Genomic DNA, 57,671 nt, shown 5'->3' on the forward strand with positions numbered 1-57,671 from the left:
GCGCAGATGGTGAAGCTACCGATAAGAAGGGAAAGAGCGTTCCCGAGAGTGGTGAAAGAGAGGCCCTGGAAATACCCAAAACCTCAGAAGAAAACAGCCAGTCAGTTGCTTAACTGACTGGCATTACCCCTTTCGGGGCCGTTTTTCGTTTTAGCCGATCAAAAATCGTAACCCACGGTGGCGATAACGGAACGCTCAGCGCCCCAGTAGCAATAACCGGTGCCATAGCAGCCAGCAACGTAATCACGGCCGGTCAGGTTAGTTGCGTTAACCTGTACGAATGCGCCTTTCAGCGCTGGCGTCCACGCGCCCATATCGGCACGAACCATGGCATCAAGCAGCGTGGCGGAAGGTACGCGCAGCGTATTTTCGTTATCCGCCCACTGTTTACCGATGTAGCGCACGCCTGCGCCCATGCTGATGCCAAAGTCCGCTTTGAACATCCCCCACACGCTTGCCATTTGATCCGGCGTTACGTATGGCGTGTTGCCATCGTTTCCGTCAATCGCGTCTTTAAAGCGCACTTTGTTCCAGGTATAGCCCGCGATTGTCGAGAAGCGATCGTTCCACTGCGAACGTGCTTCGAGTTCAACGCCCTGAGAATGTACTTTACCTGCCGGTTCGAAGTAGCTGCCCTGCACGTTACGGTTGCCCACATCTTTCTGAGTCAAATCATAAAGTGCGACGCTATACATATCGGCGCTGCCAATCGGCTGGTATTTCACCCCCGCTTCATACTGTTCGGCGGTCGTTGGTTTCAGCAGTTTGCCATCCGCTCCCGACAGCACCTGCGGCGTAATCGCCTGGCTGTAGCTGACGTATGGCGAGACACCGTTCTGGAACGCATACAATAAGGATGCGCGGCCGCTGAAGTGGTCGTCAGTACGGTTATCGGTCACGTCGCTTTCGACGGCTGGCGCAACAAGATGGCTTTTGGTGACGATATGGTCGTAACGACCCGACAGCGTCATATGCCACTGATTCCATTTCATATCATCCTGCAGATAGACGCCGCTTTGCTCGTACTGGCGCTTGCCGGATTTTGTCAGCAGACCCTGATTGATGGTGGAATAGGTTGGGTCACGGGGATCGTAGTACCAGAAACCGCCCGGGCCGCCAGATTGCCCCGTCCACGGATTAAGGTTGGTCGTATAAGCAGAATCGTCGGACAGGGTGTTAGTGTACTTATGGAATTCACCGCCCAGCACGACCTTGTGTTCCAGCTCGCCGGTTGCGAAATCCGCTTCCAGTTGGTTATCAATTGCCCAGGCGTCAAGTGACGACGTTTCGCCGCTGTAATAGCGCAGCAGTTCATTGTGCGCCGCGTCGGCCCAGCCAATCTGGTAAGCCTGTTTCAGGTCAACGTTCGAGTGGGTGTAGCTCGCATTGGAGCGGAACGCCCACACATCGTTGAAACTGTGCGCAAATTCGTAGCTGTAAATCTGCTGGTGGCGTTTGAACTCGTCGTTACCCGGCTCGACGTCAGAAAAACCGGTGCTGAGCTTACGACCGGTGCTGGAATAAATGCTGCCATCGCCCGGTACGGAGCCGTGGAAACCGCCGGAGGGATCTTTTTCCAGATACGCGCGCAGCAGCAGGGATGTGTTTTCATCAGGCTGCCAGAGGACGGAGGGGGAAATTGCGTAGCGTTCTTCACGGGTGTGTTCGTACTGAGTATCGGTATTTTTGGTCATACCGGTAAGGCGCCAGGCCCATTCGTCGTTTATCGCATTGGTGTAATCGAACGCGGTGCCGTTGGTATTGTTATTGCCGTACTGGGCGCGGACATGGCCTTCTTCGACAAACTGAGGACGCTTGGACGTTTCCATCACCAGACCGCCGGGAATGGTTTGCCCGTAAAGCGCTGAAGACGGCCCTTTGATGACGTCGATACGCTCCAGGAACCACGGATCGATCTGCACCACGTTATAGCTGCCGCTGTCACTCATCAGGCGTAGCCCGTCAAGGAAGGTGTTGTTTACATCGCCGCCGTGAAAACCGCGCAGGGCAACGGTGTCATAACGGGTTGCGCCTCCGGCAAAGCCGGTGAAAGCGCCCGGCGTGTAATTCAGCGCGCTGTTTACGGTCATCGCGCCCTGATCTTCAATTTGCTGGCGTGTTACGACGGAAACGGATTGAGCGGTAGTAATAAGAGGCTCATCGGTTTTAGTGGCGCCACGGCTGATTGGCGCCGTGTAACCCTGAGTTTGACTGGTGGAAGTTTCCGGTGGTTTGGCTGTGACGACAACCGTGTCTTCCGCTATAACGTATGCCGGAGCGGCAAGTGCAAGCGCGCAGAGTAAAGCGGAACGCTTTACGGTGAATGCCAGTTTCATCTTATTATTTCCCGTGAAGGTATAGTTGTAATCACAAACGGACGCTGTCGGCCATCAGGCCCTTAAAGCATCTGAGGGTGCCACTGTATTTTGAATGCGAATTATTATCGTTATTGTTGGCGGTTTCAAGTGCGGATTCTGGCAGGAAAGGCAGTGAACAGGGCGGGTAAGCCCAGGGCTACCCGCCAGGAGAAATGTTGCGGATGGCGCTGATGCGCAACCCGCCGTGGGCGATTATTGAACAGCAGAAGGTTGCGGCGTTTCCTGAGCTTTATCGGGCGTTGTGGATGTAGCCGGTCCAGGCGTTGCCGAAGGGAGTTTATCCGGCGTTGAATCGCAAGGTTTCTCGCTGCCGCAGAGCATATCGAGCATTTTTAGCGTCACGCCGTTGGTCCAGCCGAAGCCATCCTGCAGCGGATATTCGCCGCCTCCGCCGCCTGTACCCGTGCTCGACACATCATATTTTTCCACCAGTTTTTTCTCGCGGTTATAGGTGTGCTGAACGTTGGTCAGGAAGCGCCAGGTGACCTCCATTGCCAGGTCTTTATGTCCATAATTCTGCAAACCTTCGGTAGCGACCCATTGCAGTGGGGCCCAGCCGTTTGGCGCATCCCACTGCTGGCCCGTTTTCACATTGGTGGTCGCCAGCCCGCCGGCTTTAAGCAATTGCGTGCGGGTGACCGTGGCCATTTTATCCGCGCGATCTTTTGATGCCGCATGCACATAAAGCGGGAACAATGCCGCTGCGGTTAGCTGGCTTCGCACGGCGTTACGTTTCAAATCGTAATCCGCATACCAGCCCTCTTTGGCATTCCACATGTTCGCTTCAATGGCTTTCTGGCGCGCCTCTGCAAGCTGCTGGTATTCCTTAGCCGCCGCGTCGTCTTTTACCACGCTGCTGGCTCGCGCCAGCGTTTTCTCTAGCTGATACATCAGCGCGTTCAAATCTACCGGCGCGATTGAGGTGGTGCGAATAGAGCCTAACTGGTTAGGATCGTCCATCCAGCGCGAACTAAAATCCCAGCCCGATGCGGCACCGGCGCGTAAATCACGATAAATCTCCGTAGCCGGGCGATTCGGGTTATTTTTCGCCGTGGTCACGTCGTCAAGCCAGGATTCGGTACGCGGCGTATCGCGATCGTCCCAGTAACGGTTGAGAACCGAACCGTCTTTAAGCTTCACCACGCGCTTATTTGCCTGGCCTTGCGACAGGCTATCGCTGCCTTCCATCCAGTAAGCGTACTCTTTTTTTAGCTGCGGCAAATACTTACTGTAGACCTCATCGCCGTTATGGCTGGCGAGCAGTTCGACCATAAAGGAGAAAAACGGCGGCTGTGAGCGGCTCAAATAATAGCTGCGGTTGCCGTTGGGGATATGGCCCCAGGTGTCAATTTCACTGGCGAAGTTATCGGTCATGTCCTGCACTTTGTCCCAGTGTCCGCTCTCAGCAAGTCCCATCATGGTGAAATAGCTGTCCCAGTAATAAACTTCGCGGAAACGGCCGCCGGGCACGACATAGGGTTTTGGCAGCGGCAGCAGAGAATCCCATTTGCCCGCGCTATCGGTCGTGCGTGTCAGCACGGGCCATAAACCATCAATATGTTCACGCAGCGTTTGCCCTTCAGGCGGAACGTATTTTTCGCCCTCTTTCGGCAACACAAAATTCACCTGGACGAAATGCTTCAGGTCAAAGCTGGACTGGCTGCGCTGCATCCGGTAATCCGCCAGAATCATCAGCGGGTCGCTTTTCGGGACCGCATCGGCAAATGTTTTCTGGTCGGGGAAAAGCTTCGCGGTTTGCACATCGGTGAACAACGGGCCGAGTAGCGCGTCCGGCGGCTGCGGCTGGGTACGGATTTGCGGGTTGTCGTCTGCGGTGGCGGGAAGAGTGAAAGTAACGAAGGCGCAGCCCAGCGCCATCTGAATAGCAAGCAGCAGCGTTCGTGGACGGCGCAAAACAGGATTTATCATCTATTGTTCTCCTTTACAGGATCGCAGCCAAAGTTTACTGCGATCAACCATATGAAAACCTTAGACGAATTTGAACCAGCCTGTGTGCAGGATGTAGCAAAATTGGCGAAAGCAGATAAATTACCGTCGCCACTTCAGGTTTATTGTTGCGGATTTAAAAGCCAGGTGCCGGGTTTATCAACGGCGACCGTTACGCTGCGCGACTGGCTTTGATTACGCAGCGTAATTTCATATTTTCCCGCAGGGAGTTGCAGAATGCCGTAGCCGTTGGTGGTGGGGACATTTTTTTGCGGTTTGCCGTTCACTTCCATTTCTTCGCCGTCGTTAATATGAATATAAACGCGGGCAATCAGGCCATTTGCCGCAGCGGCGGCAGGTGCTGGCGCTGCGTCGGCTTTACTCTTCGCAGCCGTAGTTTCGCCTGCCGCGATGTGTTCATCAGCAGGCGTTTGCGGCGCCCGGCCAAAGATGAGCGCGCCAACAATAATGCCCGCCACAACGCCCGCTGCAATCTGCAACGGGGATTTGTAGCGTTTCCAGAAGGGCAGTGCGCCTGCGTCAGCTTCTTCTTCCTCTACCGCCACCAGCATTGTACCGGGCTTTTTGGCGCCTGATAATTCGCCGATATCGCCCAACGGGATCTCTGCCAGAGCGGCAAATTCTGCGATAGATTGCGGACGGTCTTCGGGCTTGAGCGCCAGCGCACGGTCAACCGCCAGCAGCAAACTTTGCGAATAACCATTTGGCTGCGTTTGGGCAAGAGGAACGCAGGTATCCTGAATGCTACGAGCCACGCTTGCCTGCGGACTGGTGCCGGTGATTAGCGTATAGAGCACGGCGCCTAACGCATAAATATCTGTCCACGGACCAAGCTGGTTTTCCAGGTCTTCCGTGTACTGTTCGAGCGGGGCGAAGCCCGGATGCAGCAGCGTTTTGCTTTCATCGCTTATGCCGTTGACGCCCCGGCGCGAGGCGGCAAAGTTAAGCAGTAACGGAATGCCGTTGTCCTGAATCTGAACGCTTTTTAGCGACAGGTCGCGATGAATATAATCGCCCTCATGAAGTGCTGCGAGCGCGCTGCACAACATGGGCAGCATGCGCCGTATCCAGGCTTCATCAATGATATCCGGCTGCTGCTGATGCAGTTCCGCAAGCGTAATGCCGCTATAAAACAGCGTGGCGGTATAGGCGGTTTCGTTCAGCGTCCAGAAGCGTAAAACCTGCAACAAATTCGGATGGTTGAAATGGGCAAGCTGGCGCGCTTCCTGAATAAAACTGTTCAGGCCTGCATTAAACGCGGTGCTATCCTGCTTGCTGCGCAGAACCAAGCGCATATTATCGCTGCGGACCGTCAGCGCCCGCGGCATAAACTCACGGATGGCAATCGGGCGTTCAAGCTGATGATCCCAGGCGCGGTAGATAATACCGGCGTTGGTCGAATCAATGACTTCCTGAATTTCAAACTCGTCGAAACGATAACCCGGCGGCAGAGCGTCGGGGATCCTCGGGGTGTAATCGTTATCTGTCATGATTGCTTTCTCTGCTCGAAAATTGACGAATATTCAGGGTTATTTCTGGGCACGCCAGGCGCCGACTGCCGGATCGCGCAATTGCGGATGCAGGGAATCAATCAATAACAGCGTTATGGTAGTGTCGGGCTCAAGCCAGCCGGCCCAGACATTGCGCACCTCGTTAAGACGGTCCTGCAAGCGGGATTCATCAAGCGCCATTTCCCTTGGAACTTCAACGGCAATCGTGCCGCTGGCCTGCCAGCCGTTCAGCTCAGGTTTATAAGGCAGAATCATCCAGCTTTGTGGGGCATGTTCCGTGCTGACCACCATACGTTCATTATTCAGGCCGGTAATAAGCAGGCTGTCCGCATTGGCTTTGCTGTTTAATCCGCTGACCGGGAAACCGTGTACGAAGGTCATTTCAAGGCGTTTTTCGCCGTTTTTGCCGCTCTGGACGATTTCGCTGCGCCCGTTGAGCCAGCCGCCTTTTTCACATTTGCCATCAGGGATAAAGAGGGCGGAAGTGTTTGCGTCCCCCTGCCAGAAAGTGCGCAGATGGCATCCATCCTGAAGGGTGAATTCCTGCCACGGCGTGCGATCAGCCGGCGGCGACATCTCTTCGGCGCGTTCAGCCGAGTTTGCTACGCCCGCAACGACAGGCGCGATGGTCACCGCCCAGTCGTTGTTTTTCGACGAGGTACCGTAGGCCAGCGTATCGCCCTGGCTGTCTTCCATCCGCCAGCTAACGCTTTCGATTTTTTCGCACTGATTTTCCAGCAGGGTGCCAAGACGCGGCATAAAGGTATTCAGTAAGGCGGGATTTTTATCACCGTTGGCGACAATACGCAGCGCAAGTGCTGTATCGCACCAGCTCTGCGGGGAGTTGTTTTTGATGTTATCTATCCAGACATCCAGCTTCTGCGAAGGGGATTGTACAATACGATAGTTCCCTGCCAACACGGTTGTAGATGCCAGTAGCAGTGCCACACCAGAGAGCCAGAGTTTCATAAAATTCCTTGAAAGCCAAAGTGAATAATGATGAGCGGGGCGCCGCATCAATCAGAGGTTGTTGCCGGAAACGCCCCTATATTCTCATGGTAACTGATTGTTTTAAATATTTTCTTTTGTCTGAACCCTAACGGGTTAATCGATTATCCACGTGCCGCTATTGGCGTTCTGACAGGCTTTGCTGTCGTTATCGACGGCAACGCAGGTGGAAGCGGCTTTCTTCGCGGCACGGCGCGGACGAGGCCTGTCTTTCTTCAGCGTCTGGGCGTAAAGCTCGCTTTTAACCACGGCGCGCATCGGCACATAACCCAGCATTTCCTGTTGGTCCTGCTCGGCAATCGCAAGCCAGGAATGCTCTACCTGACCAAGTACCGTATAGGTCTGGCCATTTTCTAGCTGGCTTATGACCTTACCGCCGAAATCCGGTTTGCTCATAATGGAGCCGGGATAGAGCGCCCGATAGCTGGCGTTGATCGGCGTGAATTCGCTCGGCGCGGCTACCGCGTAACGGTGGGTGAGCGTCACACCGTTAATTTCGCTGGTGACCAGGGTATCGTCCGTCATTTTCGGGGGTGGTGCTTTACATCCAACTACGCTTGTGACCACAAGTAGGGCTAACAAATTTCGCAATTTCATCGTGACTTTCCCTGAAAAAATGGTTTAAACCCGACTGCCGTGGAGCGCCAGTGCCGCAGAGGAAAAAATAGTCCATGGAGTGGGAAACGCCCATGTCCATTTTACCTTTTGAGCAGGAAACGTCCTGGTCCGGAATAGCAAAATGATTCGCATGGGGTAAGCATAGTAGCCGTGATTTTACATAGCCTGAATAACAATTCAATGGCGAGTTAAGCCGCAGGCACCATTAAACGAAGCGGCCATAAAAGAAGAAGGGGGGCAGCCGCCGCAGCTTTCAGGTTATGCACAAGCACCAGCGTGCTGGAAAAAAAGAAATTAACAAACAGATTAATCTTAACCTGCTGAATTAAAGTTAGAAATCTCGCCTGCGGGCGCAGCAGGCTCGTTGCGTCGGGAAAGAAAGGGAGCTGACAGGATTTACCTGAGGTTAATCTTAAATCAAATTTAATCCCACACGGGCCGGATTTCATTGTTGCCGGCGTTAACGAAGCGCTATTTTATTGGCCTGTTTATATCCGCTCCGATAATAAATTTTTGAATAAACGTCCTGTATGAGAATAAAGTTCGTAAGCCGCGCAGATAAAATACCCCGTTTTAAAATCGGCTTATCGCTATTAAATAACATGCATTCAATATACGTGATTTCGTAATTTTAACCGTTCCCTGCTGGAAAGCCTGAAGGAGCAACGGCTTGCCAATACACCGCCTTGCATGTGTAGAATTAACGACTGCAAAATCCATGTTTAGCGGAATAAAAATCTTATTTGCATATAACTTGCTGATATTTAATCAAAAATATAAACGCTTTCTGACGAAATAAATTATTGAGTAGCGGGCTAAAAAAACCTATATTGGCCGCGTTTTTCGCAGGCCCTTACTTTTCTTTTAATTATTCAACTGCGGTGCGACTCATGACCCCAGTTGTAGGAGTGATATGATGACGGATAAAGTCCGTATTGATACTTTAGGTGCAAATTCATTACAGGGAAACAACGAAACTTATTTAGCCAGACAGGCTGAATTTGAATCGAATGTCAGGAGCTACCCACGCAAACTGCCACTGGCTATCGCAAAAGCCGAAGGCGTTTGGATAACAGACGTTGAGAATAATCAGTATCTTGACTGCCTGGCGGGAGCCGGAACCCTGGCTCTTGGGCATAATCATCCTGACATGCTGAAAAGCATCCAAAATGTCATTACCAGCGGCTTGCCGTTACATACACTGGATCTGACAACGCCGTTGAAAGATCGCTTCTCCGAATATCTTCTCTCTTTATTACCCGGTCAGGGTAAAGAGTATTGCCTGCAGTTTACCGGTCCATCCGGTGCTGATGCGGTTGAAGCCGCGTTAAAGCTTGCTAAAAAATACACGGGTCGTTCAGGCGTTATCAGCTTCTCTGGCGGCTATCACGGCATGACCCACGGCGCGCTGTCGGTTACCGGCAACTTATCGCCGAAAGAAGCGGTCGACGGCATGATGCCGGAAGTGCAGTTTATGCCTTATCCGCATCTGTACCGCTGCCCGCTGGGCATTGGCGGCGAGGCAGGCGTCAAGGCGCTGACTTATTACTTCGAAAACCTGATTAACGACGTTGAAAGCGGCGTGCGCAAACCTGCGGCCGTCATCCTTGAAGCGGTTCAGGGTGAAGGCGGCGTAAACCCGGCTCCTGCCGAGTGGCTGCAGCGCATTCGTAAAGTTACCCAGGAACACGGCATTCTGCTGATCGTCGATGAGGTTCAGGCAGGCTTCGCGCGTACCGGTAAATTCTTCGCCTTCGAACACGCGGGCATTGAGCCGGACATCATCGTGATGTCAAAAGCCGTTGGCGGCGGTTTACCGCTGGCCGTGTTGGGCATCAAAAAGCAGTTCGACGCCTGGGAACCTGGCCACCATACCGGCACCTTCCGTGGTAACCAGCTTGCGATGGCGACCGGTCTTACGACGCTGCAGCATCTGAAAGAAAACAATATTGCGGACAAAGTGGCCGCGCAGGGTGAATGGCTGAAAGGCAAGCTGGCCGAGCTGCAAAAACGTTATCCGGTTATCGGTCACGTTCGCGGTCTGGGCTTAATGATCGGCATTGAAATCGTCAAGCCAAATGAAGCGCAGGATAGTATGGGCTGCTACCCGGCGGATGCCGAGCTGTCCGCTCTGCTGCAGAAAAAATGCTTCCAGGCCGGGCTGATTCTGGAGCGCGGCGGCCGTAACGGCTGCGTGCTACGTCTGCTGCCTTCGTTGCTCATCACCAACGATGAGTTAAATATTTTCCTGGATAAATTTGAACAGGCCCTGTTAGCGGCTGGCATCAAACCTGTCTGAATGGAGCGAATTATCGCAATGTCCGAGTTAAACCCGATTCTGGCGGCCTCAGCGCAAAGCACCGAGGCATACCAGCAGGCGATTGCACAAAGCAGCCAGGCCGTGGTGCAGTGGTTACAGCAACCTGAAATGTATCAGGGGAAAACCGTTGCCGAACTGCGTGAACGCATCAAGCTTGATTTTAATCCGCAGGGCCTGGGCAACCAGGCGGCAATTGAACGCGCGATTGAATACTTCTTAAAGGACAGCCTGTCGGTGCATCACCCGCAGTGCGTCGCGCATCTGCATTGCCCGAGCCTGGTGATAAGCCAGGCCGCGGAAGTGCTGATTAACGCCACCAACCAGAGCATGGACTCCTGGGATCAAAGCCCGTCTGCGACCATTATCGAGATGAAGCTTATCGAATGGCTGCGCGCTCAGGTGGGTTATCAGCCGGGTGACGCGGGCGTGTTCACCAGCGGTGGCACCCAGAGTAACCTGATGGGGCTTATGCTGGCGCGTGACGCTTTCTTTGCCCGTCAGGGACACTCTATCCAGCAGGATGGCCTGACAGGTAACCTGAAGAAGATTAAAGTCTTATGTTCTGAAAATGCCCATTTCTCGGTGCAGAAGAACATGGCTTTGCTTGGCCTGGGTTATCAGTCCGTTACGCTTGTGAAAACCGATCGGTTTGCGCGTATGGATCTGAACGATTTAACCGAAAAACTGGCGCAGGCCCAGGCCAATGGCGAGCAGATCCTTGCGATTGTGGCAACAGCGGGCACGACAGACGCTGGCGCAATTGACCCTCTGCGTGCGATTGCGACGCTTGCGGCCGAACACGATATCTGGGTGCACGTTGATGCGGCGTGGGGCGGGGCGTTACTGCTTTCTGAGAAGTACCGCGACTACCTGGATGGCTTTGAACTGGTGGATTCCATTACCCTGGACTTCCATAAGCAATTCTTCCAGACCATCAGTTGCGGCGCGTTCCTGCTAAAAGAAGCCCGTCATTATGAGCTGATGCGCTATCAGGCGGCTTACCTGAACTCAGAGTTCGACGAAGCTCAGGGCGTGCCGAATCTGGTGTCTAAATCTCTGCAAACCACCCGCCGCTTTGATGCGTTAAAACTGTGGATGGGCCTGGAAGCGTTAGGTCAGAAGCAATATGCCGCGATTATCGATAGCGGTGTAAGCCTGGCCCAGGAAGTAGCGCATTACATCATGGAGCAAAGCGCTCTGGAACTGGTGATGCAGCCGCAACTGGCAAGCGTTCTGTTCCGCTATCGTCCTGTTGAATGGACGGCTGCGGGCAATGACGAAATCGCGTTGTTAAACCAAAAAATTGGCGATGCCTTGCTGGAATCCGGGCGTGCAAACGTCGGGGTGACCGAGTTTGATGGCGTAACCTGTCTGAAGTTGACGTTGCTAAACCCAACGGTCAGCCTGGAAGACATTAAGGTCCTGCTGGCGCTGGTGGATAAAACAGCGCAGCAATTGCTGAGTGCGTAACTCGTCTTAATCTGGCCTCAGAAAATGAAAAGCCGGTAACATTTTGTGTTATCGGCTTTTTTATTGCCCCTGCCAAAATATCTCACCCAGCTTACCGGCGAACAATTCGCCAGGCTAATACGGGCCTTTCCCATGCGCCAGCGCATCGGCGTAAAAATAAAAGCACCCATTTCAAAGCGTTGCCATTGCTCAAAAAAAATACTGGATATTTAAACAGGTCTTTGTATACTATTTCTTCGAAAGGTTATTCGTTAATAGTACTGGTTAGGGGGAAATATGGTGATTCCATTGGAAAGTTTAAGTTCGCACGATCGGTCTCCCATAATGAGCAGTCGTGAAATCGCCAGCTTGACGGGCATCGCTCATAAAGAAGTGAAGCGTATGGTCAAAAGCCTGGAAACGGCGCAGCGCCTGTCGCAGTCGGTCACAACTAACCAGTATGAGCAAGAAGGTGAGATGCGGCAGGAATTTTTGCTAAATAAGCGAGACTCACTGCTGACCGTTGCGAGCGTATCGCCGGGCTTTACGGTAGAAGTGCTGGATCGCTGGCAGGAACGTGAAAAGAGCATCGGCCTGCCAGACTTTACTAATCCAGCGGTTGCGGCGCATGCGTGGGCCGAGCAGTATGAAAAACGCCAGCGGGCAGAGGAGCAGCTTGCTCTTATTGCCCCGAAGGCAGAATTTTTTGACTGGTACGTTAAGGTCAATGACTCGCTTGGTTTTCGCCAGCTTTGTAAAATGCTGAAGGTGAAAGAGCCGGAGTTCCGACAGTTTTTGCTGGAGCGCAACATCATGACCCGCGCAAGCGGCGTTCTGATGCCTGCACAATCTTATATTCAGGCAGGCTATTTTACCGTTCATAGCGGTACCGGCGAGAACAAGCGTACCTGGGCTCAGGCGCGCTTTACCGCACGCGGCGTCAAGTGGATCGCTGACCTTTGGGTAAAACACCTCTCCACGCAGCCGGTGGATGTACGGCCTCCCGAACGTGGTGAGAATGTCGCCGCAGGCCGTAGCTGGTTTTAGTCTCAGAGCTAACGCCTCAAACAAAAACGGCTTTCCGCAGGGAAGGCCGTTTTTTATAAGGTTTATTTGTCTTTCTGAATCAACAGGCGATCTTATAAACCAACAACAGCTATTTTTGAGCAAACCCTATAGGGAGAATTTCTACTGCTGAATCTCCAGGAGTGTACTAAGTTCAGTGCTGTTGCTATGACGTGGAGAGCGAATGAAACCATTATCTCTTTTAATCTTAACAAGCCTGGCGTTGACGGGCTGCGGCGCGAATAATACCCCTCCGAAAACGCCAGTTCCTGGTGAAAAAACTTCTGCCCAAATGCGCACCCTTGAAACCGGCGCGCAGATTATCCAGTCCCGTCCGCCTGTTGATGCAATAAGCGCGTATCTTGACGGTTTCCATTTTTATAACGGCGATAAAAATGGCCAGATGGAAGCCCATCACTACGTAACGGTGCTCAATGACGAAGTCATGCAGGCAGTGATTTACGACAGCAATACAAAAGATGCCCGGCTGATGGGCGTCGAATACATTATTAGCGAACGTCTGTTTAACACGCTGCCGCCGGAGGAAAAAAAACTTTGGCACAGCCATCGGTATGAAGTGAAGTCCGGCAGTCTGGCCGCGCCTGGCTTGCCTGCTGCGGCCGACAAAGCGTTGATGAGCAAGATTGTTAATACTTATGGAAAAACCTGGCATATCTGGCATACCGATCGCGATAAGACTCTGCCGCTTGGCATTCCGGCGCTGATGATGGGCTTTACCGGGGAAGGGCAGCTTGACCCGGCCCTACTGGCGGACAGAGATCGTCGGCTTGATGTGAATACGTCGGCCATCAAAGGTGAGCGTGAGGATTTGGTGGCGCATCCTGTTGCCGAAGGGGCCGATGCATGGCAGCGCGGCGAGGTTATCCAACTCAGACGGGTGCACGGCTCTGGTGAGCATGCTCAAGGAGAAACCGCTCATTTCGGAACATCGGAGCAAACCAGAAAAGCAAATTAATGCATTCCGGGGAAAAGCATGAAAGTTATCTCCTCAACTGCGCTTGCATGTGTCCGCCGGGCGTTGCGCGCTATCGTGGTGTCAGTAAAGTTGGACTCGTACATCTGGTCTGTCATGGGTGGAAGCTGGCTTCGGACGGGACGATATATGCCTGCCAGGCCGCTTAATTGGCACCTGATATGGACATGTTTCCTTACGTATTCCTGCCGCTGACGGCCACCAGGCAGGGGGCTGTCGCCCACAGTCCATTCGATCGCTGACTATACTTTTTCCTCTCTGAGTTAATCCGGCTGTCATAGCGGGCATGAACAGCCCGCTATGCGGCCCTTGTGTATCACTGAGGAGACAGTATGAAAGCTCTCGTCTGGCACGCTATCGGCGATATCCGTCTTGATGAGGTCGCCGAGCCGCAGATTGAACAACCCACCGATGCGGTTATTCGCCTTACCGCCTCGGCGATTTGCGGCACCGATCTTCATTTTATTCGCGGCACCTTCAGCGACATGAAGGAGGGCACTATTCTCGGCCATGAAGGCGTCGGCATTATCGAGCAACTGGGCGATCGGGTGCGGAATTTCGATATCGGCGATCGAGTGGTGGTCTGCTCCACGCTCTCCTGCGGCTACTGTCCACCCTGCCGCAGCGGCAATACCGCCCAGTGCGATAATGCCAACCCGAACGGCCCGCAGGCCGGTACCTGCTTTTTTGGCGGCCCGCAAGCTACCGGCCCGATCGATGGGTTACAGGCGGAAAAAGCGCGTATCCCCTTTGCCGCTAATACGCTGGTGAAGGTGCCGGAGGGCGTCAGCGATGAACAGGCGATTCTAATCAGCGATATTTTCCCCACCGGCTGGTTCGGCGCGGAAATGGCGGGAATCAAACGCGGAGAGACCGTGGCGGTGTTTGGTTGCGGTCCGGTCGGCCAGTTTGCTATCGCCAGCGCGCTGTTAATGGGGGCCGGGCGGGTAATCGCTATCGATCCGCAGGAAGATCGGCTGGCGATGGCGCGTCGACAGGGCGCTTTCACCGTCAATTTTGAGAAAGAAGATCCGCTGGAGGCCATCAAAACATTTACCGGCGGCATGGGTGTCGATATCGCCATCGACGCCGTGGGAGTTGATAGCCAGCACGCCCATCATGGCCCGGCGGCGAAACAGGCCGAACAGAAAAAGGAGCAATATCGCAAGGAAGTACAACAGGTGGCGCCGGAAAATTCTGAGCATCAGCATGTGCGCAATGGAAACTGGGTCCCGGGCGACGCCCCGACTCAGGCGCTGGAATGGGCGATTCAGGCGCTGAAAAAAGCGGGTACGCTGAGCATTATCGGCGTTTACCCTCCCGCCGCGCAGACTTTCCCTATCGGTATGGCGATGAATAAAAACCTGACCATGAAGATGGGCAATTGCAACCACCACGCCATTATCCCGCATCTGCTGGAACTGGTGCGCATGGGCGCAATCGATCCGACTCAGGTACTGACCCAGGTAGAGCCGTTATCCGATGTAGTCTCCGCCTATGAAAGCTTTGATAAGCGCAAGCCTGGCTGGATCAAGACTGAGCTGCTGCCGTCGCAATAATAAAGCGCCATTCGGGGCTGGAGGCTTATCGCGCCCGTCCTTAAACTCTGGCTTTACAACCTTTCCCGCCCGTTAATCATGAGGTGAACGGGCGTTTTATTTCCTTATTTTTGGCCTGACGATCGGGATTCCAGCTTGTTATGCCTGACCATGGTTGACGTCACGATTTTTTCCCGGGCAATATCTCATTCACAATCTGACTTGCGGTGTCGACGAAAATTTTCCCGGCGGAGCGATCTCCTTTAGCCATTGAAGCCATAAAGGCTTTCGCCTGTTTCAGGGTGATATGCGGCGGCAGCGGCGCAACCTCTGGATCGGTTTTTACTTCCAGCACCACCGGACGGTCGGCCGTTAACGCTTCTTGCCAGGCGCTCTGCAACTGCTGCGGATCGTCAACGGAAATGCCTTTTAGTCCCAGCGACTGCGCGAACCGGGCATAGCCGACATCGGGGATTTCCTGGGTCGTCTCGAAACGCGGATTGCCCTCCATCACCCGCTGCTCCCAGGTGACCTGATTAAGATCCTGATTGTTGAATACACAAACAATCAAACGCGGGTCGCTCCAGCCCTGCCAGTATTTCTGAATGGTGATAAGCTCCGCCATATTGTTCATCTGCATCGCTCCGTCTCCCACCAGCGCCACCACCACTTTTTGCGGGTAGGCGAATTTGGCGGCGATGGCGTAAGGCACCGCCGCGCCCATGCAGGCAAGGCCGCCGGACAGTGAGGCGCGTTGTCCCTGCTTTACCTTATAATCCCGGGCGAACCAGTTGGCGCAGGAGCCGGAATCGGAGGTGACGATTGCGTCATCCGGCAGCAGCGGCGACATTTCCCACACCACACGCTGAGGATTGACCGGTTTGGCCTCGGCCATCGCTCGCTCCTCCAGCGTCTGCCACCACTCTTTGACGCCCAGGGCGATCTCTTCCTGCCAGCTACGATCGGTTTTATGGTCTAACAGCGGCAGCAGGGCGCGCAGGGTTTCCGCCGCGTCGCCATGCAGGTTGACTTCAACCGGGTAGCGCAGCCCAAGCATCGCCGGATCGATATCCACCTGCACGGCACGGGCCTGTCCCTCTTTCGGCAGGAATTCTGTCCAGGGAAAACCAGTGCCGATCATCAACAGGGTGTCGCAATTCATCATCATGTCATAAGACGGCTTTGTGCCCAGCAAACCAATCGAGCCGGTAACAAAAGGCGCATCGTCCGGCAGCACATCCTTGCCCAGCAGCGCTTTTGCCACGCCAGCGCCGAGAACGTTGGCCAGTTGCACAACCTCCAGCGCCGCGCTGCGCGCTCCGGCCCCCACCAGAATCGCCACTTTCTTTCCGGCGTTAAGGACATCCGCCGCCCGTTGAAGATCCGCTTTATAAGGCACTATTTGCGGCCGTTGATATCCCGTTCCCGAATGGGTAAAGCCATGAGTATGCGGCGGCGCCTGCCAGGGTTCGTCCTGGATGTCCTTCGGCAATACCAGTACCGTCACGCCGTTCTGCGCCACTGCGATACGCACGCCGCGATCCACCAGATGCCGTAACTGGCTGGGCGAGCCTACCTCCTGCACAAAGTTCGCCACATCAGCGAAAACGCGATCGAGGTTTAATTCCTGCTGATAACTCGCACCGCGCGCGGTCACTTCCGCCTGACCGGCGATCGCCAGTACCGGCGAGTGGTCAAGCTTAGCGTCATACAGCCCGGTCAGCAGATGGGTGGCACCGGGGCCACCGGTAGAGAGACACACCCCCAGTTCGCCGGTGAACTTGGCATGACCCGCCGCCATAAAAGCCGCCATCTCTTCATGACGCACCTGAATAAACTCAATGCCTTCGCCCGCTTTGTTAGCGCGTTGTAAGGCGCCGAGTACGCCATTGATGCCATCGCCAGGATAACCATAGATCCGGGTGACGCCCCAGGCTTTCAGGCGCTCAATGAAAAAGTCGCTGGTCATTTTCGTCATCATTTTCCCCTAACCGAAAAAAGTAAACCGTCGTTAAGGATAGTTCGCAATTAACAGGCTATGTGGAGAAAGCCGCGGCGCGGTCTTCAGGAAAGGGAATAAGCGAGGCGCTTATACAGCCAATGGCGCTCATTTCAGGTGATGCTTATCTGAAACCGCGAGAGAGGTTATAAAAAGAAAAATCCACGCAATTGCGTGGATTTTATTAGATTTCCGATCTTCATGAGATACGTTGCGAACTCATGAGACAACAGTAACGATTAAACGTTGAACAGGAAGTTCATCACATCGCCATCTTTCACGATGTAGTCTTTGCCTTCCGCACGCATTTTGCCCGCTTCTTTCGCGCCTTGTTCACCTTTGTAGGTAATGAAGTCTTCATAAGCGATGGTTTGCGCGCGGATGAAGCCTTTCTCGAAATCGGTGTGGATTTTACCGGCTGCCTGCGGAGCGGTTGCGCCAACCGGAATGGTCCATGCACGAACTTCTTTCACGCCAGCGGTGAAATAGGTTTGCAGGTTCAGCAGTTCATAACCGGCGCGAATAACGCGGTTAAGGCCCGGCTCTTCCAGACCCAGCTCCGCCATGAATTCGTCACGATCTGCATCGTCCAGCTCAGCGATATCAGATTCAACGGCTGCGCAAACGGCAACAACCACAGAACCTTCGCCGGCGGCGATTTCACGCACTTTGTCCAGGTAAGGGTTATTCTCGAAACCGTCTTCATTAACGTTCGCGATGTACATGGTTGGTTTGAGCGTCAGGAAGCTCAGGTACCTGATAGCGGCCTTGTCTTCATCTGTCAGGGATTTCAGCGCGCGCAGCATGCCCGCGTTTTCAAGATGCGGCAGGCATTTTTCCAGCGCGGCCAGTTCAGCTTTTGCGTCTTTATCGCCGCCTTTGGCTTTCTTCTGCACGCGATGAATGGCGCGTTCGCAGGTATCCAGATCGGATAACGCAAGCTCGGTATTGATAACGTCGATATCATCCGCCGGATCGACTTTGTTGTTCACGTGGATGATGTTGTCGTTCTCAAAGCAACGCACTACGTGGCCGATAGCTTCGGTTTCGCGGATGTTGGTCAGGAACTGGTTACCCAGGCCTTCACCTTTGGAAGCGCCTTTTACCAGGCCTGCGATATCCACGAATTCCATGGTGGTAGGCAGAATGCGCTGTGGTTTTACGATTTCGGCAAGCTTATCCAGACGTGGGTCCGGCATTGGCACGACGCCGGTGTTCGGCTCGATGGTGCAAAACGGGAAGTTAGCAGCTTCGATTCCCGCTTTGGTGAGCGCGTTGAACAGAGTGGATTTACCGACGTTCGGCAAGCCGACGATACCGCATTTGAATCCCATGGTTTAAATCACCTTAATTGCTTGATAATCAAAGAGTTGATGTTAACTCAATGAAAAAATGTAGATAACTTTGCCTATTATACACGTAAACCGTTTATAACGGGCGGGAAATAGGCTCAGACGGCCCCCGCAGGGCTTACTGCGCCTTGAAAGCATGCAGACGATTAGTAGCTTTAGTCAGCCCTTCTTTAAGCCAGACTTCTGTGCAGCGCGCCGCTTCGTCTACCGCTTCATCAATCAGTTTTTGTTCGCTAAGCGGCGGTTTGCCAAGGACAAAGCCCACAACTTTGTTTTTATCGCCCGGATGGCCGATACCGACGCGTAAGCGGTGAAAGTTAGGGTTATTGCCCAGCTTGTTGATGATGTCTTTCAGGCCGTTGTGCCCGCCGTGCCCGCCGCCGAGCTTAAACTTTGCCACGCCCGGCGGCAGATCCAGCTCATCATGGGCTACCAGAATTTCATCCGGCGCAATACGGAAGAAGGTCGCCATAGCGCTTACGGCTTTGCCGCTCAGGTTCATAAACGTGGTCGGCACCAGCAGGCGAACATCCTCACCGGCAAGGCTAATGCGCGCGGTATAACCGAAGAATTTCGCTTCTTCTTTCAACGACTGGTTATGGCGTTCGGCCAGTAAATCAACATACCAGGCTCCGGCGTTATGGCGAGTCGCCGCGTATTCCGCACCCGGATTTGCCAGGCCGACAATCAATTTAATACTCACGTTTCATTTCCTGAAAAGCAGACTCAAGCCGCGTAGTTTACTGTGCTGTCAGCTTGATGACAAAGCGCAATGCGTTGGTCGACGAACTATTGAATAGTTCAATAGCTGAATCATTAGAATTTCATGCTATTCAGCAGCTTATTTGTAAGTTTTTGTCATACTTTCATTCGTAATTGTGATCGCTGGCGCACATATTTGCGGGGGGTGTTGTCTATACTTTACACACAAGGAAAGGGGATATTCCCCGCCGACCCAGGAACCATCCGGAGGTGACAGATGAAACGCAAAAACGCTTCGTTACTCGGTAATATTCTCATGGGGTTGGGGCTAGTCGTCATGGTGGGTGGTGTGGGTTATTCCATTTTGAACCAGCTACCTCAATTTGATTTCCCGCAGTATTTTGCTCACGGCGCCATTTTAAGCATTTTTGTCGGCGCAGTGCTTTGGCTTGCCGGCGCGCGAGCAGGCGGACGCGAACAGGTTTGCGACAGGTATTGGTGGGTGCGCCACTATGACAAACGTTGTCGCCGCGATGAACACCACCATCATAGCTAAGTATGCAATAAGCGAAAAAAGCTCCGCATTTGACGGAGCTTTTTTATTTCAGGCAGTACAAAAGCGTTAACGCCGCATTGATTTAAAAATGAACACGCTCGCGTGCTATAAGCCATAGTCCCCAAAAGAATTTGATTGTTCCTTATTTAAACCTGTCAATACATATCATTTGAGATTTATCTTAATTTAAAGTACTGTTGCCTGCCTGTTGCAGAAGTGCATCCAGTTTGCATTAAATCTATTTTTTAATAACGCACAGTAATTATGTTTCTGATGGATGATTTCCCCACGGGAGTTAACCCAGACTGGTACTGACTGTATTTTATTATTGTTAACGATGGGGTTTTGAAATGAATTCGGCTACAAAAAAAATTGCTGCAATTGTCTTTGCTTCTGTGGCTCTTGCCGGTTGTGCAGACAATGCGGATAAATATGCTGCGGATGTTTATCAGGTTGGTCAACTTAATTCTAAGCAGGAAACTAAAACGGTTAATATTATTTCAATCCTGCCGGCCAAAGTTGCGGTGGATAACACCGCCAATAAAAATACCGCTCGTAATATGGGGGCCGTCGTAGGCGCGCTGGCAGGTGCGGTTGTTGGTTTCAATACCGGCTCAAATTCTACGCTTAACGCCGTGGCGGGCGGCGCGGGCGGCGGCGTGGTTGGCTCAATGGCCAGCGCTGGCGTTAAAGATACCGTAATGGTTGATGCAGTTTCTCTGACTTATAAAGAAGATACTAAAGTTTTCACTTCGACACAGGTGGGTAAAGCTTGCCAGTTCTCCACCGGTCTGGCGGTCGTTATCACAACCAAGGCGGACGAAACCCGTATTCAACCCAATACCACTTGCCCGGCGGAAAAATCATAATTGTTGTCAATGGATAAAAGAATGACCATGAAAATAATGATTATTGCTTCTGTTTTGGCCGCTGTTTGCTTCAATGCTTCCGCAAATTCCCTGCAATCGCAAATTGCAAGCGTAGCCCAGGCTGAACAATCCGGAAAAGCAGCCGAACAACGCCAGGCTGATGCATGGCAGGCCGAACAGGATCGCGCTATTCGCGCTGAAGAGAATCGTCGTGCTAATGCGGCGGCCGCGGCACGTAAGCACGCAGCGGCTGTAGAGGCTCGACGAGCCAAAGCCAACGCAGAGGCGCTCGCTGATAAAAAGCGCGACCAGTCTTTTGATGACGAATTGCGTAATCTTGAATTGCAGCGTCAAAAGCTGGCGCTTAAGCGTGAAGAAGCTCGCGTTAATCGTGAGAACGAGTATATCGACCAGGAGCTTCGTGCAAAATCCGCTGAAAGTGAAGTGACCAGGTCTCGGGCTGAAGCCAATCGCAACGTGTCTGAAGGACAGAAAAGCCTGCTTACCAGCGAAGGCGAAGCTCGCATTAAAAAAGAATCCAGTTGGTTTAATTAATCCATTTAATCTCAACAAAATAATCTCGCCGCGTGCGGGATTATTTTGTTGTAAGACAATACCTGTCATGTTTGTTTTTTGACCAGGTTCCCCTCGGGAAATCTGATTATTAACTTTGTCTTTAATATTCCTTATGCGCTGTAAATTTAACTTTGGGCGATTTTATGCGTTATGGATAAATCCAGCCGTAGGTATCTGGAATGCCGTTATCAACATTGACGGAAGACGGCATATAAAAAATTGCGTATGTAAAAGTAAAGCGCAATGTACTGGTTGGGCTTCAAATTTAATTAAAGTGTCAGCACATTGCGTCTTCGCGGAATTTATAAAGTATTCAGCGGAGCTTTTTTCAGGCCTCAAGCGCGGACTGCACATCAGGGAAGAAAGCCAGGCGCCCGGGTATGGGTTTTACGCCTGCGCGGGCAAGCGTTCTTAACGGCTGGAACTCCAGATTTGTGACGCGCAGTTCACAACCTTCCGGCAGTTTTTCCACAAAGCGGCTAAACGCATCAAGCCCACCGGCATCAAGGACCGGAACGGCATCCCATTGCAGAATAATGATGTGGTTTTGTTCTACGCGCAGACTTAAGTCGGTAAACAACCCGTCCGCTGCGGCAAAGAACAGCGGGCCGGTGACGCGTAGCGCCAGCACGCCTTTCGGCGTCGTGATATTCAGCGGCGCAAGCCTTGTCATTCTTGCGATGCGGCGCATAAACAGCAGTGAAGCCAGCACGATCCCGACGCTAATAGCAATGACCATATCGAACAGCACGGTCAGCGACATACAAATCAGCATCACGATGATGTCATCTTTCGGCGCACGCCTGAGCAGGTCGATAACTTTGTGCGCCTCGCTCATGTTCCATGCGACCATCAGCAGCAGGGCGGCCATGGCGGAAAGCGGCAGCCAGGAAAGCAGTGGAGCCAGCACCAGCAGCGCCATAATCACCAGCAGCGAGTGGATAATGGCTGCAACAGGGGAAGTCGCGCCAGCTCGCACGTTCGCAGCCGAGCGGGCTATGGCTGCCGTAGCGGTAATCCCACCAAAGAAAGGCGCGATAATATTGCCCAGCCCCTGGCCGATGAGTTCGCCGTTAGCGTTGTGTTTAGTGCCGGTCATGCCGTCAAGAACTACAGCGCAAAGCAGGGATTCAATCGCGCCAAGCATCGCCATGGAAAACGCGGCGGGCAGAAGGGCGGTGAGAGAATCCCAGCTCAGGGTAAAGTTTGAGTCAGGAATGTTCCACGGCAGCATCAACTGCGGCAGAAGCTGGGGTATACCGTTGCCCTGGGTACCATCTGCCAGAATATAGTGGAAGCGGGAGCCGATGGTGGCGACATCCCCGCCGATTAAATGCACGATGCCCATTACGGCGCAACCCGCCAGTAGCGCAGGTAAATGGCCTGGTAACCGAATGCCCAGACGCGGCCAAAGAACTAACACGACGAGCGTCACAACGCCAATCGCGGCGTCGCCAAAATTCAGGGTCGGCATGGCCATCGCCAGCGCGGCGACTTTATTCAGATAGTGTTCCGGCACGTGCTCAAGCTGCAGGCCAAAGAAATCTTTCACCTGCATGGTGGCGATGGTGATCCCAATCCCTGAAGTAAAACCGAGCGTCACGGACAGCGGAATATATTCGATTAGGCGACCAAAGCGCGCCAGGCCAAACAGGATAAGAAACAATCCGGACATTAGCGTGGCGATAAGCAAACCCGCCAGGCCGAACTGTTGGGCAACCGGGTAAAGAATTACCACAAAAGCGGCGGTTGGGCCGGAAACGCTGTAGCGCGAACCGCCGCTCAGCGCAATGACTATCCCGGCAACCGCCGCGGTGTAGAGTCCATATTGCGGCGCCACGCCGCTGCCGATAGCCAAAGCCATCGCCAGAGGAATAGCGATAATCCCGACGGTAATACCGGCGATTGCATCGCGGCTAAAACGGGCAAAGGTATATTTTTCGCGCCAGCAGGCGTCTATCAGGGCGCGAAAAGGCATAACAGGAGAAGATACGTTTTTCACAATGATTCCATCCGTGAGCGCATCATCTGTCATCAATGGCAGGTGAAGGAGGCCGTGCTGATAAAAGGGTCCGAAAACGAAAAAACCCGCCGCAGCGGGTTTTTTAAGCGAATTCGATTAATGCTCGAACATCGCAGAGATTGATTCTTCATTACTGATACGGCGAATAGCTTCGGCCAGCATCCCGGACAAAGTCAGGGTGCGGACGTTTGGCAACGCTTTGATTTCATCAGACAGCGGGATGGTATCGCAAACGATAACTTCGTCGATAACCGAGTTACGCAGGTTGTGAACCGCGTTACCGGAGAAGATCGGGTGAGTTGCGTAGGCGAATACACGTTTAGCGCCGCGTTCTTTCAGCGCTTCCGCTGCTTTACACAGCGTACCGCCGGTATCGATCATATCGTCAACCAGCACGCAGTCCCGGCCGCTCACATCACCAATGATGTGCATAACCTGAGAAACGTTAGCGCGTGGGCGACGTTTGTCGATAATGGCCATATCGGTGTCGTTCAGCAGCTTGGCGATAGCACGAGCACGCACCACGCCGCCGATGTCCGGGGAAACCACAATGGGGTTTTCCAGACCGATTTGCAGCATATCTTCCAGCAGGATTGGGCTACCGAAGACGTTGTCTACCGGCACATCGAAGAAGCCCTGAATCTGTTCTGCGTGCAGGTCCACGGTGAGAACACGGTCAACCCCAACGCTTGAGAGGAAGTCAGCAACCACTTTCGCGGTGATCGGTACGCGGGCAGAACGCACACGACGATCCTGACGAGCATAGCCAAAGTAAGGGATAACAGCGGTAATACGACCTGCAGAAGCGCGGCGCAGGGCGTCGACCATAACAACGAGTTCCATCAGGTTGTCATTGGTTGGTGCACAGGTGGACTGGATGATGAAAATATCGCCACCGCGTACATTTTCGTTGATTTGTACGCTTACTTCACCGTCGCTAAAACGTCCGACGGCGGCGTCACCAAGAGAGGTGTACAGGCGGTTGGCAATACGTTGTGCTAGTTCCGGGGTGGCGTTACCAGCAAAAAGCTTCATATCAGGCACGAGAAAAACCTCAGGCATGCGTCCAGTGGCGGATGGCTGCTACCGCAACAATGCGGAAGGCGGGTGGGGCAACACCCATCCAGGCGGTGTATAAAGAGCTTGATGCAACGTCTGAAACGAGGTGACGTTGTCACCAATACTCAGCTTGCCCGGATATGGCCTGATGCAGCGGGGAGAGATTAACGCCTCGCGCAACAAACCCATGCAGCCATTCCGGGGCTTGCTCAAGCACCTGGCGGGCTTCGGACTCGGTGTTAAATTCAGCAAACACGCAAGCGCCGGTGCCAGTCAGGCGCGACGGCGCGTATTCTAACAGCCAGGAAAGCAGCTCATCAACCTTACGAAAACGTTTTCTTGCGATAACCTCACAATCATTACTAAATTCACAATCCAGTAACGTCTGAATTGTGCGGACTGGCGTATTTCTTGGCAGCTCAGGATCTTTAAAAATAACCGGCGTCGGAATGCTCACCCCTGGATGTGCAACCAGATACCATTTTTCTTCCGGTTCGGCTGGGGTGAGAATTTCTCCTACGCCCTCGGCAAAAGCTGCATGACCGCGAACAAAAACGGGAACGTCGGCGCCCAGCGTAACGCCCAGGGCTGCAAGTTGATCTTCACTCAGCCTGCTTTGCCAAAGATGATTTAGCGCAACCAGCACGGTAGCCGCGTTCGAAGAGCCGCCGCCAAGCCCTCCGCCCATCGGCAAACGCTTCTCTACGCTTAAGTTCGCGCCTGCGCCCGCAGGCAACGTGCCCAGCCGCTGCGCTTCGTTCATTAATAATCGCGCGGCCCGGACAATCAGATTTTCTTCGTCTGGCACGCCGGCAACGGGCGTCAGAAGCTGAAGTTCGCCGTCCTGGCGAAGTTCGATAGTGAGGGTGTCGCCATAGTCCAGAAACTGAAACAACGTCTGTAGATTATGGTAGCCGTCCGCCCGACGGCCAGTGATGTACAGGAAAAGATTTAGTTTTGCGGGAGACGGCCAGCGGGTAATCATTATTTAACGATCCAGTTATCCATTTTCAGCTTGATACGCTGGTCGCCTTCGCGCAGTTCCATATTAGAAGGCAGAGCAGGCTGCACTTTATCGTTGTAGTCGCTGTACACCACTTTCCAGGTTTTGCCGTTCTCGGTGTAATTCACTTCGCTCAGGCGATACTGGCTGTCGATTTTGTAGTCGGTCGCCTCGCCCGGCAGGCCGAGCATCCACTGACGCAGGCTGTTTAATGGAATCGGCATGCCTGTCAGACGACCGACCATATCTTCTGCGTCCTGCGCTTCATAACGTTTGCCGTTGCGGTCAACCAGTTGCACTTTGCCCGGCTGCGCGTTCAGTTCAAGTTCAGTGCTGCCAAGCGGATTGGTAAGCAATAAACGATATCTGTCCGGCGCGGTTTGTTGCCAGTTAAAACGCGCATATACCTTTTGGCTATCGGAAAGATAAGCAAAAGCGCCACGCGTCTGGTATTGGGTGATTTTTTGTACTTGTTGCTGGTGTTGTAACCACTGCGGCGAGTCCGGACTTTTGCCAGGTCCGGTCGGTTGATTGATAGCACACCCGGCCAGGACCAGGCTTGCGAGTGGCAGAAGGCGCATCAGACGGGCTTTAGGCATGATCATAGCGGCTACAAATCCTTAGAAATCGTTATTGTGGTTAACCGTTTATGCTAGCGGTGCGTTGGCAGGGCGTCTACGGTCAAGTTGTCTTAAATCATAAATTAGGCTGATACTCATCAAGGGGTGGCTCTCTTTTATTGACCGCCCGCATCCTGTATGATGCGCCAAGTCAATTCTTATCAACATCGGTATTACTCAGACCGCTCAATGACCCTGTTAGCACTAGGCATCAACCACAAAACTGCTCCGGTATCGCTGCGAGAACGTGTAACGTTTTCGCCGGACACGCTCGACCAGGCTTTGGGTAGCCTGCTGGAACAGCCGATGGTGCAGGGCGGCGTGGTGCTTTCTACCTGCAACCGCACCGAACTCTATCTGAGCGTTGAAGAGCAGGACAACCTGCATGAACGGCTGGTGCGCTGGCTGTGCGATTACCACAACCTCAACGAAGAGGAAGTGCGGAATAGCCTGTACTGGCATCATGACAACGACGCCGTCAGCCATTTGATGCGTGTCGCAAGCGGTCTGGATTCGCTGGTGCTCGGCGAGCCGCAAATTTTGGGGCAGGTGAAAAAAGCCTTTGCCGACTCCCAAAAAGGCCAGTCGCTTTCCAGCGAACTGGAACGCATGTTCCAGAAGTCTTTCTCTGTCGCCAAACGCGTTCGTACCGAAACAGACATCGGCGCCAGCGCCGTGTCGGTGGCTTTCGCGGCCTGCACGCTGGCTCGTCAGATCTTCGAATCCCTCTCCACAGTGACCGTGCTGCTCGTTGGCGCAGGCGAAACCATTGAGCTTGCTGCCCGTCACTTACGCGAACACAACGTGCAGAAAATGATTATCGCCAACCGTACCCGCGAGCGGGCGCAGGTGCTGGCTGATGAAGTCGGCGCGGAAGTCATTAGCCTGAGCGATATCGATGAGCGACTAAAGGATGCCGATATTATTATCAGCTCCACCGCAAGCCCACTGCCGATAATCGGAAAAGGCATGGTAGAACGCGCCCTGAAAGCGCGTCGTAACCAACCCATGCTGCTGGTGGATATCGCCGTTCCGCGCGATGTCGAGCCGGAAGTGGGTAAACTCGCCAACGCTTACCTTTATAGCGTGGATGACCTGCAGGCCATCATTCAGAACAACCTTGCGCAGCGTAAAGCCGCCGCGGCGGAAGCTGAAACCATCGTGGCGCAGGAATGCAGTGAGTTTATGGCCTGGATGCGCGCCCAAAGCGCAACCGAAACTATCCGCGAATATCGCAGCCAGGCGGAGCTTATTCGCGACGACCTGGCTGGCAAGGCGCTCGCTGCGCTTTCCCAGGGCGCCGACGCCGAAACCGTTCTTCAGGATCTGGCCTGGAAATTAACCAATCGCCTGATCCACGCACCAACCAAATCGCTCACGCAGGCTGCCCGTGACGGGGATGACGAACGCCTGCAGATTCTGCGCAACAGCCTCGGGCTGGATTAGCACAACAACTCTTATTACAAGGTGAACCACCGCCCATGAAGCCTTCTATTGTTGCCAAACTGGAAGCCTTGCAGGAGCGCCATGAAGAAGTTCAGGCCCTGCTTGGCGACGCAGCCACCATCGCCGATCAGGACCGTTTTCGCGCGCTTTCTCGCGAATACGCTCAGCTTAGCGATGTCTCTCGCTGCTTCCTGCAATGGCGCCAGGTTCAGGAAGATATTGAAACCGCACAAAGCATGCTCGACGACCCGGAAATGCGCGAAATGGCGCAGGAAGAGCTGAACCAGGCGAAAAGCGACAGCGAAGAATTAGAACAGCAATTACAGGTTCTGCTGTTGCCTAAGGACCCGGATGACGAACGCAACGCGTTCGTTGAAGTGCGGGCCGGGACCGGCGGCGATGAAGCGGCGCTGTTTGCCGGTGATTTATTCCGCATGTACAGCCGCTATGCGGAATCCCGCCGCTGGAAAGTTGAAATCATGAGCGCCAACGAAGGCGAACATGGCGGCTATAAAGAAGTGATTGCCAAAATTAGCGGCGACGGCGTTTACGGTCGTCTGAAATTCGAGTCCGGCGGACATCGCGTGCAGCGCGTCCCGGCAACGGAATCTCAGGGCCGCATTCACACATCGGCCTGTACCGTAGCGGTGATGCCGGAAATCCCGGAAGCGGAACTGCCGGATATTAATCCCGGCGATTTGCGTATCGATACCTTCCGCTCCTCTGGCGCGGGCGGTCAGCACGTTAACACCACCGACTCGGCTATCCGTATCACCCACTTGCCGACCGGCATTGTGGTGGAGTGCCAGGACGAACGTTCACAGCATAAAAACAAAGCAAAAGCGTTGTCCGTGCTGGGTTCACGTATTCGCGCGGCCGAAATGGCCAAGCGCCAGCAGGAAGAAGCGTCCACCCGTCGTAACCTGTTAGGCAGCGGCGACCGCTCTGACCGTAACCGTACCTACAACTTCCCGCAGGGCCGCGTGACGGATCACCGTATCAATATCACGCTGTATCGTCTGGACGAAGTTATGGAAGGTAAAATAGACGGGCTGATTGAGCCTATCGTGCAGGAATACCAGGCCGACCAGCTAGCGGCGCTGTCCGAGCAGGATTAATGGATTTTCAGCACTGGCTACAGCAGGCGATAGCCCAACTCTTTGAGAGCGAAAGCCCGCGTCGCGATGCGGAAATCCTGCTGGGTTTTGTCACAGGCAAAGCAAGAACTTTTATCCTCGCGTTTGGGGAGACTGAACTTACGGCGCAGCAACTGCGGCAGTTAAACGAACTGCTTACCCGTCGCGTGCGCGGTGAACCGGTCGCTCATCTGGTTGGCGAGCGCGAATTCTGGTCGCTGCCGCTGCGTGTCTCTCCGGTAACGCTTATTCCTCGTCCTGATACCGAATGTCTTGTTGAGCAGGCATTAGCGCGCATGCCTGCCGCGCCTTGCTCCGTGCTTGATTTAGGTACCGGCACGGGCGCAATCGCGCTGGCTATCGCAAGCGAGCGCCCGGAGTGCGAAATTACCGCGCTGGACGTTATCCCTGAAGCCGTAGAGCTTGCTCGCAGTAATGCCGATCGGCTTGGCATTACTAATGTTAAGGTCTTGCAAAGTCACTGGTTTAGTGCGCTCAATACTCAGCGTTTCTCGGTTATCGTCAGTAATCCGCCTTATATTGACCGTGACGATCCGCATCTGGCGCAGGGGGATGTGCGTTTTGAACCTCTGAGCGCGCTGGTTGCGGACAATTTTGGGCTGGCGGATATACACGCGCTGATTGAAACATCGTGGCAGTTTCTCGAACCCGGCGGCTGGCTGCTTCTGGAGCACGGCTGGCAGCAGGCGCAACAGGTGCGGCAGTTGTTTATCGCGGCCGGTTTCGTTGAGGTTCAGACCTGTCAGGATTACGGCGGCAACGATCGCCTGACTTTAGGACGCTATTTCTAACGATAAGGAACGCAACAGTTGGCAACTTACTTTGCATTCAAACATCTGCATATATTGACAGTCATCATTTCCGTGAGCCTGTTTATTTTGCGCTACTGGTGGCAATACCGTGATTCCGCTCTGTCGCACAAACGCTGGGTACGCATCGTCCCGCATGTGAACGACACCCTTTTGCTGGGCAGCGGCATTGCACTGGTGATGATTACGCATTTTTATCCATTCACCCCACAGGGGACATGGCTGACTGAAAAACTATTTGGCGTTATCATCTATATCGTTTTGGGTTTTATCGCGCTAGGCCGACGCCCGCGCAGCCAGCAGGTACGGTGGTTTGCCTTTCTGTTGGCGCTGGTGGTGCTCTACATCATCGTTAAACTCGCCACCACAAAAATACCGTTATTGGGGTTTGTATGAGGTCGTTAGCCGATTTCGAATTTAATCAGGCACCGCTGTGCGAGGGGATGATTCTGGTCTCCCAACTTATCCGGGAAGATTTTCCCGCAGCACAGGTGCGGGCACAACTGGATCAACTGGTCCGTCAGGCACGTGAAGACATCTGCGAGGCGGACCATGCGGACCAGCAGCTCGAAAAGCTGCTGGAACTGTTTTATGGCGAATGGGGATTCAAAGATGCCGGCGGTGTGTATCGTCTGTCGGACGCCCTGTGGCTGGATAACGTGCTGAAAAATCGCCAGGGCAGCGCCGTTTCCCTGGGCGCGATTTTGCTGTGGATTGCCGAACATCTCGATATTCCTTTAATGCCGGTTATTTTCCCGACGCAGCTTATCCTGCGCGGCGACTGGTTGGATGGGGAAATGTGGCTCATTAATCCGTTTAATGGCGACACGCTCGATGAGCACACGCTTGAAGTGTGGCTGAAAGGCAATATCAATCCAGGCGCTGAACTTTTTGAAGAAGATCTTGATGAGTCCGACAACGCCGAGGTCATCCGCAAACTGTTGGATACGCTAAAATCCGCATTGATGGAAGAGCGGCAAATGGAACTGGCATTACGCGCCAGCGAAGCCCTGCTCCAGTTCAACCCGGAAGATCCGTATGAAATCCGCGATCGCGGTCTTATCTATGCGCAGCTCGACTGCGAACACGTGGCGCTTAACGATCTGAGCTATTTCGTTGAGCAGTGCCCTGAAGACCCGATTAGCGAAATGATCAAAGCGCAAATTAACTCGATTTCGCATAAGCAGGTCACCCTGCATTAATGCAAAATTTTTGATTCACACCTGATAAGGCGATCTGAAAGATGGAACAAAAAGTGGTTAGCATTGGCGATATCAAAGTTGCAAACGACCTGCCATTTGTGCTGTTTGGCGGCATGAACGTGCTGGAATCGCGCGATCTCGCGATGCGTATCTGTGAGCATTACGTTACCGTTACGCAGAAGCTGGGCATTCCTTACGTGTTCAAGGCATCGTTTGATAAAGCCAACCGTTCATCCATTCACTCATACCGCGGGCCGGGTCTTGAAGAAGGGATGAAGATTTTCCAGGAGCTGAAGCAAACTTTCGGCGTGAAAATCATCACCGACGTTCATGAAGCAAGCCAGGCGCAGCCGGTTGCCGATGTTGTAGATGTGATTCAACTGCCGGCATTCCTTGCGCGTCAGACCGACCTGGTTGAAGCGATGGCGAAAACCGGCGCTGTTATCAACGTGAAAAAACCGCAGTTCGTAAGCCCGGGTCAGATGGGCAACATCGTTGATAAATTCCACGAAGGCGGCAACGACCAGATTATTCTGTGCGATCGCGGCGCAAACTTCGGTTATGACAACCTGGTTGTGGACATGCTGGGCTTCAGCGTGATGAAACAGGTTTCTAACGGCGCGCCGGTCATTTTCGACGTGACCCACGCCCTGCAGTGCCGCGACCCGTTTGGCGCAGCGTCCAGCGGTCGTCGCGCCCAGGTTACCGAACTGGCTCGCGCCGGTATGGCAACAGGCCTTGCCGGTCTGTTTATTGAAGCGCACCCGGACCCGGACAACGCGCGCTGCGACGGTCCGTCCGCGCTGCCGCTGGCAAAACTGGAGCCTTTCCTCAAGCAGATTAAAGCGATTGACGATCTGGTGAAAGGTTTCGAGCCGCTGGATACCAGCCACTAAGTTTCCAGGACGTCTGAACGTAAAAAAGCCCTTATCAAAAGATAAGGGCTTTTTTTATGGCTTTGCCTCGTCAGGCAAAGATTGTCATCAGATAAGCGGCGAACAAGGCGAGGTGCGCGGTGCCGTTAAGCACGTTGGTGCGCCCGGTTGAGAACGAAATCTGGCACAGCACAAGCGAGGTGAGCATCACCACCATTTCCGGTTTGCCAAGCCCGAAGATAAGCTCATTACCCGTCAGAATCGCAATCAGCGTTACCGCAGGAACCGTCAGTGAAATGGTCGCCAGTACCGAGCCGAAGAACAGGTTCATAGCGCGCTGCACCTGATTGCTCAGCACCGCTTTCAGAGCGCCCAGGCCTTCAGGCGAGAGAATCAGAAGGGCGACCAGGAAACCTGTAAACTGCGCCGGAGCGTTGAGCGTGCTCAGCAAAGACTCCAGCGGGCTGGCATTCATTTTGGTGACGGCAATAACCGCAACCAGATGCACCACCAGCCAGATGGCATGCCAGGTGCTGCTGTGCGCGGACGGCTTGCCGTGGTGCGGATCGTCGTCATCCGCTTCATCTTCGTGTTCATAGACGAACAGGCTCTGGTGCGTTTTGGTCTGAATCAGCAGGAAAACGCCATACATCGCAGCGGAAATGCCGGCCACCATCAGCGACTGGCCGACGCTGAAATTGCCTTCCGGCAGGGCGGTAGGAAACACCAGAACAATCACCGCCAGCGGGAACAGCGCTATCAGGTATTGCTTGATGCCAAACAGATTCATGTACTGGGTCGCAAACTTACGCCCGCCAAGCAGCAATGAGAAGCCCACCAGACCGCCGGTGACAATCATAATGATGGAGTAAAGCGTATCCCGCATTAACGTGGGCGCGGCATCGCCGGTCGCCATTAATGCGGAAATTAAGCTGACTTCAAGAATAACAACGGAAAGGCTGAGAATTAATGAGCCGTACGGTTCACCTAAGCGGTGCGCCAGAACATCGGCATGACGTACTACGCTAAAGGCGCTGCTTAAAATAGCCACTAACGCCAGAATGTTAATTCCGACTACCACCGGCAATGACTGACTGGACCCCCATACAGCCAACACGGCCAGTGCCAGCACCGGAAAAATGAGGGAACTCTCCTTATGGCGGGTTTTCACCGCCTCATGTTGTGTTTTTGGCATTATGATTCTCCATCGGCGCAAGGGATAAGCTATTTTTTCATAGTAGATAGAATTTTTAACCGGTACAAAATAGCAAAAAATGACGATAACTCGGAAATATTTACTTAATTTTACGGCTTTTGCATGTTTATCAGATTAATCGTGCATAAACAGGCTTTATAGTTATTTATTTCTTATTAATCAAATGGATAATTTTAATTAAAATCAAGATTATTGAATTTCTGGCGACAATGACCTCTTTGTTTCACACTTAAGAGTCACCCATAAAGGAGATTAATCTATGCCTTATAAAAGCAAAAGCTCCCTGCCGGACAGCGTGAAAAATGTTCTGCCTGCCCATGCGCAGGATATTTACAAAGAAGCCTTTAACAGCGCCTGGGATGAATACAAGGATAAAGAGGACCGCAAAGGCGATGCCAGCCGGGAAGAAACGGCCCATAAGGTCGCCTGGGCCGCCGTGAAGCATCAATACCAGAAAGGCGATGATGATAAATGGCATAAGAAAAAATAGCCTTTGTAGCGCCACGCTCTGGTCCGACCCCCGACCGCCTTTCCCCACTCTGGCAAGTGAAAATGACATTCTTACTGTTTTGTGATCATCATCAAACTTGCCAGCGACTCGCTAATTGCTTATCGTCACCGTTATGCTGCTTTATAAGTGAGCAGTGATAAAAGCCGGGAAGGCATAGCTGACGTAGTCACAAGGAAGTATGCAGTGGCGGAGGTGTAGGGTGTTAACGCGCGACTTCTTAATGAATGCGGATTGTAAGACGGCTTTTGGTTCCATCGAGGAATCCTTACTGTGGACGCCCGAGCAGCGTTCAGCATCGCTTGCGGCGACGCTTGCCTGTCGGCCCGATCTAAGCCCCGTGTGGATATTTGGCTACGGTTCTTTAATGTGGAACCCGGCCTTCGAATTCGACGAATCAGCGCCGGGCACCCTGGTGGGCTGGCATCGGGCATTCTGTCTGCGTTTAACCGCCGGTCGCGGCACGGCAAGCCGGCCGGGAAGAATGCTGGCGCTTAAAGAGGGCGGGCGAACCACGGGACTTGCCTATCGTCTGCCGGAAGCGCAGCTTGAAGATGAGCTAACGCTTGTCTGGAAGCGCGAAATGATAACCGGCTGCTATCTGCCTACCTGGTGCAGGCTGGAATTAGATGATGGCCGCACCGTTAACGCCCTGGTGTTTATCATGGACCCGCGTCATCCTCTGTATGAAGCCGATACCTGCCCACAAACCATCGCGCCGCTTATCGCTGCGGCCAGCGGCCCGCTGGGAACCAACGCGCAGTACCTGTTCTCACTCGAAGTTGAACTGAAAAAGCACGGCATGCATGACGACTGCCTGGATGAGCTGGTAAGCCAGGTACGAGCCTGGCTGCAAAAGCCGCAAGAAGAGGGTGGATGTTTCCAGGCGGGCTTCGCGTAATGATTCTGGCGTTAAAAAAAGCCCGCGTAATCGCGGGTTTTTTACTCTCGTCTAAGCAGGAACATAGCTTATCGAATGCTCCAGCGTCTGGCAGTGGCTGTCAATCAACACCCTCCATGTGCCGCTGTAAGGCACGCTTAAATAAGCGGACTGCTTGCCCTCGACGCTAAGAATATCGGTTTGCGGCCGACCGCGAACGCTTGATTCACTCATCAAATGGATATGACAGCTATCCGAGCAACGCACGACAACCGTATCGCCGCCAAAAAGGTTCAGACTGGCTTTCACTACTGGCATTTTTCACTCCGCAATTTCGCCGAAATATGACGTCCATGCCCCCAGGGTATCCTCGCAATCAGTGATGTTGTTCACAAATCACACTTTATGCATAACACCAGAGAGGGCATCTGCAGATGCTGACTTTGATCAAAAAACGCCATGACTCAGTAAATTTTGTGCGGAAATGCCTGAAACCATTCAGCAGACGAATTAAACGTTTATAAAAACGCTTTTGCCTGCCATTAAATACGGAAATGTCCCGCGGTTTCCGCCAGTTCTCCAGCCTGGCTTTGTAGTGCTCCCGCTGCGGCAGCGGACTGCACTACCAGCTCTGCGTTCTGCTGCACCATATTGTCCAGATGCGTCACCGCGTGATTAATTTCCTGAATGCCTTTCATCTGTTCGCTGGTAGAGATCGTGATTTCGCGCATGATGCCGGAAACGCTGCCCACGCTGGTAACGATCTCATCCATCGCTTCGCCTGCCTGACGCACGTACTTAGAGCCATGCGACACGCTTTGCGTGGTGGAGTCGATGAGCGTTTTGATTTCCTTTGCCGCCTGCGCGCTGCGCTGCGCAAGATTTCGCACTTCGCCCGCAACCACGGCAAACCCACGTCCTTGTTCACCAGCCCGGGCTGCTTCAACCGATGCGTTCAGCGCCAGGATATTGGTCTGGAAAGCAATGCCGTCGATAACGCCTGTAATATCGCCGATTTTCCCCGAGGCAGTTTCGATGGCCTGCATGGTGGAGATAACCTGCGAAACGACTCGTCCGCCGCGCTCTGCGGCTTCGGTTGCGCTGGTGGTCTGGATATTGGCCTGCGCCGCAGCTTCGGTAGAGTTAGCCACCGAGGCGGTAATCTGCTCCACGGCGCTTGCCGTTTCACGCAGGCTCGAAGCGGCTTGCTCGGTACGGCCGGAGAGATCCTGATTGCCAGCGGCAATCTCATTGGCGGCGACTTTTACCGACGCGCTGGCATCGCGCAACTGCACCATCACCACCGACAATTTATCGCTGAAGGCGTTAAAAGCATGGGCAATTTGCGCCACTTCATCGTTGCCCGCTTCCGGAAGACGTTGCGAAAGATCGTTAGTGCCGGAGCTGATGGCGCGCATCGCATCACGGATGCTGCTCAGGCGCTTAAGCACGGTTGCCACGAGGAAATGCACCACCGCGCCTGAGATAAGCACCAGAGCGACCAGCGCGATGGCGGAGGCCTTCAGCAAAGCGTTCATGCCGGAGGTAGCGTCATTATTATCCAGCGCGACAATCAGGAACCAGTGCGTACCCGGTACGGGCGTGGCAAGCAACTGTTTAGTTTTATCGCCCATAGTGCCCGTGGCACGGTGGCCGTCCGCCAGCAGCCGGTCAAAGCTTGTGCCGGTTACCGCGTCGCTAAACGGCTTGAGGGTTAATGCGGGATCTAACGCCGCGATAACCGAACCGTCGCCGTCGACCAGCATCCCGCTGCTGTTGGTCGTTGGGTGAATGCTGCGCACGTTCGCCACAACGCTGTCCATCGTCACATCGCCGGCAACAACCGCTTTCAGCTCGCCGTTTTCAAAAACCGGCACCGCAAAAGTGACCACCAGTTTCCCGGTGCCCGCGTCCACGTACGGCGCGGTCACAACGGGGCTATTCTCTTTTAAAACCTGCTGGTACCACGGACGAACCGTTGGGTCATAATCGGCGGGAACGCCGGTAGGATCGGAAAACTTTGCCGTCTTGCTGGCATAGCCGACATAGACATTCGTAAAACCGCCGGCGGCGGCGAGGTGACGGAAAACGGGCACCGGATCGTCCGTTAGCGCTACGCCATCCAGTGAACGGATGATGGCCATTTTGCTGTTCACCCAGTCGGTGATGGCAACAGCGTGGCTTTCGCTGGTGCTTTTTAGCGTTTCCTCAATGGATTGCAGATTGTCCGCACGGGTGACCCGATAGTTGATAATGGTGTTGAGAAGAAGCGCGGCGATCAAACAGCCTGCCGTCACACAAATAATCCGAGCGCGTATTGACCTGAACATGATGTTTTCCTGCTGTGTTGTTTTCGGAAACTATCGGCAAACACAGCAGGAAACTTGATGGGCGAGGGCAAGGTATAAGTAAAAAGTATTACTGTCGGGTAATTATTAGAATGTTAATACTTTATCGGCGTCAAGCGTCCACGCGGCAAGTTCGACCAGCGTGCCGATGGCAACGCCATCCGCCAGCGGCAGCCCGGTAATGCCGCGCCCGTCGGTGCAGGTTTTACATAATTTCACCGGCACATTCTGCGCGGTAAGAATTTCCAGCATCTGCTGAATGTTGTATCCCTCAGCCGGTTTCTGACCGCGCAATCCCGCAGTGACCGCATCGGACATTAAAAAGAGTTTCAGATCCGGACGCAGCTCTTGTTCAAGAAGCGCAATCGCAAGGCGCAGGCTGTTAAACAGAGATTCGCTGCCGTAAGCAGCCCCGTTGGCGATAATCACTATTTTCTGCATTTTTTCTCCTTTGTGCCGCAAGGCACGACTTTTGCTTAAGCCAAAGATACTACTTTGCCGTTCAGGAGCGTTTTATGATCCCCACCGCCCGCGATTTTCTGATCGCCGCCCGAACCCGTGGACGTGAACAGTTACAGGATATTCTGCAAATCGGGCAGCTTACCGGACGAATAGCCAGGCTTGCCCACATGCTACAACGCGAGCGCGGGGCTTCCAACATCTGGCTGTGCTCCGCGGGAAATCTGTTTGGGGACGAACGGAAGTCCTGCGCGCAAGAGGTAGATGGCGAAATGACGCATTTCAGACAGGCCATTGCCCAGCCGGATTATCTGCCGGGCAGCGCACTGTTCATAAATCTCGCCTGCGCACTGCATTATCTGGAGCGTTTGCCTGCGCTGCGCGAAAAAATCTCCGCGCAACAAATTACGCCCTCTGAAGCGATGGAACAGTTCAATTGCACGCTGCGCCATTTGCTCAGCATCGTGCCTGAAACCAGCAACGCTGTGGAAGACGCAGGCGTTGCCCGGGCGCTGGCCGCGCTGTTCAGTTTTATGCAGGGCAAGGAGTTTGCAGGGCAGGAACGAGCGATTGGCGCGCTGGGCTTCACACAGGGAACCTTCAATGACGCGCTGCGTCAGCAACTGGCGGATCGCATCGACAGCCAGCAGCGCTGCTTCGAGGCCTTTTGCAGCATGGCGGATGAGCCGCTGCGCCTGCAATACCAGTCCAGCGGTGAACCGTGCCGGGAAACGGAAAGGCTCAGACGCCTGGCGTGTACGCGGCTGAGCGCCGACGAGGCGCAACCGGAGCGTGCGCTGCAATGGTTTGCCGTGTTGACCGCAAGGATCGATGCGCTAAGAAAAGTTGAAGAAATGCTGATCGAAGCGGTAATGGCGCAGGCGCAGCGGGCGCTCGGACAGGTTTTACATGAAACGCCGCTTAGCGAAACAGAAATAGCGAACTGGGTGGCAGGGCATGCCAGCAACGACGGCGAGCGTTATCTCGACCGCCATCTCCTGCCCCTGGTGCGCCAGCAGGCGCAACAGCTTGAAACCATGGCGCAGCAGTTAGCTTCGCTCCAGGCAACGCTTGAAGAGCGCAAGGTCATCGACAAAGCCAAAGCGCTGCTGATTCGCCATCAGGGCTACAGCGAAGAACAGGCCTGGCAGACGCTGCGAAAAATGGCGATGAACCAGAACAAAAGGATGGTGGATGTGGCCCATGCGATGGTTTCCGTCGCCGATATCTGGCAGTTACCTATAAAGGAGTAGTTGCACAATCAGTGGGCATATAGTGCTTTTTTGTAGTGCGTATCACCGCTTTTTTAAACCCATTTTCGCTGTTTTTGGCGCTTTCTGAACTGGCACGCGAGTTGCAATGATTCTTACGTAATTAAATTTTACCGTTCCAGACTGCGCCAACGGCGGCGTAAGTCTGGCAGGACAAAGGCGTCCTTCAATGTGCTGACCCACATTGTTGGGCGCTTTTTTTTGCTTTTTTCAGGAGGAAGCCGATGAGTGAAAAAACCATAGCTATCTCGCGCCGCCGGCTGTTACAGGCGGGAGCCGCTCTCGGCGGCGCATATTTGCTGCCGGGCATAATGAATGCCGTCTGGGCTGCGGGCAGCGACGGGCCGGAGCAGAGCCAGGTAAAAGTCGGTTTTATTCCGCTGACCGACTGCGCCTCTGTCGTCATGGCGTCCGTGAAAGGTTTTGATAAGAAATACGGCATCACCATTGTGCCGAGCAAAGAAGCTAGCTGGGCGGCAGTGCGCGACAAAATGGTCTCCGGCGAGCTTGACGCGGCGCACGTTTTATACGGCCTGGTTTACGGGCTGGAGATGGGCATTGCGGGCAAGCAGCAGTCCATGGCCAACCTGATGACGCTCAACAACAACGGCCAGGCGATTTCGCTCTCGATGGATCTGGCGAAACAGGGCGTGACCGAGGCATCAGGTCTGAAAAAACTCATCGCCGGTAAAGCGCCGGGAACATTTACCTTCGCTCATACATTCCCGACCGGCACCCACGCTATGTGGCTTTATTACTGGCTTGCGAACGCGGGTATCCATCCGTTCAACGATGTGCGCACCGTAGTCGTACCGCCGCCGCAGATGGTGATGAACATGCGCATCGGCAACATGGTTGGCTTTTGCGTGGGCGAGCCCTGGAACCAGCGCGCCATTAACGATGGCATTGGTTATACGGCGGCAACCTCGCAGTCCATCTGGCCGGATCATCCTGAAAAGATCCTCGGCACGCGCAGCGCCTGGGTTGAGCAAAACCCGAATACCGCCCGCGCGTTAGTTGCGGCCATTCTGGAAACTTCGCGCTGGATTGATGCGAACGACGACAACCGCCGTGAAACGGCCAGCGTGCTCGCCGGACGGGCATATCTCAACACAAAGGCTGATTATCTGACCGGACGCATGCTCGGGCAGTACGACAACGGCCTCGGCAAAAAATGGCAGGACGAACACGCCATGCATTTTTTCCGCGACGGCGAAGTCACCTTTCCGTGGCTCTCCGACGGCATGTGGTTCCTCACCCAGCACCGCCGCTGGGGATTGCTCGACCACGACCCCGACTACCTTGCAATCGCCCGGCGTATTAACCGTATTGATGTCTACCAGCAGGCAGCCAGCGCCGTGGGCAACGTTGCCGTGCCTGCAAACCACATGCGCAGCAGCAGGCTTATGGATGGCAGTACCTGGAACGGCAGCAATCCTGCCGCCTACGCCGCAAGTTTCGCCATTAAACGTTAAGGGGAAATCATGAACCTACAGGCCCAGAAACCTTCAGCCGTTGAGCTGAGCGCCCCGGTTGGGGAAGTGATTACATTACCGCCGGTCGCGGTGCGTCGCCGTAAACCACACTGGCGGCAGATAAGCCTGAGCATTTTCCAGCGTCTCGTCCCTGCGGTTCTTGGCATGGGGCTGTTGCTGGTGGCCTGGCAAATCGCCGCGCTTAACAGCAAAGGCTTTCCCACGCCGCTTAGCACGCTGGATTCCGCCATTACGCTGTTTGCGGACCCGTTCTACAACGCCGGGCCGAACGACCAGGGGATCGGCTGGAATATCCTTGCTTCGCTTCAGCGCGTTGCCGTGGGGTTTGGTCTGGCGGCAATCGTTGGCATCCCGGCGGGCTTTTTAATTGGCCGTTTCACTTTCCTCGCCAGAATGTTTAACCCGCTTGTCGCTCTGCTGCGTCCGGTAAGCCCGCTGGCCTGGCTGCCGATTGGCCTGCTGCTGTTTCAGAAGGCGGAACCGGCTTCAAGCTGGACGATCTTCATCTGCTCCATCTGGCCGATGGTCATTAACACCGCCGAAGGGGTGAAGCGCATCCCGGAGGATTATCTCAACGTGGCGCGCGTGCTGAAACTGTCCGAATGGACGGTAATGCGCCGCATTTTATTCCCGGCCGTGCTGCCCGCGGTGCTCACCGGCGTGCGTTTATCGATTGGTATCGCCTGGCTGGTTATTGTCGCGGCGGAAATGCTCACCGGCGGCCTGGGCATCGGTTTTTGGATCTGGAACGAGTGGAACAACCTCAACGTCGAAAACATCCTGATTGCGATTGTGATTATCGGCGTCGTCGGGTTGCTGCTCGAACAGGGCTTAATGCTGCTGGCGCGCCGTTTTAGCTGGCAGGAAAAATAAGGGGAAAACCATGAAAAAGATTATCCAGGTTCAGAATGTCAGCCAGCGTTTCTCCACCGCCAGCGGCGAGTTTTTAGCGCTCAGCAACGTCAGCTTTAATATTGCGCAAGGGGAGACCATCAGCCTGATTGGGCACTCGGGGTGCGGTAAATCAACGCTGCTCAACCTGATTGCTGGCATTACCTTGCCATCCGAAGGCGGACTGCTGTGCGATAACCGGGAAATCGCAGGGCCAGGCCCGGAACGCGCGGTTGTGTTCCAGAACCACTCTTTGCTGCCGTGGATGACCTGCTTTGAAAACGTGGCGCTGGCGGTGGATCAGGTCTTCCGCCGCACCATGAACCGTGCCGAACGCCGCGAATGGATTATTCACAATCTGGAGCGCGTGCAGATGGGGCACGCGATTGATAAGCGTCCCGGAGAAATTTCCGGCGGCATGAAACAGCGTGTAGGCATTGCCCGCGCGCTGGCGATGAAACCGAAAGTGCTGTTGATGGATGAGCCGTTCGGCGCGCTGGATGCGTTGACGCGCGCGCATTTGCAGGATGCTGTCATGCATATCCAGCAGGAACTGCGCACCACCATTGTGCTTATCACGCACGATGTGGACGAAGCGGTGCTGCTTTCCGATCGCGTGCTGATGATGACCAACGGCCCGGCGGCGACGGTCGGCGAAACGCTGCACGTCGATTTGCCGCGCCCGCGAAACCGCATTGAGCTTGCCGAAGACAGCCGCTATCACCTTCTGCGCCAGCAGGTGCTGCGCTTCCTGTACGAAAAGCAGCCGAAGGCCGCCTGAGGAGCAGACCATGCAGCGACGACTGATCGTTATCGGCAATGGCATGGCAGCGATACGCCTGGTGGAACAACTGACGGCGCGTGCCGCTGGCCGCTTCGCTATCACCGTTTTCGGCGAAGAACCGGCGCTCAGCTATAACCGCATTCTTCTCTCGCCGGTGCTGGCCGGAGAGAAATCGCCTGCCGCCACCCAGTTGCATGACGCTGCCTGGTACGATTCCCACGGCGTTGAACTGCTGACGGGCGAAGCGGTGCTGGACGTCGATTGTTCGCGCAAAATTGTGCGCACTTCTAATAAGCGCGCGATGGAGTACGACGAGCTGGTTTTCGCGACCGGGTCGCGGCCGTTTATTCCGCCCATCGACGGACATCGGCTTGCTCATGTCCACGGCTTCCGCACGCTGGCGGATGTGGATGCGATCCTCAGCGGCAAAGGCGACGCGGTTGTGCTTGGCGGCGGTTTGCTTGGCGTGGAAGCTGCCGCAGCGCTTAACGCACGCGGGATCAACGTCACCCTGGTTCATCGACAGGCATGGCTGATGGATATCCAGCTTAACCAGCGGGCCGGTATGCTCCTTGAGCAGTCGCTGACCGAGCGCGGTATTGCCTGCCAGCTAAGTTGCGGTATCGACCGCATTCATACGGACAGCGTCCTGTTGAGCAATGGCAATATTCTGCCTGCCGGACGAGTGGTTATCGCCACCGGTGTGAAGCCAAATATCGCTCTGGCGCAGCGGGCGGGCGTTCCATGTTCGCGCGGTATTACCGTGGATGGGCAGTTGCGCAGCGCATTGCCGCAGGTTAGCGCGTTGGGTGAATGCTGTGAAATCGACGGGCAAACCTGGGGGCTGGTCGCGCCTTGCCTGCAACAGGCTGATGTTTTAGCCGCCCGCCTGGCGGGAACGGCAACGGCGGATTTCCGTTATGAAGAGCGCGGTACGCGCCTCAAAGTCAGCGGCATTCCTCTTTTTTCTGCGGGCGATCTCAGCGAACAGCCCGAAACACGCGTTCTTAGCGCATTTGATCCGCTAACCCGGCATTACCGCTGCCTGCATCTGCGCGGCGAGCGGCTGGTGGGCGCCTTGCTGATGGGCGATATCCAGTCGGCAAACCTCCTGACAAACACTTTACTCAGCGCGGCGCCCGTTACGCCCGCCGTGCTGTTTGATGAATTCCACTCTGATGAGCAGCCGCGGGCTGCCGGAAATGACGACATGACAAAATCAACGCTGGTAGTGATTGGGCACGGCATGGTCGGGCACCACTTTCTGGAGCAGTGCGTAGCATTGCAACTGCACAAAAGCTTTCACATTGTGGTTTTCGGCGAAGAACGGCATCCGGCATACGACCGTGTTCATCTCTCGGAATATTTTGCCGGGCGCAGCGCGGAATCGCTTTCCATGGTGCAGGGGGATTTTTTTCACGAGCACGGCATCGAACTGCGCTGTAACAGCAAAATTGTTGAAATAGATCGGCAGCAGCGCCTGGTGCGCGACAGCAACGGCCACGAAACCTGGTGGGACAAGCTTGTGCTCGCCACCGGCTCGTTCCCGTTTGTGCCGCCGGTGCCGGGCAACTCACTGCCGGGCTGCTTTGTTTACCGCACGCTGGACGATCTGGACGCCATCGCGGAACGTGCGCGCAGCGGCAAACGCGGCGTAGTGATCGGCGGCGGCCTGCTGGGGCTTGAAGCGGCGAACGCGCTAAAACAGCTTGGTCTGGAAACGCATGTGGTCGAGTTCGCGCCAAACCTGATGGCGGTGCAACTGGACAACGCCGGAGCGGCTATGCTGCGCGAGAAAATCACCGAAATTGGCGTGCAGGTGCATACCAGCAAAGCCACAACGGCCATCACCGAAGCAGAAGGCTTACAGCTCAATTTTGCGGATGGCGAAACGCTGCGTACTGATTTGATCGTCTTCTCCGCCGGGATTCGCCCCCAGGACGCGCTGGCGCGCGCAAGCGATCTCGCGCTTGGCGAACGCGGCGGCATAGTGATTAACGATCTTTGCCAGACCAGCGATAACGCGATTTTTGCCATCGGTGAATGCGCCCTGTGGGAAGGAAAAATTTTTGGCCTCGTTGCGCCGGGCTATCAAATGGCGCGCGTGGCGGCGGCAACCCTTGCCGGGCAGGAATCCGCCTTTCGCGGCGCGGACATGAGCACCAAACTTAAACTGCTTGGCGTCGAAGTGGCTTCCTTCGGCGACGCCCATGGCCGCACGCCGGGTAGCCAGAGCTACCAGTGGACTAACGGGCCGCAGCAAATCTACAAAAAGATTGTCGTCTCGGCGGATAACAAAACGCTGCTCGGCGGCGTGCTGGTGGGGGACAGCAGCGAATATGCCCAGCTTCTGCAAATGATGCTCAACGGCATGGCGCTCCCGGCTCAGCCGGAAAGCCTTATTTTGCCTGCATCATCAGGGGGCGCGCCGAAAGGGCTGGGCGTGGCGGCGCTGCCGGATACCGCGCAGATTTGCTCTTGCCACAACGTTAGCAAAGCCGATATTTGCGCTGCGGTGAACGGCGGCGCGGGAGACATGGGCGCGATCAAAACCTGCACCAAAGCGGCGACCGGCTGCGGCGGCTGCTCGGCGCTTGTTAAACAGGTAATGGAATACCAGCTTCAGGAGCGGGGCGTGGAGGTGAAAAAGGATATCTGCGAACACTTCCCTTATTCGCGTCAGGAAATTTATCACCTGGTTGGCGTTAATCACATTCGCAGTTTTGAACAGCTTATCGGCCGTTACGGCCACGGTCACGGTTGCGAAATTTGTAAGCCGCTGGCGGCTTCGGTGCTGGCATCATGCTGGAATGAGTATTTGCTCAAACCCGCGCACCTGCCGCTTCAGGATACAAATGACCGCTACTTCGCCAACATACAGAAAGACGGCACTTACTCAGTTGTGCCGCGAGTCGCCGCCGGAGAAATCACGCCGGACGGGCTGATCGCCATCGGTCAGGTAGCGAAACGCTATCAGCTATACAGCAAAATCACCGGCGGGCAGCGTATCGATCTGTTCGGCGCGCGGCTTGAGCAGCTTCCTGCTATCTGGGAAGAGCTGGTGGCCGCCGGTTTTGAAACCGGTCACGCCTACGGAAAATCGCTGCGTACGGTGAAATCCTGCGTGGGTTCGACATGGTGCCGCTATGGCGTGCAGGATTCGACCGGCCTCGCCATCGAACTCGAAAATCGCTATAAGGGCCTGCGTTCGCCGCACAAAATCAAAATGGCGGTGTCCGGCTGTACCCGCGAATGCGCCGAAGCCCAGAGCAAAGACGTTGGCGTTATTGCTACCGACAAAGGCTGGAATCTCTATGTCTGCGGCAACGGCGGCATGAAACCGCGTCACGCGGATTTGTTCGCAAGCGATCTCGATCGTGAAACGTTAATCCGCACCGTTGACCGCTTTCTGATGTTTTACATCCGCACCGCCGACCGCTTACAGCGCACCAGCACCTGGATGGATAACCTGGAAGGCGGCATTGAATATCTGCGGGAAGTGGTGCTTAACGACAGCCTGGGTCTTGGCGACGAGCTGGAAAAAGAGATGGCGGGCGTGGTGGAGACTTACCAGTGCGAGTGGCAAACCACGCTCGGCAGCCCGGATCGCCTGGCGCTGTTCCGCTCTTATGTCAACAGCGAGCAGCCGGACGAAGCCGTGCAGCGCCAGACGTTGCGCGGGCAGCTCCAGCCGGTTTACGAAGTCGCCCACCAGCCGGCAAGCACGCCCGCAAAACCGTGGCAGGCGGTATGTGATATCAGCGCTATCCCGGCGCAGGCGGGCATCGGTGCGCGTCTGGGAGAGCAGCAAATTGCGCTGTTCCGCTTTGGCGATGCCGTTTATGCGCTGGATAATCTTGAGCCGGGCAGCGATGCCAACGTGCTTTCGCGCGGTATTGTGGGCGATGCGTCCGGCGAGCCCATCGTTATTTCCCCGCTCTATAAGCACCGGATTCGGCTGCGCGACGGGCGCGCCCAGGACGGCGGCGAGCTGGCGGTTCGCGCCTGGCCGGTGAAAGTGGAACAGGGCACCGTATGGGTGGGGAGCCAGGCGCTTATCGCGCGTGCGGAGGCATCATGAATGCCCCGGTGCGTTCTACCTGTCCCTACTGCGGCGTAGGGTGCGGCGTGGAGGCCCGGCAAACGGAGGCCGGGCTTTACGAAATTACCGGCGATAAACGGCATCCGGCGAATTTCGGGCGGCTGTGCGTGAAAGGCGCGGCGCTCGGTGAAACCCTGGCTCCTGATGGGCGTTTGCTCTATCCGGAAATTAACGGCGAGCGCGTGGAATGGGATACGGCACTTGCTTATACCGCTCAGCGGCTACGGACGATCGTTGATGAGTTTGGCCCGCAGGCCGTCGCGTTTTACGCTTCCGGTCAGCTATTGACCGAGGATTATTACGCCGCGAATAAACTGATGAAGGGATTTATCGGTTCGGCAAATATCGACACTAATTCGCGCCTGTGCATGTCGTCGGCGGTGGTGGGGTACAAGCGTGCTTTCGGAGCCGATGCGGTGCCGTGCAGCTATGAAGATCTTGAGCAAACGGACCTGGCGGTGCTGGTGGGATCTAACGCCGCGTGGGCGCATCCGGTGCTGTATCAGCGTCTGGTGCAGGCAAAAAAGCTGCGCCCGCAGATGAAGGTGGTGGTTATCGACCCAAGGCGCACCGCGACCTGTGATATTGCCGACTTGCACCTTGCGTTACGGCCGGGCAGCGATGCCGGGCTGTTTGTCGGGTTGCTGAATTATCTCCATTTACAACAGCCGCTGGCAGCGGAGCAGTTCGACGGGCAGGCTGAAGCGCTTAAGCTTGCCGCCGTATGGCCGCTGACAAAATGCGCCGATTTTTGCCAGCTTGAAGCCGATGCGGTCCAGACTTTCTGGCAATGGTTCGCCGAAGCCGACCGCGCCGTGACGCTTTACACCATGGGCATAAATCAATCGTCAAGCGGCAGCGATAAGTGCAACGCCATCATTAACGCGCACCTTGCCTGCGGGAAACTGGCGCGCGCCGGATGCGGTCCCTTTTCGCTGACCGGACAGCCAAATGCGATGGGCGGGCGGGAAGTGGGCGGTCTTGCAAATCAATTGGCCTGCCATATGAATTTTGAACCGGCGGATATCGCAAGGCTTGGGCAGTTCTGGGGCAGCGAACGGATAGCCGAAACGCCGGGATTAATGGCGGTGGAGCTGTTCGGTGCGATTGGCCGTGGCGAAGTCAAAGCCGTGTGGATCATGGGCACTAACCCGGTTGTGTCGCTTCCTGATGCTTTATGCGTGGAACAGGCACTTGCGAAATGTCCGCTGGTGATTGTCTCCGACGTGGCTTTGCAAACCGATACCGGGCGTTATGCAAACGTGCGTTTTCCTGCGCTGGCATGGGGCGAAAAAAACGGAACGGTAACCAACTCTGAACGACGCATCTCCCGGCAACGTTCATTTTTACCGGCGCCGGGTGAAGCGCGCGCCGACTGGTGGATAGTCTCACAAATCGCTCAGCGGCTTGGCTATAGCGAAGCCTTTAGCTGGCGGCATCCGCAGGAAATTTTCTGCGAGCACGCGGCGCTTTCAGGCTACGAAAATCATGGTTCGCGGGCGTTTGATATCAGCGGGCTGGCAAACCTGAGTCGTGAACAATATGACGCGCTGGAGCCGGTGCGCTGGCCAGTCACGTCTGAGGGAGAACCGGTATTTAAAAGCTGGCGAGTGAGCGGGAAATTCCAGCTTGTGCCGGTCGAACCCGATTTACCGCAGGCCGTAGCCGACCGCTGCTACCCGCTTATTCTCAATACCGGGCGCATCCGCGATCAGTGGCACACCATGACGCGCACCGGCGGCGTGGCGCGACTGATGCAGCACATCAACATGCCGTTCCTCGAAATTCATCCTGATGACGCGCAGCGCTACGGCATTCAGGATGCCGGGCTGGTGCGAATTGCATCGCGGCTGGGCGGAATGGTGGCTCGGGCGCAGGTGAGCCTGAATCAGCAGGCGGGAAGCGTATTTGCGCCGATGCACTGGAGCCAGCAGTTTGCCCGTAAGGGGCAAACAAATAGCCTGGTGGCTGGCGTGTGCGATCCGCATTCCGGGCAGCCGGAAAGCAAGCAAACTGCGGTGCGAGTTCAGCGCTGGCAGCCCGCATGGCAGGGTGAAATCTTCGCTCGCGATAAAGTTACGTTTGCGCAGGATGTTCAGTGGTGGCGTCAGGCATCGCCTGGCGTGCAGCATTTTTTGTGCGCCGCAGACAGCGCCTGTGTTGCCTGGCTTGAAACGCTGACTGCAGGGCGCGGCTGGCAGTTACAAACCGCCTGCGGAGACGAACAGTTTTATCATCTGCTGGCATGGCGAGAAGGTGAGCTGCAACTGGCTTTTTATGCCGGTAAAAGCTGGCCGCAGATTAATAATGGCGCGGTGCTGGCGGCGTTTGAAAACGGCTCGCTGACGCCTGCCGAACGCCATCTTTTACTGGCCGGAAAAGCGCCCGGCGCGGTAAACGATACGGGAAAAACCATTTGCAGTTGCTTCGGCGTGGGCGAGAAAACGATTCTTGCGGCAATCGCTACGGGGTGCCAGTCCGTAACGATGCTGGGAGAGAAGCTTCAGTGTGGGACAAACTGCGGCTCCTGCATTCCGGAACTTCGTGCATTACTGACCAAAACGGCCGATTAAGCCCGCCGCCGCCAGCGCATGATCTTTAAGCTTTGCGAAAAGCTGCTCACGGGTCAGCCCTGCCGGGAGCGCATCCGCGCGTAAATCGGTGGCGATTAGCGTCCAGGTATAATGGTGCGCGCCGCTGCCGGGCGGCGGACAAGGACCGTACCAGGCGAGCGTGCCGGGGGTATTTTTACCGCCGGTAAAACCTTTGCCGTCGCGCAGCTCGTTGGCGGCAAAGCCCGTCATGCTTGCGGGAATGTTATAAGCAACAAGATGAGTTACGCCAAGGCCTTTTGCGCCTTCAGGATCGTGGACTACCAGCGCGTAGCTTTGCGTTGTGGCAGGCGCGTTACTCCACACCACCGCAGGCGAGAGGTTTTCGCCCGTACAGTTAGGGTTGTCCTTTGCGTTCCCGGCGTATTTTTTATTCAGCATCGCGTTATCAGCAAAATCGGGGGACTGAAGCATAAACAGCCCTTCAGCCTGTGCCGCAAAACAGCCGAACAGCAGAACGGCGGATAAACAGCGTAGTGAGGTTTTCATAGTTGGATGCTCGAAAGGCAGGTGCTTTAAGCGTAGCGCTGAAATCCAGAAACGCGATATGTTATAATTTTCGGATGTTAAAAAAAGCTGTTCCGCTGTTCACCCTCTCTTCTGTACTCCTCTGCGCAGGAGGGGCTGCCAGCACCCGCCAGACCTTTACCGAACAAGCCGAAGCCCCCTTTACCGCCACGCCGAATGCGCTTCCTGATATGGGAATGGCTCCGGAAACGGACGCCGCGGCAAAACATATCGCCGAGATGGCGAAGAAATTTGGCGAGGCCAGCATGACGGATAACGGGCTGGATACTGGCGAGCAGGCGCGCCTGTTTGCTTTTACCAGCCTGCGCGACGTGCTGACCGATAAAGTGACTAACGAGGCGGAATCACTGCTTTCTCCCTGGGGCAAAGCCAACTTTAACCTGCAGGTGGATGAGCACGGTAACTGGAACGGCAGCAGCGGTTCGATGTTCACGCCGTGGGCCGATAACAATCGCTATCTCACCTGGAGCCAGTTGGGCTTCACCCAGCAGGATGACGGAATGGTGGGAAATATCGGTGCCGGTCAGCGCTGGGTGGCAGGAGAATGGCTGCTTGGTTACAACACGTTTTATGATACTCAGCTAGCCAGTAATCTTCAGCGCGCCGGATTTGGTGCCGAGGCATGGGGGGAATACCTGCGTCTGTCTGCCAATTATTATCAGCCGCTTAACGGCTGGCAGGACGAAACGGAAACCCAGGAGCAGCGCCTGGCGCGAGGCTACGACGTGACGGCGCAGGCCTGGCTGCCGTTTTATCGGCATATTTTTACCAGCGTCAGTCTGGAACAATATTTCGGCGACCGTGTGGACTTGTTCGACAGCGGCACGGGTTATCGCAATCCGGTTGCTGTCACCATGGGGCTGAACTACACGCCGGTTCCGCTTGTAACGCTAACCGCGCAGCATAAGCAGGGCGAAAGCGGCCTGGCGCAGGAAAATCTTGGCTTAAAACTTAATTACCGCTTTGGCGTGCCGCTGGGAAAACAGCTTTCCGCAGGCGAAGTGGCAGCCAGTAGCTCACTGCGGGGCAGCCGCTATGACAGCGTTGAGCGCAGCAATTTACCCGTTCTGGAATATCGCCAGCGCAAGACGCTTTCGGTGTTCCTTGCCACGCCTCCCTGGGAGTTGCATCCGGGAGACACGGTGGAGCTGAAGCTTCAGGTACGCGCAAGCCATGGTATTCGCCAGATTGCCTGGCAAGGAGACACGCAGGCGCTGAGCCTGACGCCACCGGCTAATAACAGAAATGCGGAAGGGTGGAGCGTGATCATGCCAGCCTGGAAAGAGGGCGCGCCGAACGAGTATCGTCTTTCGGTCATCATTGAGGATGATAACGGACAAAAGGTGACGTCAAACTGGATAACGCTTAAACAGACGGCGCCGCTGCTGATTAACCCGACAGAAGATTCGCGTTACGACCTGCTGCCGGGTGAGGGCGCTTTACCCTAAAAAATACGTTCCTGATGCACCCAGACCGCCGCCTCAACGCGGGATTTAAGCTTCATTTTTTTCAGCAGATGCTTTACGTGCACTTTCACGGTGCTTTCGGTGATATCCAGACGGCGCGCAATCATTTTGTTCGGCAACCCCTGGGCGATAAGCTTCAGAATATCGCGTTCGCGCGGCGTTAACTGATTCACGTCGCGGTCGGACGTTGCGCGGTTAGCGCGCAGGCTTGCCGCCAGAACCGGCGTTAACGCTTCGCTTAACACCATTTCGCCTGCTGCCGCCTGCTGCAATGCTTTGAGCAGGTCTTCCGGCTCCATATCTTTTAGCAGATAACCGTCTGCCCCACGTTTCAGGGCGGTAACCACATCTTCTTCGTGATTCGATACGCTAAACACAACGATGCGCCCGGACAGCGGCTTTTCACGCAGGCAGTCGAGCGTTTCCAGTCCGTTCATGCCGGGCATATTTAAATCGAGCAGGATCAGATCCGGATCGAGGGATTCCGCAAGCTGAACGCCCTGAGCGCCGTCTCCGGCTTCACCGACAACCGCCAGTTCCGGCGCCATGCTGATTAACTGTTTGACGCCGCTCCGCAGCATCGGGTGATCATCAATCAGCAATATGGTTGCTGCTTCCGGGTTCGGGCTACTCATCGTTAACTCCTGTGGCAGAAGACAAATGCGCTTCGGGCATAAAACTGACGACCACTTCAGTGCCGCCACCTGCGCGAGTCCGTATCTGACAATCCCCTTTCAGGCTTTGCGCACGGTCTCGCATAATAATAAGTCCGTAATGGTTTCGGCGCTCTCCGTTACCCGGAATACCGCAGCCGTTGTCCCATACGGTGAGTTTAACCTGTTTATCCTGGCGAATAACGCTCACGCCGCAAGCTGAAGCCTGAGCGTGTTTAAGGCTGTTGTTTAACGCTTCACGAGCAATCTGCACCAGATGGATGGCCTGATGCGACGGCACGAGGCGTGGCGGTAGCTGATAGTCCAGCTCCACCGCAAAGCCAAGTTTTTCACTGAACTCCTGGCAGCTTGTTTCAAGGGCCGGGCGCAGGCCGGGCTCAATCAACTGCAGGCGGAAGGTGGTCAACAATTCGCGCAGTTGACGCCATGAGGTATTCAGCTCGTGACGCATTTGCCCCAATAAATCGCGGCTTTGCTCAGGCAGACCTTCACTTTGCATTTGCAGGCAACTGACCTGCATTTTCAGGCAGGAGAGCGACTGGGCGATAGAGTCGTGTAATTCGCGAGCAATGGCGGCGCGCTCTTCCATCACTACTAACTGTTGCTGGTGTTCATACTGTCTTTCCAGGGCGAGAGTGGCGGCGAGCTGTTCGATTAACGTTGAAATCAACTGCTGCTGATCGACGGTCAGGCTGCAGCCCAGCGGGAGCTGCGCCAGCACCAGGCCATAGTGAATATGGTTGTCCGTTAATCGCCACTTCAGCGCGGTGCTTTCAACCGGCTCAGGTTCCTGTTCGCGCGGGCAGAGGTGACAGCCCTGTTCTTCGCAGCTACTGTCCGGCTGATAGGTATATTCGTCGTAGTTTTCTTCGTCTTCGTATTCATATACGCGCAGTTCGATGTGGCGCAGCGGCGTGAGCTTTTGCAGTTCGCTTAAAACCGGAGAAAGCCTTTGGCACAGCGGGGCCTGAGAATGAAGCCGACGGTTTGCCTGATACAGAAAAGAGAGAATTTGATTTTTTTGTTCGAGCCCGGCTGTTTTTTCCCGAACGCGCTGTTCAAGCACGGAATAACTTTCAGCCAGTTCCGCCGACATGCTGTTAAGCGCCATGCCAAGCGTCGCCATTTCGTTACGTCCGGTGATATTTACCCGGTGAGTGAAATCTTTCTGTCCGATGGCCGAAGCCATAGCCAGCAACTGCCGCCAGGGGCGGAGCAGGCGTTTGCGTAGCCATACTACGGTGAACAGCAGCAGTAACCCCATCAATACCACCATGCCCTGTTGAAGGAGAATGACGCGATGAAGGCGAAGCTCCGTAGTTTTGTCGAACGAACTTACCAACTGGTCGATTCGACCCACAAACTGCGCAACGTGCGGAGTGACCTGTTGCGCATTTTTAGCGCTTTTCATCGCAGGTTCGAGCGTGTCGCGCCAGTAATGCTGGAGTTCGTTAAGCTGCGCCTGCTGACCGTCGCGCCGCGCCGCCTGTTGCAAATCCTCGCTCCAGGTGGTTTGCTCCATTTCGGTAAACAGGACGTCGTTTTTTTCAGTAAGCGGAATGGCGGCCAGCAGACGATAGCTTTGCATACGCAGCGACCCGGCTTTATTGATAGCATGGGCGTTGCCCTGAATACCCTGCGCAAGCCAACTGGCAAGGCTCATTCCCGCGATACCCAGCGACGCCTGCAACAGCACGATAAGCGCAAGCTGGTTGACCAGGGTTAACGGGGAAAACAGGCGTTTCAGCATAAACGGGCGCGCTCCGGATACGGAATTGTCATAAAAACAGAGGGACATTCTCAGCTATCCTCTGGAGTATACCCATACCCCCTAATGATTACCCCTTAATTGCCGTAGGTAGCATAACCCCGAGAATTTGTAAGCATAAGCCGCAGCAGCCTGGTGAAAAATCACGGCTTTTTTAGTAATCAGACTTACTCACAAAGAATCATGGTTGATTTCTGACCGCCATTCTGTTCGGTTATCCCTTGATTTACATCAAATTAGATTCATCAATACTCCCTAATGTGACCGCAATTACTCTCACAAACTTTGAGGTGTTTATGTCTCAGTCATCCGCTAATGGACAGAAATCGGGAGCGCTAATTACGGACTGGCGTCCGGAAGAGCCGGAGTTCTGGCAAACCAGAGGCCATCGTATCGCCAGCCGTAATCTGTGGATCTCTGTCCCAAGCCTGCTGCTGGCCTTCTGTGTCTGGATGTTATTCAGTGCTGTTGCAGTCAACCTTAATAAAGTCGGGTTTACCTTTACGACCGAGCAGTTGTTTATGCTGACGGCTCTGCCTTCTGTGTCCGGCGCGCTGCTGCGTGTGCCTTACTCTTTTATGGTGCCTATCGTTGGCGGCCGTCGCTGGACTGCGTTTAGCACCGGCATTCTGATTATTCCCTGCGTCTGGCTGGGCTTTGCGGTGCAGGATACCAGCACGCCGTTTAGCGTCTTTATCATTATTTCCCTGCTGTGCGGTTTCGCCGGCGCGAACTTCGCCTCCAGCATGGCGAATATCAGCTTCTTCTTTCCAAAATCAAAACAGGGCGGTGCTTTAGGAATTAACGGCGGCCTGGGAAATCTGGGCGTGAGCGTGATGCAGCTTGTTGCGCCGCTGGTCATTACGCTGTCGATGTTTGCCATATTTGGCGGTACCGGTGTGGCTCAGGCGGATGGCACCATGCTGTTCCTTGAAAACGCCGCGTGGGTCTGGGTGCCTTTCCTTGCGATTTTCACCCTTGCCGCCTGGTTTGGCATGCATGATTTGTCCGCTTCAAAAGCTTCTTTGCGCGAGCAGTTGCCGGTGCTTAAGCGTGCTCACCTGTGGATTATGGGTCTGCTGTATCTGGCAACCTTTGGATCGTTTATCGGTTTCTCTGCCGGTTTTGCGATGTTGTCAAAAACCCAGTTTCCTGACGTGAATATCCTGCACTTTGCTTTCTTTGGCCCGCTGTTTGGCGCGCTGGCTCGTTCCGCAGGCGGCGCCATTTCTGACCGCTGGGGCGGCACGAAAGTCTCGCTGATAAACTTTGTGTTTATGGCCGTGTTCAGCGCGTTGTTGTTTACCACGCTGCCGCATAACGGCGTGGGCGGGAACTTCATCGCCTTCTTTGGCGTGTTCCTGATGCTGTTCCTGACGGCAGGGCTCGGCAGTGGTTCCACCTTCCAGATGATCTCCGTCATTTTCCGCAAGCTGACCATGGATCGCGTAAAAGCGGCGGGTGGCACCGAAGAGCAGGCGATGCGGGAAGCGGCAACAGACACCGCAGCGGCGCTGGGCTTTATCTCGGCGATTGGCGCGGTGGGCGGGTTCTTTATTCCTAAAGCGTTCGGGACTTCACTGGCGTTGACCGGCTCTCCGGCAGGGGCGATGAAGGTCTTCCTGGTGTTTTACATTGTTTGCGTGGTGATTACCTGGGCCGTGTATGGCCGTAAATCAGCCAGATAAAAGTTTAACCGATTGACCTTTTGGTTATCCCTTGCGCGGCTTCGGTCGCGCTTTTTTTACCCTTGCATTAGTTACAACATACTAATCCATCAATCAAGGGCAATGGCCCAGCGTGAAAATGAAAGGTTGTGGGGGACCTACCCCTTAATACCTCTGTCGTTGATTTTTGTACTCACAACAAATTGGAATCAATAATAAATACAACTAAAACAAGTAGTTGTCTTTTTATCGCGAATTATCCTTTGGTGGTATATGGGCCGCTTTGCCAGACAAGCAACATCTACGCAGTTGATCGTTATCAATTATCTCTTTATATGAGCACGTTAACTTGCAAGCCAAATCAGCAATGTCGATTTCACCAGAAGAGCCTCCAGGCTCCACATCAGGAGAACCCCGATGAGCAAGTTTCTTGACCGGTTTCGTTACTTCAAACAGAAGGGTGAAACCTTTGCCGATGGACATGGCCAACTGCTTGATACCAATCGCGATTGGGAAGAAGGCTACCGCCAGCGTTGGCAGCACGATAAAGTTGTGCGTTCCACCCACGGTGTAAACTGCACCGGTTCCTGTAGCTGGAAGATTTACGTTAAAAGCGGCCTGGTCACCTGGGAAACCCAGCAAACCGATTACCCGCGCACCCGTCCCGATATGCCAAACCATGAGCCGCGCGGCTGCCCTCGAGGCGCCAGCTACTCCTGGTATCTCTACAGCGCTAACCGCCTGAAATATCCGCTGATGCGTAAGCGTCTTATCAAGCTGTGGCGCGAAGCGAAAACTCAGCATGCCGATCCGGTCAACGCCTGGGCTTCTATCATCAACGACCCGGAAAAAGCGAAAAGTTATAAACAAGCCCGTGGTCGCGGTGGTTTTGTCCGTTCGAGCTGGCAGGAAGTGAACGAGCTGATCGCTGCGGCAAACGTCTTTACCGCAAAAACTTTCGGGCCTGACCGTATCGCCGGCTTCTCACCGATTCCTGCAATGTCGATGGTCTCTTACGCTTCCGGCGCGCGCTACCTTTCCCTGATTGGCGGCACCTGCCTGAGCTTCTATGACTGGTATTGCGATTTGCCTCCTGCGTCGCCAATGACCTGGGGCGAGCAAACCGACGTGCCGGAATCCGCGGACTGGTACAACTCCAGCTACATCATCGCGTGGGGTTCTAACGTTCCTCAGACTCGTACGCCGGATGCCCACTTTTTCACAGAAGTTCGTTACAAAGGCACCAAGACCGTTGCGGTGACGCCGGATTACGCTGAAATCGCTAAGCTGTGCGACCAGTGGCTGGCGCCGAAGCAGGGTACCGATGCCGCAATGGCGCTGGCGATGGGCCATGTGATGCTGCGCGAGTTCCATCTGGATAACCCAAGCCAGTATTTCACCGACTACGTTCGACGTTATACCGATATGCCGATGCTGGTCATGCTCGAAGATCGCGACGGATTTTATGCCGCTGGCCGTATGCTGCGCGCATCTGATTTGGTGGATGGCCTGGGCCAGGAAAATAATCCGCAGTGGAAAACCGTTGCTGTAGATAATCAGAGCGGCGATCTGCTGGCGCCTACGGGCTCCATCGGCTACCGCTGGGGCGAGAAGGGCAAATGGAATCTGGAGCAGCGCGACGGCACCAGCGGCGAAGAAACCGAACTGCGCCTGAGCCTGCTGGGCAGCCATGATGAAGTAGCGGAAGTCGGCTTCCCTTACTTTGGCGGTGAAAGCAGCGAACACTTCAGCAACGTTAAGCTTGATAACGTGCTGATGCATAAACTGCCGGTGAAACGTATTCAACTGGCCGATGGTTCCAGCGCATTAGTGACCACCGTTTACGATCTGACCCTTGCCAACTACGGTCTGGATCGCGGTCTGAACGATGAAAACTGTGCGACAAGCTATGACGATGTGAAAGCCTATACCCCGGCCTGGGCCGAGCAGATAACCGGCGTTTCCCGTCAGAACATTATCCGTATCGCACGTGAGTTTGCCGATAACGCCGACAAGACGCACGGTCGCTCGATGATCATCGTCGGCGCAGGGATGAACCACTGGTTCCATATGGATATGAACTACCGCGGGCTGATCAATATGCTGATCTTCTGCGGCTGCGTTGGCCAGAGCGGCGGCGGTTGGGCGCACTATGTGGGCCAGGAAAAACTGCGTCCGCAAACCGGCTGGACTCCGCTGGCGTTTGCCCTTGACTGGCAGCGTCCGCCACGCCATATGAACAGCACCTCCTTCTTCTACAACCACTCCAGCCAGTGGCGCTACGAGTCGTTGACGGCGGAAGAACTGCTTTCTCCACTTGCGGATAAATCCCGCTACAGCGGCCATTTGATTGACTTCAACGTGCGTGCTGAACGTATGGGCTGGCTGCCGTCAGCTCCACAGTTGAACACTAACCCGCTAACCATTGCGGCTCAGGCAAAAGCGGCTGGCATGAGCCCGGCTGATTACACCGTTCAGCAGTTAAAAAGCGGCGACATTCGTTTTGCGGCTGAACAGCCGGATGCGGGCAATAACCATCCGCGCAACCTGTTTGTCTGGCGTTCAAACCTGCTGGGCTCTTCCGGTAAGGGGCATGAATACATGCTTAAGTATTTGCTCGGCACCGAAAACGGTATTCAGGGCAAAGATCTTGGCAAAGAAGGCGGCGTAATGCCGCAAGAGGTTGAGTGGGTGGACAACGGCCTCGACGGCAAGCTGGATTTGGTGGTGACGCTCGACTTCCGTCTGTCTAGCACCTGCCTGTACTCCGACATCGTCCTGCCTACCGCCACCTGGTATGAAAAAGACGATATGAATACTTCGGATATGCATCCGTTTATTCACCCGCTTTCTGCCGCCGTCGACCCCGCCTGGGAATCGAAGAGCGACTGGGAGATTTATAAAGCCATCGCGAAGAAATTTTCTGAAGTGTGCGTAGGCCATCTGGGGAAAGAAACCGACGTGGTAACGCTGCCAATCCAGCATGATTCCGCAGCGGAACTGGCCCAGCCATTCGGCGTAATGGACTGGAAAAAAGGCGAGTGCGATCTCATTCCGGGTAAAACCGCTCCACATCTGGTCACGGTTGAACGTGATTATCCGGCGACGTATGAGCGCTTTACTTCCGTTGGCCCGCTGATGGAAACCATCGGTAACGGCGGTAAAGGCATTGCCTGGAATACGCAGACCGAAATGGATCTGCTGCGTAAGCTGAATTACACCAAGGCAGAAGGCCCGGCGAAAGGCCAGCCTATGATTAACTCGGCAATTGACGCCGCCGAAGTGATCCTGACACTTGCGCCGGAAACTAACGGCCATGTTGCGGTGAAAGCCTGGGCTGCGCTCAGCGAGTTTACCGGCCGCGACCATACGCATCTGGCGACGAATAAAGAAGAGGAAAAAATCCGCTTCCGCGATATTCAGGCGCAGCCGCGTAAAATCATCTCAAGCCCGACCTGGTCCGGTCTTGAAGATGAGCACGTGTCTTACAACGCTGGCTATACCAACGTCCACGAGCTGATTCCATGGCGCACGCTGTCCGGCCGTCAGCAGCTCTATCAGGATCATCAGTGGATGCGTGATTTCGGCGAAAGCCTGCTGGTTTACCGTCCGCCGATTGATACCCGCTCCGTGAAAGGCGTGATGGGCAAAAAATCCAACGGTAACCCGGAAAAAGCGTTGAACTTCCTGACGCCGCACCAGAAATGGGGCATTCACTCAACCTACAGCGATAACCTGCTGATGCTGACGCTCTCGCGCGGCGGCCCGATTGTGTGGATGAGTGAAACCGATGCCAAAGATTTGGGTATCGAAGACAACGACTGGATTGAAGTGTTCAACAAAAACGGTGCGCTTACCGCGCGTGCGGTCGTCAGCCAGCGTGTGCCGGAAGGCATGACGATGA

The 57,671-nt window shown here is 54.7% G+C and carries 46 protein-coding genes (1 of these 46 running past the window's edge); 26 read left to right on the forward strand and 20 right to left on the reverse strand.

What is annotated here, in order from left to right:
- The coding region (locus tag MUA00_RS17400) for a hypothetical protein (RefSeq protein ID WP_271122610.1) at window positions 1–117 on the forward strand (117 nt) is incomplete at its 5' end.
- A 41-nt stretch (window positions 118–158) separates the two neighbouring features.
- Here MUA00_RS17400 and MUA00_RS17405 read toward each other — a convergent pair.
- The 6 genes from MUA00_RS17405 to MUA00_RS17430 form a co-directional block, all read right to left on the reverse strand.
- Window positions 159–2,336 carry a TonB-dependent siderophore receptor gene (locus tag MUA00_RS17405; protein ID WP_271124263.1) on the reverse strand — a complete coding sequence of 726 codons (2,178 nt, stop codon included), beginning with the start codon at window positions 2,334–2,336 and terminating at the stop codon, window positions 159–161.
- A gap of 234 nt (window positions 2,337–2,570) precedes the next feature.
- Window positions 2,571–4,307 (reverse strand): alpha,alpha-trehalase, encoded by a 1,737-nt coding sequence (locus MUA00_RS17410; RefSeq protein WP_271124264.1) that lies wholly within the window; start codon window positions 4,305–4,307, stop codon window positions 2,571–2,573.
- Between the two features lie 140 nt (window positions 4,308–4,447).
- Window positions 4,448–5,836, reverse strand: a complete 1,389-nt coding sequence (locus tag MUA00_RS17415; RefSeq protein WP_271124265.1) for a serine/threonine protein kinase — start codon at window positions 5,834–5,836, stop codon at window positions 4,448–4,450.
- 39 nt (window positions 5,837–5,875) lie between these two features.
- Window positions 5,876–6,826: a hypothetical protein gene (locus tag MUA00_RS17420; protein ID WP_271124266.1), complete on the reverse strand. Its 951-nt coding sequence runs from the start codon at window positions 6,824–6,826 to the stop codon at window positions 5,876–5,878.
- A gap of 135 nt (window positions 6,827–6,961) precedes the next feature.
- Window positions 6,962–7,462, reverse strand: coding sequence for an SH3 domain-containing protein (locus MUA00_RS17425; RefSeq protein ID WP_271124267.1), 501 nt, complete (start codon window positions 7,460–7,462; stop codon window positions 6,962–6,964).
- A 209-nt stretch (window positions 7,463–7,671) separates the two neighbouring features.
- Window positions 7,672–7,932 (reverse strand): hypothetical protein, encoded by a 261-nt coding sequence (locus MUA00_RS17430; protein WP_271124268.1) that lies wholly within the window; start codon window positions 7,930–7,932, stop codon window positions 7,672–7,674.
- A gap of 464 nt (window positions 7,933–8,396) precedes the next feature.
- Here MUA00_RS17430 and MUA00_RS17435 point away from each other — a divergent pair, with 464 nt between their 5' ends.
- The 5 genes from MUA00_RS17435 (at window position 8,397) to MUA00_RS17455 (ending at window position 14,870) form a co-directional block, all read left to right on the forward strand.
- On the forward strand, window positions 8,397–9,782 hold the full coding sequence (locus MUA00_RS17435; protein WP_271124269.1) for a diaminobutyrate--2-oxoglutarate transaminase: 1,386 nt from the start codon (window positions 8,397–8,399) through the stop codon (window positions 9,780–9,782).
- Window positions 9,783–9,800: 18 nt separating this feature from the next.
- A complete protein-coding gene (locus tag MUA00_RS17440) occupies window positions 9,801–11,273 on the forward strand; it encodes a pyridoxal phosphate-dependent decarboxylase family protein (RefSeq protein ID WP_271124270.1) in 1,473 nt (490 codons plus the stop codon).
- Window positions 11,274–11,549: 276 nt separating this feature from the next.
- A complete protein-coding gene (locus tag MUA00_RS17445; RefSeq protein WP_271124271.1) occupies window positions 11,550–12,299 on the forward strand; it encodes a phage antirepressor KilAC domain-containing protein in 750 nt (249 codons plus the stop codon).
- A gap of 202 nt (window positions 12,300–12,501) precedes the next feature.
- Window positions 12,502–13,293: an OBAP family protein gene (locus MUA00_RS17450; protein ID WP_271124272.1), complete on the forward strand. Its 792-nt coding sequence runs from the start codon at window positions 12,502–12,504 to the stop codon at window positions 13,291–13,293.
- A gap of 350 nt (window positions 13,294–13,643) precedes the next feature.
- Window positions 13,644–14,870 carry a zinc-dependent alcohol dehydrogenase gene (locus MUA00_RS17455; RefSeq protein WP_271124273.1) on the forward strand — a complete coding sequence of 409 codons (1,227 nt, stop codon included), beginning with the start codon at window positions 13,644–13,646 and terminating at the stop codon, window positions 14,868–14,870.
- A gap of 160 nt (window positions 14,871–15,030) precedes the next feature.
- Here the strand turns inward: MUA00_RS17455 and MUA00_RS17460 are convergent, their stop codons facing one another.
- The 3 genes from MUA00_RS17460 to pth all read right to left on the reverse strand — a co-directional run bounded on the left by MUA00_RS17460 (window position 15,031) and on the right by pth (window position 18,903).
- Window positions 15,031–16,827, reverse strand: a complete 1,797-nt coding sequence (locus MUA00_RS17460) for a thiamine pyrophosphate-requiring protein (protein ID WP_271124274.1) — start codon at window positions 16,825–16,827, stop codon at window positions 15,031–15,033.
- A gap of 260 nt (window positions 16,828–17,087) precedes the next feature.
- Window positions 17,088–18,182 (reverse strand): redox-regulated ATPase YchF, encoded by a 1,095-nt coding sequence (gene ychF / locus MUA00_RS17465; RefSeq protein WP_271124275.1) that lies wholly within the window; start codon window positions 18,180–18,182, stop codon window positions 17,088–17,090.
- Between the two features lie 136 nt (window positions 18,183–18,318).
- On the reverse strand, window positions 18,319–18,903 hold the full coding sequence (pth, locus tag MUA00_RS17470) for an aminoacyl-tRNA hydrolase (RefSeq protein ID WP_271124276.1): 585 nt from the start codon (window positions 18,901–18,903) through the stop codon (window positions 18,319–18,321).
- A gap of 276 nt (window positions 18,904–19,179) precedes the next feature.
- Here pth and ychH point away from each other — a divergent pair, with 276 nt between their 5' ends.
- The 3 genes from ychH (at window position 19,180) to MUA00_RS17485 (ending at window position 20,882) form a co-directional block, all read left to right on the forward strand.
- Window positions 19,180–19,458, forward strand: a complete 279-nt coding sequence (ychH, locus tag MUA00_RS17475; protein ID WP_271124277.1) for a stress-induced protein YchH — start codon at window positions 19,180–19,182, stop codon at window positions 19,456–19,458.
- A gap of 350 nt (window positions 19,459–19,808) precedes the next feature.
- Window positions 19,809–20,327, forward strand: a complete 519-nt coding sequence (locus tag MUA00_RS17480) for a hypothetical protein (RefSeq protein WP_271124278.1) — start codon at window positions 19,809–19,811, stop codon at window positions 20,325–20,327.
- A 27-nt stretch (window positions 20,328–20,354) separates the two neighbouring features.
- Entirely contained in the window at window positions 20,355–20,882 is a 528-nt protein-coding gene (locus MUA00_RS17485; RefSeq protein WP_271125001.1) for a DUF5384 family protein, read from the forward strand.
- 349 nt (window positions 20,883–21,231) lie between these two features.
- On the opposite strand, the gene dauA is transcribed toward MUA00_RS17485, so the two are convergent.
- The 4 genes from dauA to lolB all read right to left on the reverse strand — a co-directional run bounded on the left by dauA (window position 21,232) and on the right by lolB (window position 25,593).
- Complete coding sequence (dauA, locus tag MUA00_RS17490) at window positions 21,232–22,938, reverse strand: C4-dicarboxylic acid transporter DauA (RefSeq protein ID WP_408639722.1); 1,707 nt, start codon at window positions 22,936–22,938, stop codon at window positions 21,232–21,234.
- An 84-nt stretch (window positions 22,939–23,022) separates the two neighbouring features.
- Window positions 23,023–23,970 (reverse strand): ribose-phosphate diphosphokinase, encoded by a 948-nt coding sequence (gene prs / locus MUA00_RS17495; protein ID WP_008454180.1) that lies wholly within the window; start codon window positions 23,968–23,970, stop codon window positions 23,023–23,025.
- A gap of 130 nt (window positions 23,971–24,100) precedes the next feature.
- Window positions 24,101–24,970, reverse strand: coding sequence for a 4-(cytidine 5'-diphospho)-2-C-methyl-D-erythritol kinase (gene ispE / locus MUA00_RS17500; RefSeq protein ID WP_271124279.1), 870 nt, complete (start codon window positions 24,968–24,970; stop codon window positions 24,101–24,103).
- Window positions 24,970–25,593 carry a lipoprotein insertase outer membrane protein LolB gene (lolB, locus tag MUA00_RS17505; RefSeq protein WP_271124280.1) on the reverse strand — a complete coding sequence of 208 codons (624 nt, stop codon included), beginning with the start codon at window positions 25,591–25,593 and terminating at the stop codon, window positions 24,970–24,972. The genes ispE and lolB overlap by 1 nt, the downstream gene beginning before the upstream one ends.
- 204 nt (window positions 25,594–25,797) lie before the next feature.
- On the opposite strand from lolB, the gene hemA reads away from it, so the two are divergent.
- The 6 genes from hemA to kdsA are packed head-to-tail and all read left to right on the forward strand — an operon-like array spanning window position 25,798 to window position 31,118.
- Entirely contained in the window at window positions 25,798–27,054 is a 1,257-nt protein-coding gene (gene hemA / locus MUA00_RS17510; RefSeq protein ID WP_271124281.1) for a glutamyl-tRNA reductase, read from the forward strand.
- A 35-nt stretch (window positions 27,055–27,089) separates the two neighbouring features.
- Window positions 27,090–28,172 (forward strand): peptide chain release factor 1, encoded by a 1,083-nt coding sequence (gene prfA / locus MUA00_RS17515; RefSeq protein ID WP_271124282.1) that lies wholly within the window; start codon window positions 27,090–27,092, stop codon window positions 28,170–28,172.
- Entirely contained in the window at window positions 28,172–29,002 is an 831-nt protein-coding gene (gene prmC, locus MUA00_RS17520) for a peptide chain release factor N(5)-glutamine methyltransferase (RefSeq protein WP_271124283.1), read from the forward strand. The genes prfA and prmC overlap by 1 nt, the downstream gene beginning before the upstream one ends.
- An 18-nt stretch (window positions 29,003–29,020) precedes the next feature.
- Window positions 29,021–29,416, forward strand: a complete 396-nt coding sequence (gene sirB2, locus MUA00_RS17525; protein ID WP_271124284.1) for an invasion regulator SirB2 — start codon at window positions 29,021–29,023, stop codon at window positions 29,414–29,416.
- On the forward strand, window positions 29,413–30,222 hold the full coding sequence (sirB1, locus tag MUA00_RS17530) for an invasion regulator SirB1 (protein ID WP_271124285.1): 810 nt from the start codon (window positions 29,413–29,415) through the stop codon (window positions 30,220–30,222). Before sirB2 ends, sirB1 begins: the two co-directional genes overlap by 4 nt.
- A 41-nt stretch (window positions 30,223–30,263) precedes the next feature.
- Window positions 30,264–31,118 (forward strand): 3-deoxy-8-phosphooctulonate synthase, encoded by an 855-nt coding sequence (gene kdsA, locus MUA00_RS17535; protein ID WP_271124286.1) that lies wholly within the window; start codon window positions 30,264–30,266, stop codon window positions 31,116–31,118.
- 70 nt (window positions 31,119–31,188) lie between these two features.
- Here kdsA and chaA read toward each other — a convergent pair whose 3' ends face one another.
- Window positions 31,189–32,292, reverse strand: coding sequence for a sodium-potassium/proton antiporter ChaA (chaA, locus tag MUA00_RS17540; RefSeq protein WP_271124287.1), 1,104 nt, complete (start codon window positions 32,290–32,292; stop codon window positions 31,189–31,191).
- 280 nt (window positions 32,293–32,572) lie between these two features.
- Here chaA and chaB point away from each other — a divergent pair, with 280 nt between their 5' ends.
- Window positions 32,573–32,803: a putative cation transport regulator ChaB gene (gene chaB / locus MUA00_RS17545; RefSeq protein ID WP_271124288.1), complete on the forward strand. Its 231-nt coding sequence runs from the start codon at window positions 32,573–32,575 to the stop codon at window positions 32,801–32,803.
- A 220-nt stretch (window positions 32,804–33,023) separates the two neighbouring features.
- Complete coding sequence (locus tag MUA00_RS17550) at window positions 33,024–33,722, forward strand: gamma-glutamylcyclotransferase (RefSeq protein WP_271124289.1); 699 nt, start codon at window positions 33,024–33,026, stop codon at window positions 33,720–33,722.
- Between the two features lie 51 nt (window positions 33,723–33,773).
- Here the strand turns inward: MUA00_RS17550 and MUA00_RS17555 are convergent, their stop codons facing one another.
- The 3 genes from MUA00_RS17555 to MUA00_RS17565 all read right to left on the reverse strand — a co-directional run bounded on the left by MUA00_RS17555 (window position 33,774) and on the right by MUA00_RS17565 (window position 36,490).
- The gene (locus tag MUA00_RS17555) at window positions 33,774–34,019 is read right to left on the reverse strand and encodes a DUF1883 domain-containing protein (protein ID WP_271124290.1); all 246 of its coding nucleotides are present in this window, start codon (window positions 34,017–34,019) and stop codon (window positions 33,774–33,776) included.
- A 224-nt stretch (window positions 34,020–34,243) separates the two neighbouring features.
- Entirely contained in the window at window positions 34,244–36,031 is a 1,788-nt protein-coding gene (locus tag MUA00_RS17560) for a methyl-accepting chemotaxis protein (protein ID WP_271124291.1), read from the reverse strand.
- A gap of 105 nt (window positions 36,032–36,136) precedes the next feature.
- The gene (locus tag MUA00_RS17565; protein ID WP_271124292.1) at window positions 36,137–36,490 is read right to left on the reverse strand and encodes a DsrE/DsrF/TusD sulfur relay family protein; all 354 of its coding nucleotides are present in this window, start codon (window positions 36,488–36,490) and stop codon (window positions 36,137–36,139) included.
- Window positions 36,491–36,564: 74 nt separating this feature from the next.
- Here MUA00_RS17565 and MUA00_RS17570 point away from each other — a divergent pair, with 74 nt between their 5' ends.
- The 6 genes from MUA00_RS17570 to MUA00_RS17595 all read left to right on the forward strand — a co-directional run bounded on the left by MUA00_RS17570 (window position 36,565) and on the right by MUA00_RS17595 (window position 47,625).
- Window positions 36,565–37,761 (forward strand): nitrate- and nitrite sensing domain-containing protein, encoded by a 1,197-nt coding sequence (locus MUA00_RS17570; protein WP_271124293.1) that lies wholly within the window; start codon window positions 36,565–36,567, stop codon window positions 37,759–37,761.
- Between the two features lie 242 nt (window positions 37,762–38,003).
- A complete protein-coding gene (locus tag MUA00_RS17575; RefSeq protein ID WP_271124294.1) occupies window positions 38,004–39,254 on the forward strand; it encodes a CmpA/NrtA family ABC transporter substrate-binding protein in 1,251 nt (416 codons plus the stop codon).
- A 9-nt stretch (window positions 39,255–39,263) separates the two neighbouring features.
- The gene (gene ntrB / locus MUA00_RS17580) at window positions 39,264–40,148 is read left to right on the forward strand and encodes a nitrate ABC transporter permease (RefSeq protein ID WP_271124295.1); all 885 of its coding nucleotides are present in this window, start codon (window positions 39,264–39,266) and stop codon (window positions 40,146–40,148) included.
- Window positions 40,149–40,158: 10 nt separating this feature from the next.
- A complete protein-coding gene (locus MUA00_RS17585) occupies window positions 40,159–40,947 on the forward strand; it encodes an ABC transporter ATP-binding protein (RefSeq protein ID WP_271124296.1) in 789 nt (262 codons plus the stop codon).
- A 10-nt stretch (window positions 40,948–40,957) separates the two neighbouring features.
- Window positions 40,958–45,031: a nitrite reductase large subunit NirB gene (gene nirB / locus MUA00_RS17590; RefSeq protein WP_271124297.1), complete on the forward strand. Its 4,074-nt coding sequence runs from the start codon at window positions 40,958–40,960 to the stop codon at window positions 45,029–45,031.
- Window positions 45,028–47,625, forward strand: coding sequence for a nitrate reductase (locus MUA00_RS17595; RefSeq protein ID WP_271124298.1), 2,598 nt, complete (start codon window positions 45,028–45,030; stop codon window positions 47,623–47,625). The genes nirB and MUA00_RS17595 overlap by 4 nt, the downstream gene beginning before the upstream one ends.
- Here the strand turns inward: MUA00_RS17595 and MUA00_RS17600 are convergent.
- Window positions 47,602–48,153 (reverse strand): YbhB/YbcL family Raf kinase inhibitor-like protein, encoded by a 552-nt coding sequence (locus tag MUA00_RS17600; RefSeq protein WP_271124299.1) that lies wholly within the window; start codon window positions 48,151–48,153, stop codon window positions 47,602–47,604. The genes MUA00_RS17595 and MUA00_RS17600 overlap by 24 nt on opposite strands.
- A 74-nt stretch (window positions 48,154–48,227) precedes the next feature.
- On the opposite strand from MUA00_RS17600, the gene MUA00_RS17605 reads away from it, so the two are divergent.
- Window positions 48,228–49,640 (forward strand): YchO/YchP family invasin, encoded by a 1,413-nt coding sequence (locus MUA00_RS17605; protein ID WP_271124300.1) that lies wholly within the window; start codon window positions 48,228–48,230, stop codon window positions 49,638–49,640.
- Here MUA00_RS17605 and narL read toward each other — a convergent pair.
- On the reverse strand, window positions 49,637–50,293 hold the full coding sequence (gene narL, locus MUA00_RS17610; RefSeq protein WP_271124301.1) for a two-component system response regulator NarL: 657 nt from the start codon (window positions 50,291–50,293) through the stop codon (window positions 49,637–49,639). The two genes, MUA00_RS17605 and narL, sit on opposite strands and share 4 nt — an antisense overlap.
- On the reverse strand, window positions 50,286–52,082 hold the full coding sequence (gene narX, locus MUA00_RS17615) for a nitrate/nitrite two-component system sensor histidine kinase NarX (protein ID WP_271125003.1): 1,797 nt from the start codon (window positions 52,080–52,082) through the stop codon (window positions 50,286–50,288). Before narX ends, narL begins: the two co-directional genes overlap by 8 nt.
- A gap of 314 nt (window positions 52,083–52,396) precedes the next feature.
- Between narX and MUA00_RS17620 the strand changes: the two genes are divergently transcribed.
- Together MUA00_RS17620 and MUA00_RS17625 are read left to right on the forward strand one after the other, a co-directional pair.
- Window positions 52,397–53,788, forward strand: coding sequence for a NarK family nitrate/nitrite MFS transporter (locus MUA00_RS17620; RefSeq protein ID WP_271124302.1), 1,392 nt, complete (start codon window positions 52,397–52,399; stop codon window positions 53,786–53,788).
- Between the two features lie 396 nt (window positions 53,789–54,184).
- A protein-coding gene (locus MUA00_RS17625) for a nitrate reductase subunit alpha (protein WP_271124303.1) crosses the window boundary here: on the forward strand, window positions 54,185–57,671 show its 5' portion. 260 nt of this gene lie beyond the right edge of the window; the window shows 3,487 of its 3,747 coding nt (coding positions 1–3,487); the start codon lies at window positions 54,185–54,187; its stop codon lies off the right edge, out of view.

Source organism: Dryocola boscaweniae, from assembly GCF_025215095.1.
Lineage (GTDB): Bacteria > Pseudomonadota > Gammaproteobacteria > Enterobacterales > Enterobacteriaceae > Dryocola > Dryocola boscaweniae.

What these genes read in the sequence shown, in the direction of transcription:
- MUA00_RS17485 (WP_271125001.1), top strand. Translation starts at nt 20,355, where the DNA reads ATGAAAATAATGATTATTGCTTCTGTTTTGGCCGCTGTTTGCTTCAAT.
- prfA (WP_271124282.1), top strand. Translation starts at nt 27,090, where the DNA reads ATGAAGCCTTCTATTGTTGCCAAACTGGAAGCCTTGCAGGAGCGCCAT.
- narL (WP_271124301.1), bottom strand. Translation starts at nt 50,293, where the DNA reads ATGAGTAGCCCGAACCCGGAAGCAGCAACCATATTGCTGATTGATGAT.
- MUA00_RS17445 (WP_271124271.1), top strand. Translation starts at nt 11,550, where the DNA reads ATGGTGATTCCATTGGAAAGTTTAAGTTCGCACGATCGGTCTCCCATA.
- MUA00_RS17620 (WP_271124302.1), top strand. Translation starts at nt 52,397, where the DNA reads ATGTCTCAGTCATCCGCTAATGGACAGAAATCGGGAGCGCTAATTACG.
- MUA00_RS17425 (WP_271124267.1), bottom strand. Translation starts at nt 7,462, where the DNA reads ATGAAATTGCGAAATTTGTTAGCCCTACTTGTGGTCACAAGCGTAGTT.
- MUA00_RS17420 (WP_271124266.1), bottom strand. Translation starts at nt 6,826, where the DNA reads ATGAAACTCTGGCTCTCTGGTGTGGCACTGCTACTGGCATCTACAACC.
- MUA00_RS17595 (WP_271124298.1), top strand. Translation starts at nt 45,028, where the DNA reads ATGAATGCCCCGGTGCGTTCTACCTGTCCCTACTGCGGCGTAGGGTGC.
- narX (WP_271125003.1), bottom strand. Translation starts at nt 52,082, where the DNA reads ATGCTGAAACGCCTGTTTTCCCCGTTAACCCTGGTCAACCAGCTTGCG.
- MUA00_RS17575 (WP_271124294.1), top strand. Translation starts at nt 38,004, where the DNA reads ATGAGTGAAAAAACCATAGCTATCTCGCGCCGCCGGCTGTTACAGGCG.
- MUA00_RS17405 (WP_271124263.1), bottom strand. Translation starts at nt 2,336, where the DNA reads ATGAAACTGGCATTCACCGTAAAGCGTTCCGCTTTACTCTGCGCGCTT.
- MUA00_RS17570 (WP_271124293.1), top strand. Translation starts at nt 36,565, where the DNA reads ATGATCCCCACCGCCCGCGATTTTCTGATCGCCGCCCGAACCCGTGGA.
- MUA00_RS17455 (WP_271124273.1), top strand. Translation starts at nt 13,644, where the DNA reads ATGAAAGCTCTCGTCTGGCACGCTATCGGCGATATCCGTCTTGATGAG.
- nirB (WP_271124297.1), top strand. Translation starts at nt 40,958, where the DNA reads ATGCAGCGACGACTGATCGTTATCGGCAATGGCATGGCAGCGATACGC.
- MUA00_RS17410 (WP_271124264.1), bottom strand. Translation starts at nt 4,307, where the DNA reads ATGATAAATCCTGTTTTGCGCCGTCCACGAACGCTGCTGCTTGCTATT.
- MUA00_RS17560 (WP_271124291.1), bottom strand. Translation starts at nt 36,031, where the DNA reads ATGTTCAGGTCAATACGCGCTCGGATTATTTGTGTGACGGCAGGCTGT.
- chaB (WP_271124288.1), top strand. Translation starts at nt 32,573, where the DNA reads ATGCCTTATAAAAGCAAAAGCTCCCTGCCGGACAGCGTGAAAAATGTT.
- MUA00_RS17605 (WP_271124300.1), top strand. Translation starts at nt 48,228, where the DNA reads ATGTTAAAAAAAGCTGTTCCGCTGTTCACCCTCTCTTCTGTACTCCTC.
- MUA00_RS17555 (WP_271124290.1), bottom strand. Translation starts at nt 34,019, where the DNA reads ATGCCAGTAGTGAAAGCCAGTCTGAACCTTTTTGGCGGCGATACGGTT.
- MUA00_RS17430 (WP_271124268.1), bottom strand. Translation starts at nt 7,932, where the DNA reads ATGAAATCCGGCCCGTGTGGGATTAAATTTGATTTAAGATTAACCTCA.
- MUA00_RS17450 (WP_271124272.1), top strand. Translation starts at nt 12,502, where the DNA reads ATGAAACCATTATCTCTTTTAATCTTAACAAGCCTGGCGTTGACGGGC.
- kdsA (WP_271124286.1), top strand. Translation starts at nt 30,264, where the DNA reads ATGGAACAAAAAGTGGTTAGCATTGGCGATATCAAAGTTGCAAACGAC.
- hemA (WP_271124281.1), top strand. Translation starts at nt 25,798, where the DNA reads ATGACCCTGTTAGCACTAGGCATCAACCACAAAACTGCTCCGGTATCG.
- MUA00_RS17585 (WP_271124296.1), top strand. Translation starts at nt 40,159, where the DNA reads ATGAAAAAGATTATCCAGGTTCAGAATGTCAGCCAGCGTTTCTCCACC.
- MUA00_RS17460 (WP_271124274.1), bottom strand. Translation starts at nt 16,827, where the DNA reads ATGACGAAAATGACCAGCGACTTTTTCATTGAGCGCCTGAAAGCCTGG.
- ispE (WP_271124279.1), bottom strand. Translation starts at nt 24,970, where the DNA reads ATGATTACCCGCTGGCCGTCTCCCGCAAAACTAAATCTTTTCCTGTAC.
- ychH (WP_271124277.1), top strand. Translation starts at nt 19,180, where the DNA reads ATGAAACGCAAAAACGCTTCGTTACTCGGTAATATTCTCATGGGGTTG.
- chaA (WP_271124287.1), bottom strand. Translation starts at nt 32,292, where the DNA reads ATGCCAAAAACACAACATGAGGCGGTGAAAACCCGCCATAAGGAGAGT.
- MUA00_RS17565 (WP_271124292.1), bottom strand. Translation starts at nt 36,490, where the DNA reads ATGCAGAAAATAGTGATTATCGCCAACGGGGCTGCTTACGGCAGCGAA.
- lolB (WP_271124280.1), bottom strand. Translation starts at nt 25,593, where the DNA reads ATGATCATGCCTAAAGCCCGTCTGATGCGCCTTCTGCCACTCGCAAGC.
- dauA (WP_408639722.1), bottom strand. Translation starts at nt 22,938, where the DNA reads ATGACAGATGATGCGCTCACGGATGGAATCATTGTGAAAAACGTATCT.
- MUA00_RS17415 (WP_271124265.1), bottom strand. Translation starts at nt 5,836, where the DNA reads ATGACAGATAACGATTACACCCCGAGGATCCCCGACGCTCTGCCGCCG.
- sirB1 (WP_271124285.1), top strand. Translation starts at nt 29,413, where the DNA reads ATGAGGTCGTTAGCCGATTTCGAATTTAATCAGGCACCGCTGTGCGAG.
- MUA00_RS17600 (WP_271124299.1), bottom strand. Translation starts at nt 48,153, where the DNA reads ATGAAAACCTCACTACGCTGTTTATCCGCCGTTCTGCTGTTCGGCTGT.
- prmC (WP_271124283.1), top strand. Translation starts at nt 28,172, where the DNA reads ATGGATTTTCAGCACTGGCTACAGCAGGCGATAGCCCAACTCTTTGAG.
- MUA00_RS17480 (WP_271124278.1), top strand. Translation starts at nt 19,809, where the DNA reads ATGAATTCGGCTACAAAAAAAATTGCTGCAATTGTCTTTGCTTCTGTG.
- ychF (WP_271124275.1), bottom strand. Translation starts at nt 18,182, where the DNA reads ATGGGATTCAAATGCGGTATCGTCGGCTTGCCGAACGTCGGTAAATCC.
- MUA00_RS17440 (WP_271124270.1), top strand. Translation starts at nt 9,801, where the DNA reads ATGTCCGAGTTAAACCCGATTCTGGCGGCCTCAGCGCAAAGCACCGAG.
- ntrB (WP_271124295.1), top strand. Translation starts at nt 39,264, where the DNA reads ATGAACCTACAGGCCCAGAAACCTTCAGCCGTTGAGCTGAGCGCCCCG.
- MUA00_RS17435 (WP_271124269.1), top strand. Translation starts at nt 8,397, where the DNA reads ATGATGACGGATAAAGTCCGTATTGATACTTTAGGTGCAAATTCATTA.